This is a genomic window from Nostoc sp., assembly GCF_036917655.1.
Classification (GTDB): Bacteria; Cyanobacteriota; Cyanobacteriia; order Cyanobacteriales; family Nostocaceae; genus Nostoc.
This window is the reverse complement of the sequence record NZ_JBALCY010000005.1, coordinates 1-57,484: the sequence shown is the minus strand read 5'-3', so window position 1 is coordinate 57,484 and position 57,484 is coordinate 1. Positions and strand designations below refer to the sequence as shown.

Genomic DNA, 57,484 nt, shown 5'->3' with positions numbered 1-57,484 from the left:
CAGCACTTAGGGCAATGGATCTACCAGTACATCAAGTGGGGATGGTAGGCGATCGCTTATTTACCGATGTTTTAGCAGGTAATCGCCTGGGAATGTTTACCATTTTAGTCGAACCGATTGTTCATGCAGATGCGGCTCTGCGATCGCATCCCGTCCGCAACTTTGAAGTTTGGATATCAGAAATCTTAGGAGCCTCTATTACTCCCAAGAAAACTAAGATTCACAAAAGTTGAGAAGTAGTCAGGAAAGTAAATCTAAAGAAATAATTAAGGAATCTTCATGGAATCTAAAAATCGGGGATCATAAGTATTAATAACATGGGGTCAGCCAAAAAAGACCTTAACTCATACTAAGTAAATATAAATCCGTAAAGCGTCAGCCTTCACTATAGAGGGATTGGCGCTTTACAATTTTGGATTTTGGATTGAATCTAAAATAACGTGAGTTTGACGGATAGGAAAGCCCAAAAAGGTTGCTAGATATGAATTTGCTCAACTGGGCAGACAAGACAAAGCGATGCCTGCGGCGGGCTACGCCTACGGCGGGCTAAGCCTACGCTAAGATGGATGCTATTTTAACCTCTGCTTTCATTTTTACAAATGTGGCTTCACAAAATCTAGGATAGAGATTCTGTTTTTGATAAAGATTAAAGAGTAGCCCTTTCAAGGTGACAAACGAAGATACGTTGTTCCAGTGCTACCACCTTGAATCCTCCACTCAGATTTGGGGATTTTTAAAGGTCGAAATAACCAATCTTAGTTCTAAATTTCACCACCTTGAAAGGGCTAGATTAAAGAGAAACTAATTGACAAACATGACCCGCTACTATTTGCCATCGTTCTTGACGCTTTGCCCAGACGCGAGTAAAGCGATAAGTACCTGAAAAAGCTTGCCGATCGTGAATTCCCGCCAGATATGTTTTAACTGCGACCACAGCAAAATTACCATAATTAAGAATTTGTCGATCGTCAATTTCGACCTTAGTAAACTTATGCATTCCACTACGATGTGCATCCAAATCGTATTGCTTATCGACTACTAGACCTGTATGCATGGTGAAAATCAGATCGTCAGCAATTAATTCATCTAAGATCGGCACATCACTATCGAGCATTGCTTGTCGCAATTTTTCTTCTAATCTCTCGATTGTAATCATCTTGATTGACTCTCCTGATGTCATTACGATTGATTTTAGAAAGGGCAATAGCTGGTAAATTACAGAAAATTTTAACTCGACTGCCCTGTAACTCACAAGTTATTTTTTCTTAAACAAACCGTATTGCAAGATGTCTAATCTGAATCTAAAATCTAAAATCTAAAATTCAAAGATGCCACTAACAATTGTTGTCAAAATTGGTACTTCTAGCCTAACTCAACCAGAAACGGGACAATTAGCACTTTCTACGATCGCTACCTTGGCGGAAACACTCTGCCATTTAAGACACCAAGGACATCGGGTGATTTTGGTTTCCTCTGGCGCTGTGGGGGTGGGTTGTGCGCGGTTGGGCTTAACTGAACGTCCCAAGGCGATCGCACTCAAACAGGCTGTAGCAGCAGTTGGACAAGGTAGGTTAATTCGGATATATGATGATTTATTTACTACCTTACAACAAGCGATCGCTCAAGTATTACTGACTCGCAGTGATTTAGTACAGCGAAGCCGCTATTTGAACGTCTATAACACTTTTCAGGAACTACTGAGACTGGGAGTGATTCCTATAGTCAATGAAAATGATACCGTAGCAGTAGACGAACTAAAATTTGGTGATAATGACACCCTTTCGGCATTGGTTGCCAGCTTAGTAGAAGCAGATTGGCTATTTTTGCTCACCGATGTCGATAGGCTTTACTCAGCCGATCCGCGTTCCGTACCAGATGCCCGGCCGATCGCTTTAGTTAGTAGCATTAAGGAATTAGCAGAATTACAGATCCAAACAGGTTCCCAAGGTTCTCGGTGGGGTACTGGCGGTATGGTGACAAAAATTTCGGCTGCGAGGATTGCGATCGCGGCTGGAGTGCGGACTGTAATTACTCAAGGGCGATTTCCCCGGAATATCGAAAAAATTATCCAAGGTGAACTTATTGGGACGCATTTTGAACCGCAACCTGAACCAACTTCTGCGCGTAAACGTTGGATAGCTTACGGACTTGTACCTGCGGGTAAATTGTATTTAGATGAAGGTGCGATCGCGGCAATTTCTCTAGCGGGAAAATCGTTATTAGCAGCTGGAATTAAGCTAGTAGAAGGAGAGTTTGATACACAGGATGCTGTGCAATTGTGTGACAGCAACGGTAACGAAATTGCTAGAGGACTTGTGAATTACAACAGCAATGATCTGCAAAAGATTCGCGGCTGTCATTCACGAGAAATTCCGACAATTTTAGGCTATGCGGGTGTGGAAACAGTTATTCACCGAGATAACTTGGTTTTGACTTAGGATGGAAATAAGATAAATTTCGTGACGACTAACCGGGAGAGTAAGAAATATTATGACTCAAACGTTAGAAAATGCTGTTAACTTACCAGAAGAACAACGCTTCTTTCGACATGGATTAACTTGGGAAAAGTTTAAAGCGATTCAAGCCAGCTTTGAAAATGTGCCAGGGGTGCGGCTGTTTTATTGTGATGAAGTCTTAGAAATAGTGACTATTGGTAAATCTCATGAGGCTATTAGGTGTTTAATGGGTCTGCTTCTGGGGCAGTATTTCGTGGAACAGGGTATTGAATTTTTCCCTAGTGGGAGTTTTAGCCAGATTATTCCTGAGATAGTAGAATATCAAGCAGATTTATCTTATTGCTTTGGAACAGACAAACCTGTACCAGACTTGTGCATTGAAGTTGTGATTACTAGCGGTAGTCCCATAAAGTTACAGAAGTACAAATTAATGGGAGTCCCTGAAGTTTGGTTTTGGGAAGATGGCACAATTGAAGTTTACTGCTTACGAGAACAACAATATGAGAAAGTTGTTAAAAGTGAGTTGCTAGCAGAATTAGATTTATCCCTGCTGAATCGTTGTCTTTTGTTATCGTCTCCCTTGGAAGCGATTAGAGAATTTCGCCAGGGAATTCAGCAACAATAGTAGGTTGAAACCTAATATTATTGGATATTAGTGCTGTAATTTGTAGAGCAAAAATGGGAGAAAAATTTGTTAACTATCAAGTTAGATGGGTTTCACAATATGATGTGGCTAAGATAGTTGAAAGAATAACTAGGAACGAAGCTTATGTTTCACCTAGCAAGAATGGATGGATTACAGTTTACGATCAAACATCTGAAGAATTTAACCATGATTACATTCGGTATTTTGTCCAACAATTATCAATAAAGCTGTCAACTGCCGTATTTACATTGATGGTGTATAGAGGATTAAACTTTGTATATTTATTATATGAAGGTGGAGAAATAATTGACGAATTTGATAATGATACAGATGGAGAAACATTTGGTGATGAGTATACAAGAGATGTTTACATAAATCGGTTTCATGGAGACTCAAATAAGTTATTTAAGTACTGTAAACCCAGTGCAACATTGCAAAATATTTCTGATTTCATGGGATATTGTAGACAAAAAGATATAGAATATTTAGGACAAAATGCTGCCGATGAACTTGCTTGTTTGTTAGGGATAGATACAAATAGAGCAACAATTGGATATAGTTATTTTGAGGATAATAGCCTTTACGTCGGTACAGAATTTTATATAGAAGAAGCTGAACAATTTTTATTAGTCCGATCGCCGCTTACCCATAGATAATTAGTTCAATTAGTTCTGTTTGCACTTATACACATTACTCATTTACAAATTCTGGATTTGTGATCAAAGCGATCGCCACACCCCCCCACAACGGCGCATCATCCCCCAGCACCGCCGGCACAATTTCAAAATCAACTTCCGGCAAAGCCGTCTCCCGTGCCACCTGACGCATCACCTGCCAAAAATCCTCCCCTGCCTTCGTCACACCACCTCCCAATACAAAGCGCTGCGGATTCATCAAATTCGCCACATTACCAATACCCACACCCAGCGCCCAAGCAGCTTTGTGCAATACTTCCTTAGCCAAATCATCCCCAGCAGCCGCAGCTTCACTCACCAACTGTCCCGTCAGCAACGTTAAATCATCCCCCACCAAACCCCTCAAAACTTCTCCTCTTTGGCGACTTGGGGATTCGTTCTGGAAAATTTCCCTAACATTTTGCGCCATATAAGGCCCCGATGCCAAACGTTCCACACATCCCCGCTTACCACACAAACATACTGGCCCAGCCGGATCTACAACTATATGTCCAATTTCGCCAGCCATCCCACCAGCACCCCGCCAAGGCTTACCGTTGAGTATCCAACCACCACCCACGCCAGTACTGACAGTGATATAAAACAGGCTATCGTATCCCTGTCCCGCACCAAAACGATGTTCTCCCAAAGCAGCGATATTGGCATCATTGTCTACACCAACAGGAACACCAAACTCATCCTCCAACAACCCTTTGAGAGGAATGTTTTCCCATCCAGCGACATGATGAGATAGTCGCACCGTCCCTGTGGAAGCGTCAACTGGGCCGCCAAAGCTGACACCGATCGCAGCAGGTTTTGTGTCTTGCAGCAGCGAGTAAATGAGCGATCGCATAATTTCCAAGTCACTACTAGCATTTGCACCTACTGGCGAGAGACGACGTTCATAACGCAACCACTTTCTCGAACCAATATTTACCAATGCTGCTGCTAGCTTAGTTCCGCCAAAATCGAGAGCTAAAATTAATGTCATTTACTCACCTTTTTGTGAGTTGAGTACTCCATCAATAACCTGTTGTAATCGTTCATAATGTGAACCTTTCCAATAAATGCGATTGCAGTCTTGGCAATGCTGGAATTGATCAATCTGCGCTCGCACATTTTCTGGTACTTGCTCAATAATCGATTGCTTATCTACAGGTTCTAATAATCCATTACAGCGCAAACACCGTTTAAATGGTGCAATTAATTCAAATAAGTCGAAGCGTTGCAGTACTTCTATGATTTGTTGTTGAGGGTTAGTGTTTCTAACATAATACCCGTGCTTTACCAAACTACGCATCAATAGACCTTTATCACGAGTCAAGAGAATCCGCGCTTGGCTGTAGGATATTTGGGCTAATTTCTCATCCTCGTAGTCATTGCGGTATAAAGTATCAAAACCTAAAAGTCGTAGAGATGTCGCAAGCTTCCCTAAATGAATATCTAAAACAAAGCGGATGATACTGAGCGGTTTTGGCAGAACAGAAAGGCTCGGTATTATAACACTCCTAGCTGAAATTGGATAAACATTGATAATATCTCCATCCGAAACAATGTAAGAAAAATTTACATATTCATCATTAACATTAATAAAATTAACTTCTGGATGAGGGACGCCCAACGACTCAATCATGTCCTTAACTGAGGCTTTCTCTTCAAAAAAATGGGAGATTCTCACCTGCTTATGATGCCGTGGTAAAAAATAATTCAATTCTGCATGAAAATAGAAATATGCGATCGCCATAGCCACAGATATTTGGATTAGTAGGGTAACACATCTGTGCTACCCTAATGGCAACAATTTGTCACAATTGCAAAACTTTATCTATTGTATTGAAAGAATCAATGCTTGTTCAGGTGAGCTATCTCCACTATAAAATGCCCGTTAACCTTGATTTTAGCAACCTTCTAGAGACGACAAACGGTAAAGAAATTATAAAGATTCTCAAATACTTGCATTTATTATTGAGTTCAGTTACAGTCAAAGCAGATACATATAATCAAACCCTGACATAAGCTTCAGGAAGTTAGATTAGGTAAAAGGGTAAATAACAGGTTTGTTAATGTTGATGTCAGTGAAGCGGCTAATAATTAATCACTAGTTTTGAACATTAACTTATCGCGCATAAAGTACGGGGTACTAAAGCATTTACCCCTAATTTAATTGTTTTTATTTTTCAACTAATTGAGAATTATTTGCAATATGTATACATGGATAAATACATTAAAAGCAGATAGTTGGGAAAAATTTTTAAACCGATATTGGTTTACCAAGGCGTTATCTGTTTATCAAGTGTTTCCGCATCTATCTTTAGGAATATATTACTCACAAAAACAGCACAAAATTATATCTTTATGTGTAAAAACAGGGTATGTAACTAGCTATGTAAATAATTTCAACAAAACTTTAAATAAGTATGTTGCTGCAAGCAATATTTTTGATTGTAGTATCAGCTAGATCTACATTGCAAGCAAGTTGATTGCTAGTTACTCACCAAACGATGTCTGACGACAAGCTGCAACTCTTGGAGACGCTTTGCGAATGCATCTACGCACAATATTGAGCATATTTGATTTTGGGAAAGAAACCAAGTTCATAAAAGCTGAGTTTCCGCAAGTGAAAATTTATAAAATACCAAATAACAATAAAACTAGATACAAAATTAACGCCGCTCATACGGAAAAATCTATCTTGACACTGTTTATCTTTATTGTGGAGAATTTATTAACCGGAAAGACCTCGATCAATAATGATGTTATAAAGTGGCTACCTAGTTTTAACTGGGAAATGAATATTGTTCTTTTTTATCTCCTTTAACCAAGGATATTGTAACTAAGAACACAATTGTCTTTTGTAATACCTTTTGTCCATAAAATACGCTAATGAGTACAGTGAGATGAATACTTTTTTTTGTTCTGACGATTCACAGCAAGCGGGAGAAGATATTATTGGTAGCGCCACTAATTATCAAACTTATATTTTAGTTGAGTGTCCTTTACCTTGGACATCAGAAGCCTTTAATTCCAAATGGGTGCCTCAGAACTTGAGGATTTTAGTAGAGGAAGTGAAGCGTGCTAAACTACCGATTAGATTCCTCTTAATTGCTAATGATGGATCACACAAAGTCAACCACACTACGCTTTTGATTTATCAAAAACAAGATGGGCTAAGTAATGGATACCATAAGCAAGAGTTTAAGCTAGGAAATATTGAGCAAGTAGCAGCAGTTGTCCAAAAATGGTTATGGGGTATCAGTTCTAATTCTGAGCTAGAAACCAGTGCAACTAGAGATATTTTAGTTTGTACCCACGGTAGCCATGATAAGTGCTGTGCTAGATATGGCGCTCCTTTTTACTTCAATGTTACAGCGAGTAATGCTGATTTGTGCTTAAATAATGTGCGAATTTGGAAATCATCGCACTTTGGTGGACATCGGTTTGCACCAACAGTCATAGACTTGCCAGAAGGAAGATACTACGGTCGTCTCGATCAAGATTTATTTAGATCGATTTTGACGCGGACTGGCGATATTCAATGCTTACATAAAGTCTATCGAGGCTGGGGAATTCTGCCTGCTGCACTTCAGATTTTGGAAAGAGAACTAATCCTCTGCAATGGATGGGATTGGTTTAATTACAAAGTTGCAGGCAAAATTTTAGAGCAAAGTTTAGACAATAATACTATGGTAGTTGAACTAAGTTTTGAACAACCTTCTGGTTCTCTCTATACTTACCAGGCTAATCTTGTGAAAGATGAAACTAAGACACAACAACTGAAGAGTTCATGCAATGCTAAACAAGAGTTGGTAGTTACTAAATATGCTGTAGGTAGTCTCTGGCTTAACTCTAGTAAGGTCATGAGTTATAGTACATAAAAGGCTGGGGTATACATCTACCTAATTGGTCAGGACTTACGCAACTGGCACAAGCGTTCGCCTATGGAACTCTTGCCGAGTAGCCAAAAACTAAACGATCACTGCCTTGAAATCGATATTTCTAATTTGCCTATTGAAAATCCGCATCCAAATATTTATCGAAATCCAACTAGGGATAATTTAGATATTAGCAATAGAGTTATTAGACATGGGAAAACAATGCCATGAAACGATATTTTAAACATGAAGGCGAATCAAATCTTGGATTAGGAATGGTTTACTTAGAATTTGATGATAATCGAGCATCTAGGCAAGTTGAAAATTATAGTTAAAAATGGTTTATATCTAACGAAATTTACCATCCAGAAACTGGGGGATTAGCTTTGTGCGATCAACCTTTGTCATATCTCGATTTGGGAAAAGAACATGAGATTTCAAAAAATGAGTTTGAGAATATTTGGAATCAAGCTCTTAAAAATGTACGTTAAGTTTTTCTAATTTTTTGAATTACTCAATCCCTGCATCCACGAAAACTATCAACTTTCTTTTTTCTTCCCCTACTTCCCCAGGCTTCTTTTTCGCTCAGTGTCGAATTAATAAGTCCAGTTTTGCTTAGTCTGCAAGCTATAGGTTCCATCTTGCACATTCACTCGCTCAGGAATCAGATTTAGATCCCTAAACACATTTGCTTGATGCTGTAGAGCAGTGAGTGATTGATCGTCAATGGGGATGATGGCACGTTCGGCACTACGTTGCTGTAAAGTTTCTAGAATCGATGGATCGATTTCATGGTTTTGTGCCATTCGTTGAACCGCTTCCAATTCCTGTTTCTTAGCCCAAGCTCCAGCTTCGTTTACCTCTTCTAAAATCACCTTTAGCAGGTCGGGATAGTCGCGTACTATCTCTGGAATCGCGTAGTAATAAGTCGGAACTTCTATGGACGCTTTGTCACCAAATATGCTCTCTAGATCGGCAATCGATCGCCCTGGGTAAGAGCTTCGGGACTGAGTTGCTGTGTAAGGAACCCAAATCACCCAAGCATCGACCTCACCACGGCGGAATAGAGGTAGCGCCTCCGGCTGTGTCAGATAAACTGGCTCAATGTCGCTAAAATCGAGACCTACTTTCGCCAGCGATCGCACAAGCACATAATGTGCGCTTGAGCCTTTGTCAAAAGCTATCTTTTTCCCCTTCAAGTCTGCTAGTGTCTGAATCGGCGAATCTTCCGGTACCAAAATCGCTTGACCTTTGGGAGCAGTATATTTTTCTTTTGCTACCCGCACAAATATATGATCTGCTGCTTGAGAGAAGATGCTGGCCGTGCCACCACCACCGCAGAAGTCAATTGTCCCATTGCTTAGTGCTTCTATCAGAGAAGAAGCTGATAAAAAGCTTGTCCAGGTAACACTCAGCCCAAATGGTCGCAAACGGGTTTCGAGCAAGCCTTGAGTTCGGAGAACTTCCAGATTTGTCATCCCCTCTGGATACCCCATTTTAAGCTGCTTGAGCCGCCGCGCTTGTTCAGCTAAGGGCGTGTTGCTAGATCCAGCAGAACGGTTAGAAAACCAGCGATCCAAAGCTATACAAAAAATTATGCCCCCCACAAATAGTCCCACGGTTTCTAGTAACCGAGTTGTCGAATTTTTGGGTATTTTGAACTGATTTAGTAGATAGGAAAGTGTATTGGCAGATTCAGAAGCGGCAACAGCATGACCGTCAAAAGCCAGAGGCAAGACGAAACTCGCAGCAAGACCGATGCAAAATAAGGCTGCAAACCTGTAGGCAGCCGATCTACGAATGGTTGCTCTGAGCAACTGTAAGATTTTTTGACCTGTGCCTCTAGGCAGAAGGTTAATGAAACGGCTAATCATTATGAGTCCTTGGCTGAAATAACCATCTATATTGCTTAGGCGGCTGATTGTGAAGGATTTGGGCTGAAACCCCACTACTAATTGATGCTGGGAATGAATGGCGCATTACATACGAGAATGCAGTCAGAGTGTTATACTTCTTTGGGCTGTTTATATATTATTACTGAGGCTTACCCCATTTTTTTGAAGTTAAAGAAATTGGTAAATAACTTAGGTTTTTGGATGATGGCGAGTGGAACCAACAGCCAAGATTAATTCCCTCTGTTGGCGATCGCCTGCGGCGGAGTGTGACTTATGGAAATCTGGGACAAACCCTATTTCTCAATATTGCGGGGCTGATTGCTCAGGTTGAGCGAGTGGTAATTTCGGTCATCAAACAGGTGTTGAGCGAGTGATGGTGATGGATTGGTTAATTGCAACAATTAAGATCGGGCTAGCTGCTGCTGTAGCAACAACCTTTGACGACAATATTTATCTGACTGCTTTTTTTAGCTCAGTTAATCGGACTTTTCGGCCTCAGCACGTTGTAGTTGGTGAGCTTCTAGGGTTCACAGCATTAGTGATAGTAAGTTTGGTTGGTTTCTTAGTGGGTCTAGTAATTCCGTCAACTTGGATTGGTCTACTGGGGGTTCTGCCGATACTCATTGGTTTGAACAATTTACGCAACCTTAATCAGCATGACTCAAATGAAGATAAGTCAGCCAATCTGAAAATAAACTCTAAATTTCGAGGATTTGATTCCAGAAAGCGATCGCTCTGGGACGTAATCCGCGATCCCCAAACCTATCGCGTCTCTGCGGTCACGATTGCCAACGGTGGTAACAATCTGGGGATCTATATTCCCCTATTTGCCACTAGCTCAATCCAAAATCTGTCCGTAATCATACCAGTTTGCTATTTCATTGTTTTATGCTGGCTATTGATGTCCTATAACCTGACTCGCCTACCTGGTATTGCTTTAGTCCTCAGCCGCTATGCTAGTAAGATATTTCCCTTTGTACTAATGTGGCTGGGCTATAGAATTTTGATGGACAGCGAATCCTATCGTCTTTTTTTACCGAAGAGTTGACATTAACAATTCGTAATTGGTAATTACGTTACGTCTAATTCAGCCGTAACGCACCATATTTTCAGGCGTGTTACGCGCTGCTTGAACGCACCCTACAATTTAAGGCTTACTTTATCAGGACTTACGCAAAAAATAGCCCAAACCTTTATTCTCCGGTAGAGGCAATTCATGAATTGCCCCTACCGCGTGTAGTTTTGCGTAAGTCCTATTTATAAATGGTCTCTTAGAACCCAAATTCTAAATTCAAAATCAAGATTGACCAATATTTAAGACTTTTCGTAACAATACTTGGTCTTCTAATTTGGCTTTTAAACGACCATTTTCGATATCTCGAATCCAGCTTTGACTTTTACCTGTAAGCTTTGCTAACTCCCTTTGGGAGAGATTCAAATTTTTTCGCGCTTGCAAAATCTGTTCACCCAGTAAATCATTTGTAGCTTTCGGCTTCCTTTTGGCTTTGGCTGTTCGTCGTTGCTTTTTTTCCGATTCTGAAATTTGCTGTTCCCATTCTGGTGGGAGTTCAAAAGCCAAAATCCGCGCATTCATTAGCAGATTCCATTTACCACGGGGGCCTGTATCTGTGAGGCGAGTTTCAGCACCACCGTCGTTAGTCCAAAATTCTAATGCTTCATCTGGATCTTCGGGAAGATCAATTAACTTCGCCCACAAAGGTTGAATTTCTGGTGGGTAAGTAACTGGATCGAAAAGTGGTTTCATTCCATAGTGATTGAGAATTTCCAAATCGCTTTCAAAAGTTCGCAGCAGACGTTTGCGTTCTTCCCGTTGTCTGGATGCAAGGGCGACTTTTTCCTCACCGTAAGCAATACGCAGCAAGGTAGGAATGGTAATGCGTTGTTCTTTGCCCATTTTGGTTTTAAACAGCAACCACAGCATTAGTCGGACTGCACCTTCATGTTGTTGCCAAATGCTCATAACTGTGGTTAGCAGCGTTTTGGGGAGACTGCCGTATTGATAGAATGCGGTTCGCTCTTTACATGCTTGTTTGTTTAAGAAATATTGTGCCCAAATGCCTGCTCTGACTTTAAAAGTTAGCCCAATAAGATATTTGCATCCGAGATTGTCTTCTTGAAAGTGGTGCTGAATGTCTACCAAGTGCCATAAGCGGCTTCCTACAACAGAGAATCCGTTAATTCGACCTTGTTGAGGCCAGTCAATGGAGATAATCAGGGAGCAAGCTTGCTGAACGATATTTTTCATTAAAGCTAGCTTGGCAGCTTTGCTCAAATCTTTGCGTTTCTCCATCCCCAAATATTTCTCAATTTGTCGCTCATCGATCGCAAATTCTTGCTCCCAAGGTTGATCTAAGGCTGTGGCGTAAGCTGCAAAAATCAGATGTATGCAAGCGGCTCTGATGTCAAGCCCCTCAATTGCTGCTATATCTGTGGCTTTGTCGTTGACTTTGAATGGATCTTGGATGTGAAATGCGATCGCACCCCTACCTTGGTTGACTTGTCGGCTGTAACACAGATAACCGTCTTCATCATTTTCCCAATGTAGAGATGTGCGTTGCGCCAGCACATTACAAGCTTCCCAAATAGCGATCGCTGAAGCAAATGGGTTATTCTTGCCGTTAGAAAACAAGTCTAAGCTGGTAGCATCTCTCGGTTCAACTTTGCATCTTCCCTTTTTTGCCTGCCAAGGAATCGGAGAATTACTTGGACAAGCTATTACACATTGCGGCTCTGGATAATAGCCCTCACAATTATTACAAAGACCAGGATCAACCCAGTATTCATTGTTCTCTATTTTGATTGCACCCGTAGGACATTGAGGGCGGCAGTTGTCACATCCAACGCAACTGTTGTTAGGAATTGTATAAGGCATTTGGCTCTTTTCCCACTCTAATCGTTGAGATGTCTGGCTCAGGTCTCCCCTGGATGAGTCCTGTTTATTCATGACTCGCTACCACATTATCTTTCTGGCGAGAATCACCTTTTCTCACCACACTCAATCCCCACATCCATATTTTTACTTCACATCAAATTGGAGCTATTTAAGGCTTTAAAAATCAGCCTAATAAAACTTCTTATTAACTATACATTTCATGAAAAAAATGATTAATTTGTTCGTACTGAGCTTAGGAAAAAATCTTAACATTTATTTTCTTAGGTACTTAATGAAGATTTTAGATTTGACTATAAAAGCTTACTCAAGGTGTTTCTAAGGAAAAATCAAACCTATTGCAATTGGAAGTCATCTAATTTATTAATAATTTTAGTATTTAATGTAGGGTAATATTCTGCCATCAAGTTTACAGTTTCTTCATAAATTAATTCTGCTTATTGAGGTGAAATCATAATATTCCTTTTATCAGCATTTATCTAAATAATTGAATCAAATAAATTTAAAATTGTTGCTTGATAAAATACATATTGCATATATCAAATTGTAACTAATGAACATCTAATTTTGTATATATGTATACTTTTAGTCTATATTTATTTGCCTAAACCTAAATATATTTGAAAAAAAATATCATCACTGTTATAAATATAGTTGCTTTTGTTAAGAAATAATAAAACTGCATCTACAGGAGGCTTTACCCCAATTTTTTCTTCTCTAGTTCCTATGGAGAGCATGGGAATGCCTGATTAGGGGCTGCTGTCAGAAATTGAGTCAGAGACTCAATGAATGCGTTCCCATGCTCCGCATGGGAACGAGGAAAACATATTATTGGTAATATTTTTCATCTATTATTTGAAATAAAAAATAATTTAGCATTGTGTTCAAAGTCATCGAATTTTGATGAGAGAAAAGTAAGTTTTGAATAGAAAAGAATAAAAGATTAGGATAATATGATGATTAATGCACAAACAGATTGACAGGCAAAATTGCCGAGGATTTATTCATGGCACAACTAACAGGTTTGACATTTGGCGGTAAGACTTGGACACCAAAATTTGCTCAGGAAGTTGACAAAGAAAAATGTATCGGCTGTGGCAGATGCGTTAAAGTCTGCGGGTACAATGTGCTAGGTTTGAAAGCGCTGAATGAAGAAGGTGAATTTGTAGAAGATGAAGATGATGAAGAAGTTGAACGGAAAGTAATGGCAGTTACTTCTCCTGATAACTGTATTGGTTGTGAAGCGTGTTCACGGATTTGTCCCAAGAACTGCTACACCCATGTTGCATTAAACAATTAAGGTTTTTAGAGTTAGTCAAAATTGTTGTTAATTCAAGGGGGCACTGTTTGTATAAAGCGCAAATGCGCTAGGCAAGGTAACTTGAGGGGAATACTAAATATTTACCAGAACTAAGAAATAGTTCACAGTAAACAAATCCGTAAATCACAAAATGTTAGCTATTAACAAATTTAAACTTGCTGCTAATATAGCCTAATCAATATTAGAGCTAACAGTGCCCTCTTGGAACAACTAGCTTTTCTGAAAGCAGAGGGCTAACTTTGTGGTATGAGTTGAAATATAATTTGTAATTTTATGGGGGAAAGATATGGAAAAAATCTGGAAGTTTCCCCCATTTTTTATGGCTGCACGTTAGAAAGTGAAAAGGGAATGGGGAGTGGGGAGTGGGGAGTGGGGAATAGATAACAATCCCCAATTCCCAAAACCTAGAAAATAACACCTCTAAAGACGGTTTACAAAGCAGGTAGCATGTATGCAACAAGTTCCTGTTTCACTATGGACTCTGGTTGCTGGAATAGTAGTTACAGCAATCAGTATTTGGATTGGTCAGAATCACACTCTGATGCCGGTGCAAGCTTCGCTTCAAGCGCCTTTGGTAGATGGTTTTTTCAATGTCATGTTTACCATTGCGATCGCATTCTTCTTAGTGGTAGAAGGAACAATTGTAGTTTTTTTGATTCAGTTTCGTCGCCGTCCGGGTGACGATACCGATGGCGTGCCAATAGAAGGTAACTTGCCCTTAGAAGTCTTTTGGACAGCAATCCCAACAGTGATTGTCCTCCTCTTGGGCATCTACAGTGTAGATGTTTTTAACCGAATGGGAGGCTTTGATCCTGCGGGTCATCCTCATTCAGCAGCTCATGTTGCTCACATGCCGGGGAGTGCTATTGCAGCCACATTAAGCGATGCTGAAGCAACAACTGCCCCATCAATTGCCCCAACAATTGGCATCGGCGCATCTCCTCAAACCCTAGACAAACCAGCCGATTTAGTTGTTGATGTCAAAGGCATACAGTACGCCTGGATATTTAATTACCCCGATAGTGGCATTACTTCCGGGGAATTGCACATACCCGTCGGTGCTGATGTGCAACTCAACCTTTCAGCACAAGATGTAATTCACTCATTCTGGGTGCCAAATTTCCGCCTGAAACAAGATGCACTTCCCGGTATCCCTACCCAACTACGATTTGTTGCCACCAAACCAGGTACATATCCCGTAGTTTGTGCTGAGTTATGCGGTGGTTATCACGGTTCAATGCGGACACAGGTAATTGTCCACACACCAGAAGAATATAATAGCTGGCGGACAGAAAACCAGATTGCTCAACAGCAAAATCTAAATCAAGTCGTTGCAGTTAATCCAGCCGACTTATCAACATCAGAGTTTCTCGCTCCTCACACCCATGATATGGGAATTAGTGCAGCAACTCTAAAGTCAGTAGTCATGAGACGCGATTAATCGCGTCTGTACAAGAGATGCGATTAATCGCGTCTGTACAAGAGTCGCGCATAGTGGTAAAAGAATATGACGCAGGTAGAATTTCCCCAGAATACTCCACCAGAAGGAAATAAACCGGAAACTCTGGTGCTTGGCCACACCTCGCATCCAAAGGCGTGGAAATGGCAAGACTATTTTACATTTAATGTTGACCACAAGGTTATTGGTATCCAATACCTAGTGACAGCGTTTGTATTTTATCTGATCGGTGGACTGATGGCGATCGCTCTGCGTGTCGAATTAGCAACACCAGAATCAGACGTACTCGACCCCAATCTGTATAACGCTTTCATGACCAATCACGGGACGATCATGATCTTCCTGTGGATTGTCCCCAGCGCCATTGGGGGGTTTGGTAACTTTTTGGTGCCGTTGATGGTCGGTGCTAGGGATATGGCTTTCCCGAAGCTAAACGCGATCGCCTTTTGGTTAAATCCACCAGCCGGAGCGCTCATTTTAGGTAGTTTCATTTTTGGCGGTTCGCAATCTGGTTGGACAGCTTATCCACCCTTGAGTTTGGTGACAGCACCCATCGCTCAAACTATGTGGATACTGGCGATCGTCTTGGTAGGAACTTCCTCAATTTTGGGTTCGCTGAACTTTGTGATCACCATTTTGATGATGAAGGTTCCTAGCATGAAATGGGATCAAGTACCCCTGTTTTGCTGGGCAATCTTGGCAACTTCCCTGCTAGCACTTTTCTCCACACCAGTATTAGCAGCCGGTTTAATTCTGCTGTTGTTTGACCTCAACTTTGGCACCTCCTTCTTTAAACCAGATGCAGGCGGTAACGTTGTAATTTATCAACACTTATTCTGGTTTTACTCTCACCCGGCAGTATATTTAATGATTCTGCCCATCTTCGGCATCATGTCGGAGGTAATTCCAGTTCACTCCCGCAAGCCCATCTTTGGTTATAAAGCGATCGCTTATTCTAGTGTAGCCATCTGCGTTGTGGGTTTGTTCGTCTGGGTACACCACATGTTTACCAGTGGCACACCCGGTTGGATGCGGATGTTCTTCACCATCTCCACGCTGATAGTTGCAGTTCCCACTGGCGTGAAGATTTTTGCCTGGGTTGCTACCCTTTGGGGTGGTAAAATCCGCTTCACCACTGCGATGCTTTTCGCCATTGGCTTATTGTCCATGTTTGTCATGGGCGGCTTAAGTGGTGTGACGATGGGAACAGCCCCCTTTGATGTTCACGTTCACGACACATATTATGTAGTAGGACATTTCCACTACGTTCTGTTTGGCGGTTCCGTGTTTGGCATCTACGCCGGTATTTATCACTGGTTCCCCAAAATGACCGGGCGAATGTTGAATGAAACCTGGGGACGCATTCACTTTGCTCTCACCTTCATCGGCACGAATCTGACCTTTTTACCCATGCACGAGTTGGGTTTAAAAGGAATGCCCCGACGCGTGGCAATGTATGACCCCCAATTTATCGACCTCAATCAAATTTGTACCTTTGGTTCAATTGTTTTGGGGATATCGGTAATTCCTTTCGCCATCAACATGATCTACAGTTGGCTCAAAGGACCCTTGGCTGGTGATAATCCTTGGCAAGCTTTGACCTTAGAATGGACAACTAGCTCACCACCTGCAATTGAAAACTGGGAAGTGTTGCCCGTTGTGACTCATGGACCTTATGACTACGGTCATGGTCATAGTACTCAAATACAGCCATCTGCAACGCCGGAAGCTACTGCTTAGTACGGCTTTGCGTAAGTAAAAGCGTAGCGTTTTTAATGCAGACCGATGCATTCACAATGCAAGCCGATGCATTCACAATGCAAGCCGATGCATTCACAATGCAGACCGATGCATTCACAATGCAGACCGATGCATTCACAATGCAAGCCGATGCATTCACAATGCAGACCGATGCATTCACAATGCAGACCGATGCATTCACAATGCAGACCAATGCATTCACATTGTCCGGTATTGCCAAATTTAATTCGCTACGAATTAATGAAATGCTGTACTGAGTTAAGAAATAACTCTTGTGGGGTTGGGCATCCTGCCTTAATTTAAGACAAGTGAAACACCCATCCCACAAGCAAATTAGGACTGTGAAGAATTGAATTGCCCGACGCTTTACCTTTGAGGGTAAACAATATGACTATAGCTACAACGACAAGCGAAGATCACAGTGCGGGACACGAAGAACATCCAGATTTAAGAGTTTGGGGACTGTTGACCTTCCTCGCCTCTGAATCCCTGATGTTTGGAGGATTTTTTGCCACTTATTTGTTTTTTAGAGGTACTACAGCAGTTTGGCCTCCAGAAGGGAGTGAAGTAGAACTACTTGTGCCGACAATTAACACCATTATTCTGGTGTCTAGTAGTTTTGTCATTCACTTCGGTGATACGGCGATTAAAAAGAATAACGTCAAGGGAATGCAACTGTGGTATGCAATTACTGCAATCATGGGGGCAATTTTCTTAGGTGGTCAGGTTTATGAGTACTCAACATTAGGATACGGTCTGACTACTAACGTCTTCGCCAACTGCTTTTATATCATGACAGGGTTCCACGGTTTGCACGTTTTTATCGGACTGTTATTGATATTACGTGTATTGTGGCGATCGCGTCTTCCCGGTGAATATTCTGCAACCAATCATACTTTCATCGAAATGGCAGAAATTTACTGGCACTTCGTAGACATTATTTGGATTGTTCTATTCACCCTAGTGTACGTTCTCACATTGTTTTAAATTGGGCATGGGGCATTGGGCATGAGGCATTAGTTATTAATTCTTCCTTCTCATCACCCCTACTCCCCATTCCCTACTCCCCACTCCCCATTCATTAATTTATTATGCAACTTGATACAAACAAATTCTCATGGTTCCAGGTTCCAGATGACATCAAAAACCTATTAATTTTAGCTGCACAAAACTGGGAAAATACATCAGAATCCGAAAAATATATTCACCAAGCTTTAGCCCAAACTGGTGAAAATACAGATGTCTTGGTAGCAGCATATAGATTTTTCTATTATAAAAATAATTATTCTCTTGCACTACAAACAACAGTCAAATTATTAGATAAAATTAAAGAAGTAGAAAAATTGCCTGATGATTGGGAGCAACTTAAGCCTATATTAGTCAATCGCCAAGAAGATCCACAAATTCGATTGTACTTAAATGCTTATGCTGCTTCGGGATTAGTACTAGCAAAGTTAGGAGCAATCGAGCAAGCAAAAGAAATCAGCACCAGAGTCAAACAGATAGACGACAAGAATGATTTTGGTGCCGGGATTCTCCTGGATATTTTGACACGTCCAGCAGAAGAAGATGATTAATTAGTCAATCCACTTCTCTATAAAGTGATGTGCGAAAGAGTGGGGAGATAAGGGGACAAGGAGAATAACCAATGCCCAATGCTCAATGCCCAATGCCCAATGCTTAATGCCCTTTTGGTGAACAATCATGAACAATTGGTTATCTACTAGATCATATTCCCTATTGGGAGCGGCTACTGATAGTAACTCTATCTTTCCTGCTATTACCATACCTACTAAAGCTCCTGTAGGTAATATTCCTAATGTCTCCCCGATCATTATCATCCAATCTTCTCCGCTATCAATTTGAAAATTATGAAAGGTAGGGATTGGCTACTAACGGGGGACGGTGAGCATCAAGCCTGTAAATCTGTGAGAGAATGGGATTTATTGAGAGAGAATTATCGTCTTTATCGGTTTTTAACTGAGTTGGAAGATGTTCTTAATAGTGTAGATGATGAAGCCAGTCGTCTCCCAGAAATTCGGATGCTCGTAAGGCGCTTGATTGTAAATTCCTACTGGGTGGGAAGTCAATCTTTAGAGCCTTCGCCCAAAACGGGAACCTCTGTTTTACTCCTATACGATGAATTGGGTTTTCCGTTGACAGTGCAAACAGTAACATTTGCACCGGGAACCCGATCAAACATTCATAATCATGGGACGTGGGGAATAGTGGCCGTGTTAAAAGGCCAGGAAAAAAATACTTTTTGGCGACGCACTCATAGCCCAGAATCTCAAGACAAAATTGAAACAACGGGAGAAGTAATTCTATTTCCAGGAGACATTATTAGCTTTACTCCTGATGCAATTCACAGTGTAGAAGCAGTGGGTGATGAACCAACTGTGACTTTTAACATTTATGGCGAAACTGATCCAAAAGAGAGATTTGAATTTGACTCAGTTACCCATCAGGCTAGGAATTTTTGATTAGGAATCGTCATATCAGGCTCGTAGTTGCGCTTTAGCGCTAAAGCGCAACTACAAACAATTGAGTAATTAGGAGATAGTTAAATGGCAAGAGTAATTTTCTATAGCAAACCAGGCTGTCAAGGTGGTACTAAGCAAAAAGTTTTGCTAACAGCTGCTGGTCATGAGGTGATACCATACAACCTGCTCACAGAACCTTGGACAGTTGAGCGGTTGCGTTCATTTTTTGGCGATCGCCCCGTAGCCGAATGGTTTAATCCTTCCTCCCCCAAGATAAAATCTGGTGAGGTAGTTCCTGAAAAAATTGATGCAGATACCGCTTTGCAGTTGATGTTGAGAGAGCCATTGTTAATTCGCCGTCCTTTGTTAGAAATAGGCGACCGCCGCGAGGTAGGATTTGATGCAGAAAAGATTGATGCTTGGATTGGCTTAAAACCTGCTGACGAATCCTTGCAGGAAATGAGCGAAAACCTGATGAAGCAAGATTTGCAAAACTGCTCCCACGGTCAAACTCCTAGTCATGAGCAGCATAATCAGCAAGGTGACTGTAATCACGGTAACAGTTCTCAACAACAGAAAAAGCAAGGTAAGTGTAACCATTAGTACACGACTTAGGGACTGACAAAAAAAATACTCAACTACTTCTTGTGGGGCGGGCAAGATGCCCGCCCCACAATCAATAAGGTTCGGTTAAGGTTATTTGATGAAAATAATATATCCCCAAGACGCGATAAATCGTCGTCAGGACGAAGGACTGATTATTGTAAAGACGGCGATTTATCGCGTCTCTTGCCTTAACCGACAAGCCCGCCCCACAATCTTGGATAATTTATGTATTTAAATACAACCTCAGAGTAAATTAGTATTCGTAATCCTTCGTAAGAATATGTATACTTTTGTATTAGATATTACAAAGTTTAACTTGCATGGGCATATTAAAAATGCCTACATTGCAAGAAAAAATAATGACAGCTACTTTATCCGGTTATCAACTCCTCGAAACGCTTCACTCCGGTAGTAAAACCGTCATTTATCGTGGACGGCGAGAAACTGATAACGCCTCCGTCATTGTCAAAACTCTCCTGTGCGAACATCCACCCCTAGAAGACATTGCTCGACTACGCCACGAATATCAAATCATTGAGCCGCTGCGAATTCCTGGCATTGTTAAAGCCTACGAGTTAAAGAATTATCAACATAGTCTGGCTTTAGTTTTGGAAGATATTCCGGGTTGCTTGCTCAAAGAACTGATTGCAACTCAAACAACCACCCTGATTGCTTTCCTGAAGGTGGGGATTAATCTGGCACAGATTTTAGGAGAACTGCACGCCCAAAAAATTATACATAAAGATATTAAGCCGCACAATATTCTAATTAATCCCGAATCTTTTGAAGTCAAACTGATTGACTTCAGTATCTCCTCGCGCCTTGATCAAGAAAATGCCACCTTGAGCAATCCTAATTTGCTTGAAGGCACCCTTGCCTATATGTCACCTGAGCAAACAGGCAGAATGAACCGGGTATGCGACTATCGCACCGACTTTTATTCGTTGGGTGTCACCTTGTATGAAATGTTGACAGGTACGCTGCCGTTTCAAGCTGTTGACCCGATGGAGTTGATCCACTGTCACATCGCCAAAATGCCCGCCGCACCCTGTCAAGAAACTGTGTGTCGCGTTCTGGAAGATGTGCCAGAGGCGATTAGTGCAATTATTTTGAAGTTATTAGCGAAAACAGCAGAGGAGAGATATCAAAGTGCTTGGGGACTGAAAGCGGATTTAGAGGAATGCTTGTTTCACCTTCAAGTGACTGGCAAGATTGAAAACTTTGTACCAGGAAGACAGGACAAATCAGGGCATTTTTTGATTCCGCAAAAGCTCTACGGACGTGAAGTAGAAGTAGCAACATTGATGGCTGCATTTGAGCGTGTGGCTAACCCCCCTGAATCCCACGCCAGATGCTTCAAGTCGCCAGAGCCGCCCAACGCAATGGCTCCCCTTGGTAAGGGGGGATTCAAGGGGGTAGAACTCATGCTAGTTTCTGGTTATTCAGGGATTGGTAAAACGAGTGTTGTTAATGAAGTTCATAAACCGATTGTGGGTGCAAGGGGTTATTTCATTGCAGGCAAGTTTGACCAGTTCAAGCGCAATATTCCCTATGCGTCGTTGATTCAGGCGTTCCAATCTTTAATTCAGCAATTACTCACCGAAAGCGTTGCCCAAATCCAAGGGTGGAAAGAGAAACTGTTAAGCGCGTTGGGGGAAAATGGGCAAGTCATTATTGATGTCATTCCTGAAGTCGAGCTAATTATTGGTGTTCAGCCACCGGTGACACAATTGGGAGCGACAGAATCTCAAAATCGCTTCAATCGCGTCTTTGGGCAATTCATTGGCGTATTCACGAACCAAGACCATCCTTTAGTTGTGTTTCTCGATGATTTACAGTGGGCAGATTCGGCATCGCTGAACTTAATTGAGCTATTGATGACAGATACTGAGCGCAAATATTTATTATTAATTGGGGCATACCGCGATAATGAAGTGTCGCCCACCCATCCACTGATGATGAGTTTGTCCAAGATTCAATCCTCTGGTGCGGTGGTGGATAACATCCTCTTGGCACCGTTGCAGATAACGGATGTGGAAGCGTTAATTGGCGATACGTTGAATCACATAGAACAAAGTCAGCCACTAGCAGAATTACTATTTTCCAAAACCGGTGGGAATCCCTTCTTCTTAACGCAACTGCTGAAAACCCTGCATCAAGAAGACTTGTTAACATATAACTTTGAGTCTGGGGTGTGGCAATGGAATATCCAACATATTCAAGCGATCGGTATTAGCGACCTGAATGTTGTTGAATTAACGGCGAGAAATATTCGGAAACTCTCATTAGAAACGCAAAAAGTTCTTAAACTGGCTGCTTGTATTGGTAATACTTTTAACTTAGATGTATTGGCGATCGTTAATCAAGCATCTTCTCTAACGACTGCGGCGCAATTGTGGTCAGCGTTGCAAGCTGGGTTGATTTTGCCGTTAAATCAGGATTACAAGATTCCCTTAGTATTTAATCAGGAGGAATCTGGCGGTGTTACCTTAACAGATATCAAGGTTGATTACAAATTTTTACATGACCGAGTACAGCAAGCGGCTTATTCTCTGATTCCCGATGAAGATAAGAAAGCAACGCATCTAAAAATTGGTCAATTACTGCTGCAAAATACTACACCAGAAGAACGCAAAGAAAATGTATTTGCTTTAGTTAATCAACTCAATTACGGGACTGATTTATTAACATCTCAAACAGAAAAATCTGAACTTGCAGAACTCAATCTCATCGCCGGTCAAAGAGCTAAAGCAGCTACAGCGCACGATTCCGCGATCAAATATTTGCAAGTTGGTTTGGGACTGTTAGCATCTGATAGTTGGGACAATCAATATCAACTGACATTAGCACTGCACTCAGAAGCAGCAGAGGCAGCTTTTTTGAGCGGTGATTTTGAAGGAATGCAGAGATTTGTTGAGATAGTCCAAAACTGCGCCAAAACGCTGCTGGACAAAATTAAAGTGTATGAAGTTCAGATGCAAGCTTACATCGGGCAGAACAGACTGCTAGAAGGGGTTAATACGGGGCTACAAGTTTTAAAGCTATTGGGGGTAGAGTTTCCCGAAGAGCCAAACTCGTCAGATATTGGGCAAGCACTAGGGGAAACTGCGGCAATTTTGAATGGAATGCAAATTGAGGATTTAATTGATCTGCCTCAAATGAGCGATCGCTATAAACTAGCAGCCATAAGAATATTATCAAGTCTGTTTGCTCCTGCATATATTGCAGCCCCAGAACTGTTGCTCTTGACGTTGTGCAAACAAGTAGATTTATCCGTCCAATATGGCAATGCTTCCATATCTCCCTTTGGTTATGCAAATTATGGTCTTCTTCTTTGTGGCATTGTCGGAGATATTGATTCCGGTTATGAGTTCGGTCAATTGGCTTTAACTCTATTGTCAAAGTTAAATGCTCAAGAAATCAAAGCCAAGACAATCCTGATAGTAAATATATTTACTCGACATTGGAAAGAGCATCTCAGAGAAACCTTAGAACCTTTAGTGTCAGCTTACTCTATCGGCATGGACACAGGTGATTTAGAATTTGCTGCCTTTAATCTATTAATGTACTCTTATTTCGCTTACTTTAGTGGTAAAGAACTGACTGTCCTTGAAAGAGAGATAGCAGCCTACAGAGATGTTGCTAATAAAATCAACCAAGAAACAGCGCTTAATTATATAGAAATCTATTGGCAAGCTATCTTAAATATGCTCGGAAAGAGTGAAAATCCCTGCCTTCTAAAGGGTGAAGCTTACGATGAGCAGATCAGGTTGCCATTGCACCTGCAAGCGAACGACAAAACGGGACTTTACTACATATATTGGAACAAATTTTTACTTAGTTACTGGTTTGAAAATTACTCAGAAGCGATTGATAATATCGTGATAGCAGAGAAGTATTTGGACGCAGTGGTAGGATTGCCCCTTGTTCCTCTATTCCATTTTTACGATTCTTTAGTACGGCTAGCGGTGTATCCTGATCGCCCACAGTCAGAGCAACAGGAAATTAGCGATCGCGTCCAAGCTAATCAAGAAAAAATGCAAAAATGGGCGCATCATGCCCCAATGAATTATTTACACAAATTCTATCTAGTAGAGGCAGAACGGCATCGTGTTTTCGGCGAAAAAATCGCAGCGATCGAGATGTACGATCAGGCGATCGCACTTGCTCAAGAAAACGAATACATCAATGAAGAAGCGATCGCTCATGAACTCGCAGCCAAATTTTATCTGTCATGGGGTAAAGAAACGATTGCTAAAACCTACATGACAAATGCCTACTACGCCTATAGTCGTTGGGGGGCTGTTGCTAAAGTCAAACATTTAGAAGCACGCTATCCGCAATTGATTGTGCAATCAAATACAGAAAAACTCGAAAGTAATTACCTGCAAACTCTTCAAACAAGCTCTACAACCACCGGAGGCTCCCACATTCTCGACTTCATGACAGTGATGAAAGCTTCACAAGTACTGTCAGAAGAAATGGAGCTAACTCACCTGCTCCAAAAAATGATGAAGATTGTCATCGAAAATGCTGGCGCTCAACAAGGTTACTTTATTGCCAAACACGATAATCAGTGGCTGCTAGAAGCAGCAGGAATTGTTGAAGGTCAGGATGTTAGTGTATCTACTGCTATTGTTAACTCGAAAGATGAAATTGATTCAGCTTTGCTCCCAGTTGCTCTACTCAACTATGTCGAAAGAACTAGAGAGAACTTAGTTTTAGACAATGCTGTTAAAGACTCCCGCTTTGCGGCTGATGCTTATATCACCACTTATCAATCTAAATCGATTTTGTGTTTACCACTGATTCACTCTGGCAAGTTTACTGGGATTATTTGCCTGGAAAATAATCTCATTCCTGGTGCTTTTACCTCAGAACGGCTGAAGGTGCTGAGTCTATTGATAGCACAAATTTCGATTGCGATCGACAACGCCCGTCTCTACACCAATCTGCAAACCTACTCGCAACAGCTGGAAGCGAAATCACAAGAACTCGAAACTAAAAACGAAGCTTTCCAAGCATCCGAAACACGAGAGCGAGAAAAAGCTGAAGAACTTGCACAATCGCTGCACAAACTACAACAAACCCAGGCTCAACTTGTGCAGACCGAGAAAATGTCAAGCTTAGGGCAATTGGTGGCAGGCGTTGCCCACGAAATCAACAATCCGGTCAATTTTATCTTTGGCAACCTAACTCATGCCAACAACTACAGCCAAGATGTGCTGGGACTTCTGGAACTTTACCAGAAACATTACCCATCGCCCCATCCAGAGATTCAGGAAGAAGCTCTGGCAATTGATTTGGAATTCTTGCTAGAAGACTTACCCAAGCTACTTTCCTCCATGCGGGTTGGCGCAGACCGAATTCGCCAAATTGTCGCTTCCCTGCGAACTTTCTCACGCATGGACGAAGCCGAAATTAAAGCCGTTAATATTCATGAGGGCATTGATAGTACCCTAATGATTCTGCAACATCGCTTCAAAGCAAAGTCAGATCGTCTCGGTATTGAGCTTGTGAAATATTACGGCAACCTGCCCCAAGTAGAATGCTATGCAGGGCAACTCAATCAAGTGTTTATGAATGTGTTGAGTAATGCAATCGATGCTTTGGAAGAGTCATTAATTGACAATCAAGGACAAATAACAACTCCAACCATTACTATTCATACTGAACAAATTGATGCCGATAAAGTCGAAATTCGGATTGCAGACAATGGTTTGAGTATCCCAGAGTCTGTTCGGCGACGCTTATTCGATCCTTTCTTCACCACAAAACCTGTGGGCAAAGGAACAGGTATGGGCTTATCAATTAGCTACCAAATTGTCACCGAAAAACATGGTGGTTCACTTTCTTGTACCTCAGAACCCGGCGAAGGAGTGGAGTTTCAAATCCGCATTCCACTTCGCCAGGAAGTCAGCAAGAACGTTGCTGTTGGTGTCTAGAGGCTGAAATTCCACTCTTTACGCTTCCTATTCCTACTCTTTTTAACGCACCCCAGCAGTTTCTAAGGACAAATCTTGAAACATGGGTGTGCTGAGGTAACGTTCACCAAAGGAAGGCTGAATCATTACAATTAAACGTCCGGCATTTTCTGGACGTTTACCTACTTGAATTGCAGCACACAAAGCTGCACCAGAGGATATCCCAGATAATAAGCCTTCTTCTTTTGCTAAACGGCGTCCATAGGCGATCGCTTGTTCATCGCTGACTCTAATTACTTCATCAACCAATTCCAGACGCAGAACATCTGGGATAAATCCGGCGCCAATACCTTGAATTTTATGTGGACCGGCTTCACCACCGGAGAGAACTGGGCTATTGCTGGGTTCAACTGCGATCGCTTTAAAAGTCTTTTTCCGACCTTTCAGTACTTCTGCAATTCCAGTAATCGTCCCACCAGTACCTACCCCAGCAATGACAATATCCACTTCCCCGTCTGTATCTGCCCAAATTTCTTCGGCGGTGGTTTCCTGATGAACTTTGGGATTAGCAGGGTTACGGAACTGTTGCAGCATAAAAGCATTGGGAGTATTAGCCACAATTTCTTCGGCTTTGCGAATTGCTCCCCGCATTCCCTCAGCGCCTGGTGTCAACTCCAAACCTGCACCATAAGCTCTGAGCATAGCCCGTCGTTCTTGGCTCATTGTCTCTGGCATTGTCAAAATCAAACGGTAGCCACGCGCTGCTGCTACCATCGCTAGAGCAATTCCTGTATTACCGGAAGTAGGCTCAACTAAAATGGTCTTTCCAGGGGAAATTGAGCCAGCTGCTTCTGCTGAGAGTACCATACTTAAGCCAATGCGGTCTTTCACCGAAGCCGCCGGGTTCATGCCTTCTAATTTGACAACTATCCTTGCTACTACTCCCTCAGCTTGGGGAATCTTGTTCAGTTGAACTAAAGGAGTTCGTCCGATAAGTTCTGTTACATCTTGAGCAATCCGCATTATTTAACTCCTAAAATCCCAAATCTTAGTACAGAGTATTTACTTATAGCTTTTCCTAATCAAATGAGGTACATCATACCCCCCTCATCGCTTGCGGGGAGGGGGTTGGGGGTGGGGTTCTTGTATTTCACCCAACTGAGAAACGCTATATAACAATAAGCTTTTGTGTATTTAATTTGTAGTTTAGTCTCAATGAGTGCATATACGATGTATTCTAACTAAACCACAAAATATGAAAGTTTAGGAAGAACTTTTATCAGATGTCCCCATTGATTCTCACTTCAGCAGAGGTCTAGTTTGCCATACTTCTATTTTACCACTTGTAATTGCTGACTATTGCCTCTTAGTCTGAGATTGAATTTAGATAATTCTGTATATAGGCATAATTTTTAATATTATTCTCAATATTTTCTATTTGTGATGGAAATATAATTTACTTTCAAAACATTTAATTGCTTTTCCTAATTTATTAGTCTATCTTGATCAAGAGACATTGATATTTTCTTTTGAGTGCAGGTTTTGTCAGCCCAAAATTGCATCAAAAACAGTCCTTAATCATTGCCTACATTGCTTTTAGGTTGAGTGCAGAAATACCAGAACCCCACCTCGTAAATACTAGAACCCTGTCCTATAAACACTAGCACCCATACCCCAATGAATTTTTGTAAGACTTATCAGGTAGGAATTACAGGCTTTGAGTACTATTCTAATGAATTTAATAATCTTAACGGAGCTGGGGTAAACTGTTTTGTGGAGAGCGGCTGATATAAATCGTATAGGATTTACGCAGAGATTCCCCTCTACCCCCCAACATTCCTGAGCGAAAGCTTAGTGAACTAGGGGGGACTTCTTAATCTCTCTTTTGAGAGTAGGATGAAACCAGATTCCTTGAATCTGAATGCGTTATTTCTGACTGATTAATCCTAAATTTTGTGAAAAGTTTGGTAACTTTTCAGTCGTCAGTAATCAGTGGTAATTAGAAAAACAACTGATAACTAACGATTGTGCAAATTACCGTTTACACATATTTTAATATCAAAACTGTTTGAGAGGTAGAAATATCTAGCTACTTTAGATAAACAGCAAAAGATATTTTCTTACTGGGTGCATACTACCTAGCAAGGGAGAGCCAAGATGAAAACCAAACTTTTAAATATTCTCACAGTTTGCGTAGTTACCTTAGCAGTGCTTTCTCCAGAACTAGTAGTATTTGGTATAGTTTGGGAGCGACATCTGGAGTTAGTAAAATCCCAGAATTTAGCCTACGAAGTCAACAAGACTAGTACAGATGCTCCCGCCTTGGCTCCCCAGAAAGAGGGTACACATTCCTCTCAGACTAGCATCCAATCCTCTGACCGTAATGTGGTTGATCAAATGCTGACTGTTGCTGAACAATATAAATTTGCCACTATCCTGCAATGGTTCTTCTTGTTAACCCCGATTTGTGTTGGGTTAGGAATTCTCTTTTACGACAGATATCTTGTTCATCGTGCGGCTGTTTTAAGAGAACAAGTTGAAATGTTGGAAAGACTGTGGCAGCAAAGTATCGAACAGTAATAAACTCACAATTAACTCACTCAAATCAACAAAAATACCATGACAGAACAACGCGAACAGCTGTATTTTAATCTGATTGATGAGTTACTTAAATGCCCTAATGGTCAAGAACCAGAAATTTTGGAATCTCAGCCAGAATTGATTGATTCTGGTCTAGTACAAACAATGTTACAAGTAGCAACTATGTTTGCCCATGAAGGCAATCAAGATGGTGCCCAATTTTTATTTTTTGTGGCGCGTGAGCTAGCTAAAGAATTAGGTTTATACCCGGAAGTTCCCAATACTGAAGTTGCAAATCCTGAAGCTGCAAATAAGGAGTAAAAATGCTGTTGACCTCAACGGATGCGGGACAAATAGCTTTAGAACTGCTGATGGCAGATTGGAATATTTCAGAAGAGAACAGAGAGTGGTTCAGAATCTTTAACTCTCGTTTGATTGGCGAGAGTTGGTACACTGTGGAACTAGGTGTAGATGGATTTCCAGATAGGTGGTTTATTCAAGTATATGACAATGGAGTGTGTGACCCAAATTATACATTTGTTTCACCGATGGGTGGTTCTGAAGGATTTACGGACTTTATAAATGTGCCGGATATCATAGCAGAGGTCTTAGTTTGTGAACGCAATGCACGCTAATAAAACTTAATAATTAAACATTTAGAATTCAAAATTTAAATGTGCTACTTAAAAGCACTTAGTTTGAATTCATAATTTTCGATTGAATGTAATTTGTGTTTGGAAGTTAGGGAATTTCAGGATAACTGTTTTCTGCTTTAACCCCAATAATTTTATATTTCATTCACAAGAAAAGTGCTTTCCGCAAATATGAGGTGAAACCAAATAAGGTACACCTCTTTTTTTATGCAATATTTAATATTTTATTTAAAGTAAATAAGCTATTTTGTCATATTTAACTGATCAAAATATGTTATATTAAATAGCGTGATGGACGCTACAGAAATATCAGTTCCAATGATTGCTGAAGATATCTTAGCCAAAGAATTCACAAGAGTCGTCAACCATTACTACCCGCAAGTTGGGGAATTGCTGGATGGGTGTTATGTAAAAGTCATCACCTGTTTTTGGGGACGACCTGCTAGACGCTTGCAATATATAGGAATTTATTGCTCTGACGAAATGATTTCCTGTGTGCAAGCTCAAAAAGAAATACTCAGAGAAGTAGCAGGTAATATGGGTCTAATCCAAGTTGTCTGCATGAATGCCAAGCGATTGTTGGGCGATCCGATGTCGAAGGTCAAACAGAACAACCCACGCCTATGGTTGGAGTTGCAGTGGGTTGCAACTTAGTGGTTCATCGCATTAATTGAGAGGGGTAAATGTTTTTGTAGTAAGCACTAAAGTCCTCTCTACGAGACGTCACGCGAACACTACAAACTAGAATAGCCAGCACCTACGGTGAGTACAAAGTATCAACGCAAATAATGAAAACTGGAATTTTCTGCAATTACGATAATTTTCACCAAGATGCTCATCGTGCCATCTTTGAGCAAGTCGCGCTGGTAAAACAGGCAGAAAGTTTAGGTTTTGAGTCAGCCTGGGTGAGTGAACACCATTTTAGTGAATCCAACCTCAGCCCGTCCATGTTGGTGTTAATGGCACACTTGGCGGGATTGACTTCAACTATCAAATTAGGCACGGCGGCGGTGTTACTGCCATTCCATAACCCCATTAGGGTAGCGGAAGATATTGCCACTCTGGATAACCTGTGCAATGGACGATTATTATTTGGAGTTGCTAAAGGCGGCCCCTTTCCCCAACAAAATAAGCATTTTGCGACACTACCAAGTGAATCCCGTCCCAAGATGCTAGAGGCGATCGCACTAATTCAAAAGCTCTTATATGAAACTGATGTATCATTTAATGGGCAATATTATCAATGCGATCGCCTGACAATTTACCCCAAACCATTGCAGAGTAAAATACCAGTGTATGTTGCTACTGGTGGTGATGACGGTATCGAGTTTGCTGCAAAACATTCCTTCAGCTTGATGGGTGGGCCGCCATTTTCCCTAGAGAGATTGAAGGATACTGTTGGCAAATATCGAGCCTTAAATTCTAGTGGTGCGGAAAACTTCGTGCTAGCACGCTTCTTTTTTGTTGGCAAAACATTTGATGAGGCTGTGAGTGAAGCGTTACCTTTCGTTCGCCAATTTAGCCAGAAAATGAAAGCTAATTCGGCTGAAGTATTGCAGAATAGTGCGAATCCCAACCAAAAACCATTTGACCGCACAAATATTTGTTTCGATGAAGATTATTTAATTGAGAACTCAATTATCGGTGATGTGGAGACTTGTCGAGACAAAATCAAGAAATTTCAGGACGAATTAGATTTAGGTACGCTAGCACTCAAACCCTCATCTTCGGATCTGCAAAAAAACCTGGAGAGTTTGACGCGCTACAACCAAGAGGTGCGAAATTATGTCTTCTAAACTATACCTGCTTCCTCCCGATGATTTACCTCCCACTGAGGTAACGAAACAGGATGGAATGTTGCAAATGGAGCTAGAACAGTCTACTGGTAGATGCTTTTATCAAGCTTGCGATCGCATTACGCGAGTATTGTTATCTAATTGTCAGTGGTATCTCACAACAAATGCTAGCATCCTAACATTAATTATTGACTGCCCTGACATATTATCTTACTGGCATATCGTCAGCAATATTCCCCAGTTAGGTAATAGGTTAGAGCGGTTTGCTAAGAATGGCAAAATCCGCGTTTATCCGCCATTTGGTAAAGGGATGCCGTTTGAAATCAGCGTAAATGAAATATCAGCTTATCGAGATTGGCTTTGAGGTAAATAGGCGCAAACTGGGAATCACACAAAATATAGCTGATTCATCCTTATTACACCCTGTTACTTCTAAGTGCAGGGTGTTGTAATTTTTATCAAAGCCACCTCTCAAAATACCAGTTTTATGGAATATAATTCCATCTGCTTGGGTTAGCGCCAAAAACCTTAAACTGTGTAGGTTGGGTTGAGGAACCAAACCCAACATTTGTTGTGGTTTGTTGGGTTTCACTTTGTTCAACCCAACCTACAATTATCCTTAACCCAAGCGTATTGGAATCTAATTCACTCTCAGACGCTCACGAATTTCGCTTGTTCTTTACATCCTTCTGTACGAGACGCTGCGTGTTCGCGTAGAGATGGCAGTTCGTTAAAAAAATTTAGCTATTTTCAAGCGCTAAGGGAGTAGTATTGACAAGCTTGTTAGCTTTGCAATTATCCACGCATACCAACTCTCTAACCCAGTACTAGTAGTTACGGAAATCTGAAAAATCTGAATTTTAGGATTTACTTGTTTAGCATATTCTATGCACTTTTGAACATCAAAATCTACATAAGGCAGCAAATCAATTTTAGTGAGAATCATGATGTTACTAGCACGGAACATATGCGGGTATTTTATCGGCTTATCTTCTCCTTCTGTGACCGAGAGAATCACGACTTTTGCCTGTTCTCCTAAGTCAAATAAGGCTGGACAAACCAAATTTCCCACATTTTCAATCATCACAACTGAATTCAGTGGCGGATTTAATTGTTGTAAACCTCTGTCTATCATTGATGCATCTAAATGACAGCCTGTTCCGGTGTTGATTTGGATGACTTTAGAGCCTGTTTCTTTAATTTTTTTGGCATCGTTAGCAGTTTCTTGGTCGCCTTCAATGACGCTGATAGATAATTGATGCTTTAAATCATTAATAGTGCGAGTTAAAAGAGTTGTTTTCCCTGCACCGGGAGAACTCATTAAATTTAAGGCGAGAATATTTCGACCTTTAAACCATCCCCGATTTTGGGCAGCTAGCAGGTTATTTTTTGCCAATATATCCTGTTCTAAGGATATCGTTGTATTGTGTATTTTGGCATGAATTTGAGACGCTTCTATATGAGTATCGTTACTGTGGGAATGAGTGATGACAGTACCATCTGGTAAAGTGTGAGTATGATGATGTTCAGCTTCATCTATTTCCAGATTGATAATTTTAGTTTCGCCATCATCAGAACAACCGCAGGTTACACACATAATTCCTCTATTTCTATTTCTTTAATTTTTAGTTCTTCACCAGTAATTAAATCTAATTGCACGCTACCGCAGTTACAGATACCAAATGGTTTATCTAAATAAATTTCTGCACCACATTGACGACATCGCCCTAAGCCAGGGATTTCTAAAATTTCTAATGTCGCCCCTTCTAAAACTGTGCCTTGAGTGCAAATATCAAAACAAAATCGGATAGCGTCGGGCATAATAGCTGAAAGTTTACCAATTTCTAATAAAACTCGCTGCACTTTTGCGCCTTTGGCGTGTTCAGCGACAATTGCCACAATATTTTTGGTAATTCCAAGTTCGTGCATACTATAAAATCTATTAACAAATTCGTGGTAATTGGTCGCCTACCAACATATCAACAATCCTTTCAGCACCAAAAACTGTTTTTAACAATACTATACCTGGGGGTGAGGTAATAACTTCGCCAATAATACAAGCATCTTTGCCTGCTGGGTGTAATTTCATAGCGGATAAAATATTGTCAGCATTCTCTTTTGGAACCACCACCACTAACTTACCTTCATTAGCTAAATACAATGGGTCTAAACCGAGAATTTCACAAACTCCGTTGACTTCTTCACGCACTGGAATAGATTCGTCATAGAGACGAATTCCCACATTAGAACTGAGAGCAAATTCATTTAATACTGTGGCTAAACCTCCGCGTGTGGCATCTCGCATAGCATGAACTTTGGGACATACATGGAGAATAGTTTCTACTAAACTATGTAATGGTTGACAGTCACTTTCAATATTACTTTGTAAGGCTAATTCCCCACGAGCAATTAAAATTGCTGTCCCATGATTACCTATTTCACCATTAATTATTACTGCATCTCCAGGTTTAATATTGTGGGCGGAAATGTTAACTCCTCGCGGGATGATACCAATACCAGCAGTATTAATAAAGAGTTTATCGGCAGCACCACGATGTACAACTTTTGTGTCACCAGTGACAATTTGAATACCAGCTTTTTTGGCGGCTACTTTCATACTGGCTGCGACACGCCGTAAGGTTTCTACAGGTAATCCTTCTTCTAAAATTACGCTGCAAGTCAGATATAAAGGTTTAGCACCGCTTACAGCTAAATCATTAACTGTACCGTTGACGGCTAATTCTCCTATATCACTACCGGGAAAAAATAACGGGTCTACAACATAGGAATCTGTAGTAAATGCGAGTCTGTTTCCTTGTTGGAGGAGAGGGGCTAAGTTGATGCTGGCTTGGTCTTCTAATTGTGAGAGAATGGGATTATCAAAATTGCTGATAAAAATATCATCTATTAAATCGCGCATGGCTTTACCACCGCTACCATGTGCGAGAGTTATATGAGTGTCTTGCACTTTACTTTGGCGACGGCGGATTTTTTCTATGTTTTGAAATAGGGGATTTTGTATTGAGTTTGGGGGGGGAATATTCATATTATTTTTTTTTTAACGCAGAGGGAAGCGCGGAGGTACGCGGAGTATTTGTAAGGTGTATTAGTCGGAAGAGAAGCCGCAGGCGGGGAGAGGTTCTTGAGTTATAGTTATCTTTGGTTTTTGGGCGATTGTTCTTTTGGCAATGGTGGAGAGTCGCCCATATTTGTAATAGGCTGCACAAGCACCTTCGGAAGATACCATGCAAGTACCAATGGGTGTTTCTGGTCTGCAAGCTGTACCGAATACTTTGCACTCCCAAGGCTTTAAGACTCCTTTGAGAATTTCTCCACATTTACAAGCTTTATGGTCGGCTACTTTGAGATTAGGAATGGTAAATTTAAGTTCGGCATCGAATTGTGCATATTCAGATTTAATTTGTAATCCTGAATAGGGAATGTCACCTAAGCCGCGCCAATCAAAACTATCTCGCACGGCGAAAACTTTATTTATGGCTTGTAGCGCTACTGTGTTTCCGCTTTTTTGGACAATTCGGTTATATTGGTTCTCGACTTCACAACGATTTTCTACTAGCTGTTGCAATAGCATCCAAATTGATTGGAGAATATCTAAGGGTTCAAATCCTGAGACGACAATTGGCTTATTATATTGTTGGGAAATAAATTCATAAGGGTCAGTGCCAATTACCATGCTGACATGGCCAGGCCCAACAAATCCATCAAGTTGTAAATCGGGGTTATCTAATAGTGCTTTGAGGGCGGGAATCACGAGGACGTGATTGGAAAACATACTAAAGTTATGAATTTCTTCGGCTGCTGCTTGCAGAATGGTGAAGGCGGTGCTGGGCGCTGTGGTTTCAAAGCCTAATGCAAAGAAGACTACTTGTTTGTGGGGGTTATCTTTGGCAATTTGCAGGCTGTCTAAGGGAGAGTACACCATACGGATGTCTGCACCTTGTGCCCGGGCTTGCAGTAAAGTGGTATTGGAACCAGGAACTCGCATCGCGTCGCCAAAGGTGGCAAAAATGACGTTATGATTTTGGGAGATTGCGATCGCATCATCTAATCTCCCCTTTGGCATAACGCATACTGGACAACCAGGCCCATGAATTAGTTCAATGGCTTCGGGTAATATTTCTTCGATACCATATTTAAAAATGGAATGGGTATGTCCGCCGCATACTTCCATGATTTTGATGGGTTTTTTTAGCTGGTTGCATAATTTGGCGATTTCGCGGCGTATAGCTTCAGCTTTTTCAGGTTCGCGGAATTCATCAACATATTTCATAGGAAGTGAGGAGTAGTGAGTTTTATGTATCAGGTAATTTCGCTTTTGTAGTAGAAAGTTTTTTTAACGAACCGCATTCGCGCAGCGTCTCGCAGAGAAGGACGCGAAGGAAGAAAGAAATGAGTTTTAGACTCTTTCTCTGCGCCTCTACGTAAGACAAAAAAGGTCTATTATTTAAGTAATAATCCCTGCTTGTGCTGCTGCTAATTCTTGGAATAGTTGTAAAGTTTCCGCGGCTTCTTGTTCATTAATTCGATTCATGGCAAAGCCAACATGCACTAGCACCCAATCCCCAATACAAGCTTCGGGGGGATGTTGTTCATCTACGATACAAGCAATATTTACTTGGCGCTTAACACCACCAATGTTAACTATGGCTAATTTATGGTTAACGTTGGTAATTTCTATAATTTGTCCGGGGATTCCTAAGCACATTTTTTTATTCTTTAAGATAAACGAACCGCAGAGAGAATTATTTCTGAGGAAAAGTTTGTAAAATATCAACACTCATGTATGAATTGTGCGGCTGCAATAATTGCTTGTCCTAAAGATAACCCGCCGTCATTAGCTGGTACTAAGCTGTGAGTAAGTACTTTTATTCCGAAGGTTTGTAATCTTTTGGTAATTTCCTCTAACAATATACAATTTTGAAATACTCCTCCTGTTAGGGCTACCTGATAAATCGGATTTTCTTGAGAAAGCTGCTTAACCATTTCCACAATCGAATTCGCTAAACCTTTGTGAAATTTGGCTGCTATAACTGCTTGGGGAATCTGCTGCTGTAAGTCATTGAGCAACGCTTGGCACATTGGACGCGGGTCTATATAATAAATCCTATCTGAAAAGCTAAAACTAAAAGGATATATTGGCGTTTCTTTATGATTATTTAAGCTGCTAACATCTACTATAGCTTCCATTGCGATCGCAGCTTCTCCTTCATAGCTACATTCATCTCGACAAATACCGATAGCCGCCGCCACTGCATCGAACAACCGCCCCACTGAAGAAGCTGGAGGAGAGTTAATTCCTTTCTCAATAAGTTGATTTAGTAGCTTTAGTGGCTTCTTTTTCAAAAATTTTATGATTTCCAAATCAGCATACTGTTGTTGGCAATCATCCCAAAGGTTAGCAGCTATTAATTGGGCGTAGGTATTACGCCAAGGCTGATAAATTGCTTGTTCACCACCAACCATTGCTACTGGTTTAAATGTTGCTAGTCGTTTAAATCTACGGTAATCTGCTAAAAGAAATTCTCCGCCCCAGAGTGTACCATCATCACCGTAACCTAAACCATCTAAAGCGATACCTAATACTGGAGGTGAATCTAAAGGAATCCCATTTTCTGCCATGCAAGCGGCGATGTGCGCGTGATGATGTTGGATTTGATAAATTTTGATTTGATTTGTATCCGCTAGTTGTTTACCAAGTTTACTTGAGAGGTATTCGGGGTGTTTATCGATGGCAATTACTTCTGGTTTATGTTCAAATAAATTTAAGTAAAAATTCAAAGTGTCTTGGTAAGCATTGAAAGCCGCAGCATTTTCTAAATCTCCTAGATGTTGAGAAAGAATAGCTTCTCCTTCACGCAATAAGCAAAAGGTATTTTTTAACTCACTACCCATTGCTAAAATTTGCGGCATATTGTGAAATCCCGGTGGTAAACTAATCGGTGCTGGTGCATATCCTCTGGCACGGCGAATTGTTTGGACTTTATCGCCGAGAACTCTCACCACTGAATCATCTACCCGATTAATAATCTCTCGATTGTGAAAGAGAAAATAATCAGCGATTGTCCCTAATTTTTCTCTTGCTTCGTCATTCTCAATACATTGTGGTTCATCGGCAAAATTACCACTTGTTAAAATAATTGGGCGATTCATCCGCCGCAGAATTAAATGATGTAAGGGCGTATAAGGTAGCATGAAACCGAGGGTATTTTGCCCCGATGCTACCGATGGTGCAACATGAAGAGAGTTAGAAGTAGAGACGCGATTAATCGCGTCTCTACAGGAGTTAGGGGGAAATAAATTTTTCCCATCTCCCTCTCTCCCTTTTATCTGTAATAAAACAATTGGTGCTATGGAACTCGTCAATAATTCTTTTTCTTTGGCGTTGACAGTACAATATTGTTCAATTACCTCAATATCTCGCGCCATTAAAGCAAATGGTTTGTGATAGCGCTTTTTACGCTGACGCAGTTTTTGTACAACAGTTTCCTGAGTTGCATCGCAAGCCAGATGAATACCACTTAACCCTTTAATTGCGACAATCTCACCTTTTTGCAACAGGGTACAAACGGCATCAACATCATCTAGCATGGAGAACATGGAAGCAGTAACCGATTTACCATCAGCGCGTTCTAACCAAGCTGTGGGGCCGCAAACATGACAAGCTACAGGTTGGGCGTGAAATCGGCGGTTTTCAACATCGTGGTATTCCTTTGCACATTCGGGACATATAGCAAACGCAGACATACTGGTATTGCATCTGTCGTAAGGAATGGCACGAATAATACTCAGGCGGGGGCCGCAATGAGTACAATTAGTAAAGGGGTAACGATAAAAGCGGCTAAAGGGGTCGAATATTTCTTGTTGACACTGTGGACAAGTGGCGGCATCAGGGGTTATTTCTGTTTTAATGGCATTACTGACACTAGTAGAAATCACAAAGTTATCAAATTTCAATTCACCTGCATAAATAATTCTTGTTAGTTGATTAATTCTTGCCAACGGTGGACATTCTGTTTGCAATCTGGCAACAAATTTGGTTATTGCTTCCTCACTACCAGATACCCTAATTAAAACACCTTCACCATCATTACAAACATCTCCATGTAAACCGCAGGCTTTAGCCAGACGATATACAGTAGGCCGAAATCCTACCCCCTGAACAGTACCGCGAACTCTAATTTCTTCAGTCGGCATAGTTAAACTGCCATAACAAAATTCGGTTATTTCCAGAATCAGCTATTACCGCCGTATTGCCACAAATTTTTATGCCATAACACCAATTTAAGCTATCTCGTTTAGGTAGTCCGAAGTTACGATTTTCACCTTTACTTTGAAAATTTATTTGTCCTGCCAACCCATCTGCCACTACACCTTGCAGTGATAAAATTAATTCTGGCTTTTTCCATCCTAACAAACGAGAATTAGCAGTATCTGCAACTACTAACCAATCCCCAGCCACACCTACACCATAAGGCATACTCAAACTACTAGCACTAGGATAATAAACTCCTTGATTCATTTCCACAAAATCAAAGTTTTTTTGTCCTAAAACCACCGCACAAGGGGCATTATTTTCTGTTGGTATTCCCTCCCAAATCATTACCCGGTGATTACCTGCATCGCTGACAACCAAATTTTCTCCCCAAAAGGTGATGTCATGACACCAACGCATACTCGCTGCGGTTGGAGAAGCACCGCCATTTTCATTGCGAGATATCATATCCGGTTGTCCCAAAACTAAATCAGCAGGTTGCCCATTTTCTGTTGGTAATTGATGCCAAATTAATACCCTTCGATTACCAGTGTCAGCAATAAATAGCCGTCCTTGATGATAGAAAATACCATAAGGCCAGTGCATTGTACTAGCAGATGCTGTTTGATTTCCTCGATTTGGTTCATTATCGGTAAAATTAACTTGCCCTAATACAAAATCTGCTGGAACATTGTTATCTTTAGGTAAGTTTTTCCAAATTAAAACCCGATGATTCCAAGCATCTGCCACAGCTAACCCTTCGCCGCAAGCACAAATCCCTGTTGGTACACTCAAGGTTGCACTTCCCGGTGTATTTTTGGCATTTTGTCCTTCATGATAAAAGTCAGGTTGTCCAATTACCCAATCAGCCGGTTGACTATCTCTCGTGGGTAAATTCTGCCATCCTAATAATCGATGATGTCCTGTATCTGATACCCATAAAGGGCCAGTTTCTGATAACAAACAAGCAGCACGAGGCCCAAACATTGTTGTGTGACTGGGTGCTACAGGTATGACTAATTGTTGTGGTTCAATAATGTTGCCTAAAATTACCTCTGCACCTTCAGGTGATAGAGGTAATTTTTGAGAAATTTCTGTTGCTTCTGGCGGTAATTGTGATATGGGATTAATTGTGATTGGGATATCCATGAACCGCAGATAGACGCTGATAATTATTTAAAAACATTAATGTTGATTAGCGTGTAACAACAGTAACAGTTTTGCATTATGCTTTTTTCAAATTCAGTTAAAACCTTTAATCAACTTCCGTATTAATCAATTTTAAAAAAATCCAGCTAACCTTCAGTAACTTTTGCGACATAGTAATATTTGGCACGAGTCCGCGATGTACTGAAATCAGAAAGTCAAAAGGCATTTTGAGTAAGTCAAATGCCGTTTTACTTGCGGAAAATACCAAAATGAGTAAGTAAACTGGAGTTTGAATAAGTCAAAAGACCTTTTACTTGCGGAAAACACCGAAATGAGTAAGTAAACTGGGGTTTGAGTAAGTCAAAATACCTTTTGCTTGCGGAAAACACCGAAATGAGTAAGTAAACTGGGGTTTGAGTAAGTCAAAATACATTTTGAGAAAGCAATATGTCATTTTGCTTTCTCAAAACACTAAAATGAATAACTGAATTACACAAATGAGAAACCATTCAGGCATTTGCTTGCACAAAACACTAAAATGAATGCGCGAACTACTGAAATCAAAAGGCAAAATAGCTGTGATTTACTAATCGCCAAGTATATTTGCTGAAATGTTCCCTTCGCATCATCATTTTTGCAGTTTCACAAAAATCTTATCGTCTTTAATCTTGACTGGATACGACTGAAGCGAAACATCAGGCACAGTTAAGCATTCACCTGTCTCTAATTTGTATTGGAATCCGTGGGAAGGACAGGTAATAATACCATTTTCAATTTTACCTTTTTCTAAGGGAGAGCCTAGATGAGTGCAAGCATTACGATAACATGTTACTGTAACAGCTTGACGATGTAAAATTAGTGAATTACCAGCAAGTTGTACTGCTAATACACTAAATTCAGGAACTTGATCGATAGTCGCCACTTTGATCCAAGTAGAAGTTATTTTTGCAGAAAAGGGACTGATTAAACCAGAACTCGCGTTGTTAACAGTAGAGTTGTTATTGACCGCAACTACTTTGGTAATTTCGGGACAATGATTTTTGATTGCCTGTTCTACTCCTTGAGATAAAGTCAAAGTAGAAGCCAGACAACTGCTGCAAGTTCCTATTAATCTGACTTCTACTATATCTGGTGGCTTAATTGCCACTAACTCTACATCCCCGTTATGGCTTTTTAAACCTGGGCGAACTTCTTCAAGGGCTGTCTGAATACGTTGTGAAAGCGGAGGTTTTGGTGGTTTGACTAGTTCGTGATATAGTAGCACTGCATATACTACTTCATCCGCAACAGCCTGACGCAAAGCTGGCATTGATTCTTGTTTTAGGCTTTTAATCAAACTAGTCAGTGCAGCTTTATGCAAAGCTTCAATTGCTCTTTTTAGACCTACTGCTACACACCGTTGGCTTTCATCCCACTCGGATATAATTGCCTCAAAGCGGTTAATTTCCTGAACTAATTCTTCAAGGTTGGGCATGGGGGAGAAGAATTTTAGATTTTGGATTTTAGATTTTGGATTGAACAATTTAAAATCCAAAATTGAGGGATATGGGGCATTAGTTATTCACAAATGACCAATGAGTAATGACTAATGACAATTCACTTCATTTTGAAATCTTTGAGAAGAAATGGCATAATCATACCCGTCACTAAGCTAGATAATATTATTGGTAAGTAGAAGGGAATTGGGGCTTGTGCGAGTAACACTAGCAGTAAGAAACCTACAGCAATACCAATAGTAGTTTGCTTTACAAAATACATCGGGTCGCGTAGTAGCTTTCCTTTAAAAAATAACTTGGCAGAAAACCATCCGATCTCTAACATTTTTCTCCTAATAATTTGTCAAGAAATTTAAGGCAGCAAGCCCTAAGATGATAGCGGGAATTACACCCGCAGGGGCAAATAATGCACCAAGCATTGCTGAAAAACTATAGCCTATATCTTTTCCAGCTAATAGCATTCCACCAATTGCACCGCCGACCATAGACAAAGCTGTTGCTATGATTATCCACACAAATTCTGTTGCTATGTTCAGATCACCATCTGCTAAACTGGTGATAAAATTTATCACATTTGGGTAGGTAAAAATATCTCTCATGCTATTCTGTCCTAATTAGGGGAGTAGGGAGTGGGGAGTGGGGGAATGAGGCAGAAAGAATAATTAATACCCAATGCCCAATGCCCCATGCCCAATGTCCTATTTTCTATTGCCTATTTCTGCTTCCACATCTAGTAGCGCTTGAGTTACTACCTCTGCTTGTGCAATTTGTTGATGTTCCGTAAATATTTCTAAAGCGTCTTGATAGTAGATACGCGCTTGGAAAAGATTTTGAGGATTACCAGCTTCTGGTTTTTCGTGATCGTCTGGTAAGTTGAATAGGGCGTTGGCTTTGTTTGAAATTGTGTTAGCGTACTCTAGAGGTGTATCTTTGAAATTACGCACTTTTAGGGCTTCATCATAAGCTGCGATCGCACGCAAATTATTCTCCACAGGATGGGAACTCACTAAATATTGCAAAGCGTTACCTAAATTGTTTTGCAACATCGCATATTCTCTAGGATGATCAATCAGATTAATATGCTTTAGTGCCACCTCAAATGATTGCACTGCTAACCCTTGACGCAAGTATTCCCGTTCCGATGCTAGGGGCATGGAAAGGTAGGCGATCGCAATATTGTTATACAAAATCGCGTATTCTTGGGGATAATCCTCCCAAGTAAACACCCGCAAAGCCTCATGATAAGCCTGGATGCTGTCTGTTATCCGCGCCAAATTGAATGGCACTAGCGACTGCAACACCAGCCCAAAATTCATCTGTGTCTCTGCCACTTCCTCAGGCGTTGCTAATTGTTGTAAAATCGGTAACGCTTCTTCATAACCGACTTTCGCTTGCATCAACAGTTGGTACTCAGCATCCGGTATTGCCTGTAATGTCCCTGCCATGCCCACCTGGGCCCTGGCTTTTAGCAAGGGATACTCCTCTCCACACATCTCGTAGGCCCGGTAATATAACCCAACTGCATTTCGCAAGTCTTGGGCAGCTTTGGGCTTTTTTTGAAAACCCTGTGCTATCTCGATCAGCATTTGGATTTTTTCCTCTGCTGTGGCTGACTCTGAAGCAACAGCTGCTAACGCAGCCTTCACCACTGAATCTGTAATGCTGGGGGTCATAACTCTGCCGTACTCTAGCCAATTGGGAATTGAGTCTGTCAACACCCATGAATGATCAAGACACGCGATCGCATCTCATCACGGGCCATACTGATTTACGCAGGCTTCGAGTCCTTTAGGCGGAATTCCCCTTTTTGTCTGAGACTAGGGATTAGGGGCTGGGGATTAGGGACTGGGAAAAGTTTTCCAAATACTTAATGCCCAATACCCAGTACTCAATATCCAGTGCCCAATACCCAGTATCCGATTCCCAATCTCTAAAATATAAAACACCCTATTTCTAAAATTCTAGGGGGGAATTGCTAATATTAATGTCAGCTTTAAACACCTAATATTTTTTAAATAATTTTTGTATCATCATCTTATACAATTTAAATATTATTTATTGAATTGTTGACATACATATATTTAGTGTACTCAAAATAGTCGCCACAGGATCGTCGAAGTGTAAAATATGTTCATCAACTGTAAAATTAGCTCCCTTGAAAACAGACAGTATCTTCTATCGGATCTTTCAGAGTATCCCCAGTACTTTCTTTGAACTGATTAACCAACCGCCCCAACTAGCTAGTGCTTACCAATTTTCTTCAGTAGAAGTCAAACAACTGGCGTTTAGAATCGATGGCGTCTTCCTGCCAAATACGCCAGACTTACCGATTTATTTTGCCGAAGTGCAATTTCAACAAGACAAAAAATTCTACTCACGTTTATTTACCGAAATCTTTAACTATCTCGACAAAACCGAATTAGCCAATAATTGGCGTGGTGTTGTCATCTTCCCCAACCGCAGCGTTGATACTGGAGATACCGAAAGATATACAGAATTACTCAACTCATAACGAGTAACTCGCGTCTATCTCGACGAATTAAGCTCAATTGAGACATCATCAATTGGCATAGAGACAGTTAAACTCATCATCGAACCCGAATCTACTGCGACAATAAAAGCTTTAGAAATAGTCAACAGTGCCCGACAGCAAATTCTAAATGTCGCTACTATTAGAGAAATTATACAATTGATAGAGACAATATTAATCTACAAGTTGCCGCGATTGAGCCAGGAGGAGATAGGAAAAATGTTTGGATCAAATGAGTTAAAGCAAACTAGATTTTACCAAGATGTTTTTGCAGAAGGTAAACAAGAAGGTAGGCAAGAAGGTAAACAAGAAGGTAAGCAAGAAGGTAAGCAAGAAGGTAAGTTAGAAACGATACCCCAGTTATTAGGGTTGGGTTTAAGTATTGAGCAGATAGCTCAAGCGTTAGGTTTGGACGAACAACTTGTTAGGCAAGCTGCACAATCAAAATCCTAAAACAGGAGGAGATAAGAAAAATGTTCGGATCAAATGAGTTAAAGCAAACTAGATTTTACCAAGATGTTTTTGCAGAAGGTAGGCAAGAAGGTAGGCAAGAAGGAAAGTTAGAAACGATACCCCAGTTATTCGAGTTGGGTTTAAGTATTGAGCAGATAGCTCAAGCGTTAGGTTTGGACGAACAAGTTGTTAGACAGGCTGCACAACCAAAATCCTAAAACAATAAGGTGCTAAGTCGGGGCACAAAACCTTGCGCCCCAACATTTTGCTGTATTTTACTCAGTTATTGCATTAAAATCTGACGGCTTAAAATACTCATAACCTCACCCGGATTAGCAGTTGATAATAATTTTTATTAATAATTCCAGAGTTTTAACTGCAATAAATTAAGCACGTCGAGGTTATTTAATGTGAGGAGTTAAAAAAAGGCAATTTTATTTTTACTATTGTTTATTTGTTAAATATGTAACATATTTAACAGACATAATACTTTAAAATAATCTTGATGAGATTTCAGCTATTGTTAATGATTAATTCTTTTTTAATGAAAGTGAATTAAATAAATAAATATCTTAAAATTGAAAAATAAATATTGATAACCAGGTGAGATTTTACAAGGATTATCACCTACATCATGCATGTTAAACAATAGAAAAACACCTAGCCGATGACTAACGTACTATGGCTACAAGGTGGTGCTTGTTCAGGCAACACCATGTCATTTCTCAACGCTGAAGAACCGACAGTCTGCGATTTAATTGCCGACTTTGGCATCAATTTACTTTGGCATCCATCCTTGGGGCTGGAACTAGGCAACAACTTACAAACACTGCTGCGGGATTGCATTTCTGGCACAATTCCTTTAGATATCTTAGTATTTGAAGGCAGTGTTGTTAACGCCCCCAACGGCACCGGCGAATGGAATCGGTTTGCCGATCGCGCCATGAAAGATTGGTTAGCAGACCTCGCCAAAGTTGCTCAATTTATCGTCGCCGTGGGAGATTGTGCGACATGGGGAGGAATTCCCGCCATGTCACCCAACCCCAGCGAGTCGGAAGGTTTACAATTTCTCAAACGTCAAGAAGGCGGCTTTTTAGGGAAAGATTTCGTATCGCAAGCCGGATTACCTGTAATTAATATACCTGGATGTCCCGCCCATCCCGACTGGATTACGCAGATATTAGTTGCGATCGCTACTGGACGCATAGCAGACATTGCTTTCGATGAACTAAATCGTCCCCAAACCTTCTTCAACACCTATACCCAAACAGGTTGTACCCGCAACGTCCACTTTGCCTACAAAGCCTCAACCGCCGAATTTGGTCAGCGCAAAGGATGCCTATTTTATGACTTGGGTTGTCGCGGCCCTATGACCCATTCTTCCTGCAACCGCATCTTGTGGAACCGCGTCTCTTCCAAAACTCGCGCTGGAATGCCTTGTTTAGGTTGTACAGAACCAGAATTTCCTTTCTTTGACCTCAAACCGGGAACCGTATTCAAAACCCAAACAGTCATGGGAGTTCCCAAAGAATTACCGCCAGGGGTGAACAAAAAAGACTACGCCTTACTCACAATGGTCGCCAAGGATGCAGCACCACCTTGGGCAGAAGAAGACTTTTTTACAGTTTAGTCATTGGTCATTAGTCATTAAATTTTGTAGTTATCGCCGAAAGTACGGCACCACCTCAAATTTTAGGTGCGTTAGGACTAAAGTCCTAACGCACCCGACAAAACTACAAAACTTTAATGCTTATAAAAAATAGGAGAAGAGAATGGGAATTCAATCATTAGATATATCGCCCGTAGGTAGAGTTGAAGGCGATTTAGATGTTCGAGTTGATATCGAAAATGGGCGGGTAGTTAACGCTTGGACACATGCCGAACTTTTCCGAGGATTTGAAGTTATCCTACGCGGTAAAGACCCCCAAGCCGGATTAATTGTCACACCTCGCATTTGCGGAATTTGCGGCGGTTCTCACCTAACTTGTGCATCTTGGGCATTAGATACAGCTTGGGAAACAGAAGTTCCACGCAATGCAATTTTAGCCAGAAATTTAGGTCAAATTGTCGAAACAATCCAAAGTATACCCCGCTATTTTTATGGACTCTTTGCCATTGATTTAACTAATAAGAAATACCGTCATAGTCGCTTTTATGACGAAGCTGTTAAACGCTTTGCTGCGTTCACAGGCAAATCTTATGAACTAGGCATCACAATTTCCGCGAAACCTGTAGAAATTTATGCACTATTGGGCGGACAATGGCCTCACAGCAGTTATATGGAAATAAATTAGGGAATTGCTTATATAGTAAGGATTTGCCAGGATATGTGTAATGATTCCCTGGTTTTTCCTTAAATTAGGCGATAAACCCACGGTCAGCTACGCCATAAGCAAAGATAGCAAGCAGTAAATCCATTTATTTTTCTCTGCTAAAAGTTATTTGCTTTTCTCAGGTATTACCTAATTTTTCCCTAACCCTAGATTAGCGATCGCAGTTAAGGAAGTCCAAGGCAAGTAGTTAAGTATAATTATTTTCTTGCTGTTGAAGTATAAATCCGGGTTTTTCTCAATATAAATACGCAAATAGTAATATCTGAGTTTAAATAATTACATACTTGCTTGAGTATAAAAGTATTTATTTGGATATTGAGCGATCGCTTTTTTAAAGGTGTTTAACACCCGGCACTTCATCGGACGGTGATAATATTTACATCATGACCAATAGCGTAAAACTCCGTTCCATTGCAAGTGCTTGTTCGCCTAGAACTCAAATTATATAAATCTCTTATTTGAGCTTTTTACATATTAGTTCTACAAAATTTCTGACTATGCATTGCTCACCTGCATTATAGCTAAATGAAGAGGGGGATGAACTTGATGAACCCCACCACGAACCACCAGAAAAGATATTATTTATCCCTATACCCAAGGAGTCCTCAGCAACCTCATCAGGGATCTCGATTCCGAACTCTTTTTCTAATGCCATCACAAGTTCAATTAAATCACATCCATCTGCATTAAGATGGTTCGATAGATGGCTGTCTAAACTTACTTCTCTCTCTTCTACAGATAACTGTTCACTAATTACTTCCCGAACTCTAACAAAAACTTTTGCTTTGCGCTCATCACCTCCGAACTTCCCTAGTGAATCAGTCACCTTGGAAAGAAATTGGGGATCTGACTCAGTAATATTATGAGCTTTTTCCGCATCAGCAATACGACGAGCTTCTTCAGATGCTTGTTGGGCTTTTTGTTCTGTAATATAACGGGCTTCTTCGGCAAGTTGATTCTTTATAGCCCTAATTCGAGAATCAACTATATCTCGTACTAAACTAAGTTCAACTTTATGTCCACTTTGTTGATAAATTTTTGTTGCTGTATCCCATACAAATTGGTCACGCTTAGTCTCAGATTCATTAATATTTTTCTTATTAAATAATGTGCTTTCGTCTAAGTGCTTGTTGACTATGATCTTCAGTATTTCTAGTTCGTAACTCTTATCAGCTTCACTCACCAGCTAATCTCCTGTAGATTTACAGATACTTTAGTCATAATATCAAGAACTTTTCTAGATATCGTCAATATCTGCGTATTATACAGAAAATCTCTGCATAAATACCCAAATCTGGGTGGATAGCAATAAATTTTCTGGCTATCATCCTTTTCCGGGTAATAGACGGAATGATTCAGTATATATACCCGATGCTTAAACAAACAAAAATCCCCAATTAGCCCTTCCTGCCATCCCCAATCCCAAAATCGTCTAAACTCAAAGTGTCCGCCAACTGCCAACATCCCATGTCTCGCTGGTTCAATATTGCAGGTCCATGTAAAGCTGACAAACACTATACCCTCTCAGCAACAAGTCGTCTCCCCGACTTGTCCGTAATGATTGAACAAGAAAGTTATTTTGTCGTTCATGCACCGCGACAAACGGGCAAAACAACGGCAATGTTAGCCCTAGCGCAGCAACTTACCGCAACTGGAAGTTATGCAGCAGTAGTGGTATCGGCAGAGGTGGGAAGTGCATTTAATCATGACCCAGGTGCAGCAGAATTGGCGATTTTGGGAGCTTGGCAGAATACAATTGAGGATAACCTACCCCCAGAACTACAACCCCCAATGTGGGTTTATAATGCTCCCGGTCAGAGAATTGGCGAAAATTTAAGAGCTTGGTCACGAGCGATCGAGCGTCCCTTGGTATTATTTATTGATGAAATTGACTCTTTACAAGACGAAACCTTGATTTCGGTTTTGCGACAGTTACGTGATGGTTATCGCAGTCGTCCAGAAAATTTTCCCATATCTGTGGGATTAATTGGTTTACGCGATGTGCGGGATTATAAGGTTGCATCGGGTGGTAGTGACAGATTAAACACATCCAGTCCTTTTAATATTAAAGTCAGTTCCATTACCCTGAGAAATTTTAATGCTGTAGAGGTGCAAGAACTATATCAACAACACACAGAAGAGACAGGACAAATTTTCACTCCAGAAGCCACAGCCACAGCCTTTGATTTAACCCAGGGACAACCTTGGTTAGTTAATGCTCTTGCTAAAGAAGTTGTGGAAAAAATGGTTAAGGATAGAAGTATTGCTATTACTAAAGAACATATTTTACAAGCTAAGGAAATATTAATTGCCCGTCAAGATACTCATCTTGATAGTTTAGCCGAACGCTTACGGGAACCAAGGATAAAAGCGATTATCGAGCCAATGTTAGCGGGTTTGGAATTGGGGGATATACCCAACGATGATATTCAATTTGTGATTGATTTGGGTTTGTGTAAAATGCACCCCCAAGGTGGATTAACCATTGCTAATCCAATTTATCGGGAAGTTTTACCCAGGGTATTAACTGTGACACCAATGGCTTCCCTACCAGTGATTGCACCAACTTGGTTAACCCCAGAAGGGGAGTTAAATATAGATGCGTTACTTGAAGCATTTCTCAAGTTTTGGCGACAGCACGGGGAACCGTTATTAGGTAGTACTGGCTACCATGAAATCGCACCGCATATCGTATTAATGGCTTTCTTGCATCGTGTTGTTAACGGTGGTGGAACCCTGGAGAGGGAATATGCAATTGGTAGTGACAGAATGGATTTATGTCTGCGTTACAAAGATGTAACGTTAGGTATTGAGTTAAAGGTATGGCGGGAGAAAAAGCGTGACCCCCAAACTGAGGGTATTGAGCAATTAGAATCCTATTTAGGTCGTTTGGGGTTGGATTTTGGTTGGTTATTTGTGTTTGACAGGCGTAAAAATGCGCTACCAATGGAAGAACGTTTGTCAACTCAGGTTGTGGTCACGGAAAATCAACGTGCGATTACTGTGATTCGGGCGTGAATTTCTTTGTTTGGATATTGAGCGTTCGCGCAGCGTGCCGGAGGCATCGCTTTTCTCAAAGATGTTTAACGGTGAAATTATTGAGTTTTTAGCAGAAATACATGGTAAGATCACACGAATTGGCAAAAATGCAAAGCCACCTATGAATTACAGAAACTATATCACAATCGAAGCGAATAAACGCGGTGGTAAGCCTTGTGTACGTGGCTTGCGAATTACAGTTTATGAGGTGCTTGAATACCTAGCTTCCGAGATGACCGAAGCAGAAATTCTTGATGATTTTCCCGATCTAACGCGAGAAGATTTAAAAGCTTGTATTGCTTATGCGGCTGACCGTGAACGTCGGATTATGATTTCTCCATTATCAGCATGAAATTACTGTTTGATGAAAACTTATCCCCTAAATTATCCACCCGCTTGAGCAATCTTTTTCCAGACTCACTTCATGTTCGAGATGTAGGCATGAAAGCAACAATAGACCCGATAGTTTGGAATTATGCAAAAGATAATGATTTGATGATCGTCTCAAAAGATGCTGATATGCACGATCTGAGTTTAGTGTTTGGAAATCCCCCAAAAGTCATCTGGCTTAGACTTGGAAACCGTTACATTTCATTAACGCACCCTACAAGATCAGCGATCGCAGCGATCGCCGTTAAGGAAGTCTAAGATAAGTAGTTAAGTATAATTATTTTCTTTATATTGAAGTATAAAGCCGGGTTTTCCTCAATATAAATACGTAAATAGAAATATTTGAGTTTAAATAATTACAGGTCAGCTTATGTATAGAAGTATTGATTTATTTGGATATTGAGCGATCGCTTTTCTCAAAGATGTTTAATGGTGAAGTTAGACGGCTTATATTTATAACTGAGTTCGAGTGCATTGCAAAAGCTATTGAGGAGATTTAGCAAAGCATTATAGTAAAGGTAAGCATCATCTCGTTCATCTTGGAGACTAGCATATAAAGTTAGCTCTGGCTCTAGAACTAGGTGATTTTTGGGGATATCTAAACCTGCTTCAGTTAAACGAATGGCTGCGATCGCCACTAGCAATGCTCCAATTGTATTGGACTGACCACTGTGAAGATCCCTCAATCCAGGCAAGATTATCTCTGCTCCTGGCAATTCATTGAGATTCACGATTGATTCTATCTCCAGTTTTAGTCACCCTGCTTGGGGCGAATTTCAAATTCAGAACGCGCACGGAAGAAGCAAACATCAAACTCAAAGAAGAAATTAGCCTGTCCCAAGATCAAAGGCACATTGGTTGCTTTTGTCCAGGCAAATGCCAGGTTAACAGTTGGGAATGAAATGACTTGAGCATCAACAACGACTGCGCGAGCTTCAAATCGAGCCAAATTTCCTGCCAACACAACCGAGAGTGTCTCGTTCTCCCAGATTAATCCCAGTTTCATTCCTATTTCGTAGGGCAAAACATTAACGCTTGCGCCTGTGTCCAATAAGCCTTCAACGTTCAAGGAATGACCGTTAGAACCGAGGGTCAAAGGCAGATAGGGCATTCTATCAACCATGCCAAGGCTACTGTCAATAATTTTGTAGGGAAATTTTTGAGTGTCAACCATTCTTTTCTTGTTGCTTTGTAGCCAGAAGATTCATCAAAATATTGGCAGCCTCAGAGCAATTGTAAGGCGACCAGACCGGATACTCTTGATTTGCAACAAAGAAGTTTGCATCTTCTTCTTTGACCAGTTCTGTCGCCAGAAACTGCATCAGCCGAAGCTTGTCAATTTTTGGAAGTTTCTGGATTTGTGACATGAGTTCAGCTAATGGCATTTGAGAATCTCCTCGTCTGTTGGTGAAAGGAAGCGATCGCTTGGAAAATCCCTAGAGGTTCAGGATCTAGACGAATATCAACATCAATCGTAGAACTACGCCACCCAATTAATAAGGCACTAGCACCACCTGTAAAGTAAATGCACCCTGAACCTTGAGCTTCTCTACCCAAGGCTTGCATAAGTCGTTCTATTTTCTGAGAGTCAACATTTGGGCGCATCTTTTTTCACTGTGATTAGATTCCTCAATTTGCGAGCTTTTTTGAGCATTGTCTATTCTTCATTCTATCTGACCAGAAAGCTTGAGAGGGACTTTTTAGATGTCTAACGGTGCAATTGTGCGGCGGCAGATAACCTTGAAATTCTACCGATAACCTACATACCGTCCGCACCAACGAAGTGTTAGGTAGTGCCTTCACGGTTGGGAAGGGCTATGAGTGACCACAGACATATACTGACCTGTGTAACCAAGAATTCTTAGAATAATTCTTATAAGCAAGTCGTAGTATTCCTTAAACAAATTTATTTTCTCAGCAAGTGTTAGCAATGGAATTTCTCCTTGATGGAATAATGGATTACGCACTGAACCTCGCAAGGTATCATCCATCATGCCACTAGGAATAAAACGCAAAAATCCATTTATTTGTTGTAGCTTCTTCTGGATGTTGTCTCCAATCTTATCTTGAGTTAGTCCCTCATTTAACAAGTATTTAAACAACAAGTATTCATAAGCCATTAGCATTACTGCCAATTTTATATCTATATATTTTTGTTGATTAATTTCCACCAAGAAGCCAATTAGAAAATTGATATCTATTTTGGCTTGCCAATTCTTATAGCTTTGATAACAACTTTCAAAAGCCTTCGGGATACCCTCATTTATACGAAAATTATCGATTATATAGCTTCTACAAAAAGAATTTTTAACAGTGTTCTCCAAAGAATATTGAAGAATCTCACTATCAGAGGAATATTCGATAATTGGAATAAACGCCGAATTAAGGTTTAGAAGACTCAAAAACCAGCTTATCGAACTGGCTTCGTCCTCAATCGCTGAAATACTGTCATTCTTATTAACCGGGATGCTTACTTGACAAAGGAGCGCATTAGGAATTCTACCAATCTCAATAAGTTTAATAAGCTCTTTATTAGCCTCAAGGGTTTGGAAACAAAACTTTTTACTACCAACGTTGATGAAGAATCCTCGTTCACAGTCAACTCCAGAGAAATCGAAATTACTAAAATAAGCTTTTGCTAAAGTGATTTCACTCGGTGACTGATCCTTGCGTGCTAGAACAATAGAGCTTGGAAGGCAAAACAGAACTAGCTTTACTAGCTTTTCAGAAACTTCAACTTCTTTTGCTAAAATATGAATATCAGTGCAATTTAAATTCCAAATATCGTCATCAGATACTCCAGAAAAATGTTCAATTTTAGATATATTACTTGAATCTTGAAGGGAGTTGCATGAACTTAGAATGAATATTATATTTCCACAAGCATCTACACATAACTCCCAAAAATATTCTCTGTTATTAGTTCTACCTTTACCACTTTTATATGCAATATGTGAATATTGATATATATCACCTAGTCGTTTCTCAAAATAGTTTTGCCCAAGCATATTTTTAGCTAAATGTAGACTGACCATCAAAATACACCTATCATACAGAAAATTTCTGGATAAATACCCAAATCTGGGTGGATAGCAATAAATTTTCTGGCTATCATTCTTTTCCGGGTAATAGACGGAATTATTCGGTATATCTACCTGATTTTGTACGTAAGTACAAGCTTTTCAGTATATTTATCCCGGATATCCAGAAATTTTCCGCATAACATCCTAATTAGGGCATTAGACAGAATTTTCAGGATGTTTTTACCGTGGTGATAAAGCTGTTCGCAGTCCTCTGGATTTTTAGACATTTTCCGAGAATTTCAACTTTTCAGCTTCCAACCTTAACCTTTCATTCTCCACCCTGAGTGCCAATATTTCATTCTTCTGCAACTCAATTAACGACTTTTGACTAATTACCTCACCAAAGGCTTTTTTCCGGTTTTCAATGCCAAACCAACGCTGGTAGGTTTTTGTATGTTCATCAACAGTATGACCTAAATTATCTGCTGCGGCTTTGATGGGTATTCCCTGAAGATGCGCTCGAATCGCACAAGCATGACGCAAATCGTAGGGTTGAAACTCAATTCCCACTTTTCTAAACCATCTGGATATATCTCTTCGCATCCAATTAATATTTTGCACAGATGCAATTTTTGTCACCTTTTTTTCTAAAATCTTTAATGGTTTGGGATTTTGTAAATCAAATAATTCTATCCATTGCGGTACAAAAGGGATAACTTCTCGATATCCAGTTTTTGTATTTTTATTCACTTTCCAAGTATGGTCGATATTTTGGGGACACATCCACCAATTAATATCTGGTTCGACAAATAATTCCCTTGGTCTTAACCCAAAGGTTGCCAACATTCCATATACCCAACGCCACATTTCCCAGGTGTCTATTTCATCAGTGATATTTGTATTTTTGCGATTGAGGGCGAATTTTTCAAATAGGTCAAAAGAAGATACTATTTTATCATTGTCAGGTATTTCTCGATGGGCAGGAGTGACATGATCCCGTCTCACATCAAGTAGAAATCCCAACTGAAAGGTTTTAATAAAAACAGAACTTACCGCAATTAATTCATTTTTTTTATTTCCCTGAAATGAATTAATAATTTCCTCAAATTTATTTTTTGTTGCCAAAGTTGTTAAAGGAAAGTTTCTTTTAATTACAGATATATAGTTAGCAAAAGTATTTTGACTAGTTATAGTTTTCTGACGGGTTTGATAATATTTTTCATCAAATGTATCTAATAATTGCCCAATAGTTTTTATCTCTTGCTTCTCTCTAGATTTAATTCCTAAATACTTCTCATTCCACTCGAAAGTATGGCGAGCAATTAATTTACCCAACTCGTAACTTTCCTCGATCGCAGTTTTCAGTCCCTCTAAATTTGCTGGTATCCCTAGAGACAAGTCATACTGCTTTTTTTCCTTACCTAAGCTGCGTTGGCTTCTCTGCGAGACGCTCCGCGAATGCCCGCCGTAGGCATCGCCTGGTTTTAACGGTAGGGTAGCCCGTAACTGAAGAGAATTGCCAGTTTGTTTAATGCTAACTCTAATTCTATCCCTCTTTAAATTAGTATTAGCTTCGACAAACTTCTGGTCAAAAACTTCTTGATAGTGTAATTCTGTTGCTTTAATTTTCGCCATTGTTCCTCTGTAGCTACCGTCTGTGGTGTTCTGCGGCTCAAAATCTCCAAAGATATTGGCGAAAAAATCCCTTGAGTCTGCATTTGCATCCTCATCTGTAGATGGGGGATATGTCTCCGATATTAAGTTTTGGCGATAGCTTTGCTCGGCGTAGCCATCGCAATTACCCTGATTTTGATTTTGCCCGCTCATTCCCTAAATATTCCCTTATTTATAAACTGAGATGGTGAAAATAAAATGTTATTACCGAGCAAAATCACTTTACATAATAAGTTACTCAGGAACATTTTTAGCATACCACCAGTTGCCACAGCAGTTATATGGTGCCTGGTGGCGTGATGTGCGCCCCAACCCTTACAGACATTACCCGCGCTTGGGCGCTTCTCGAATATTTCCGCACCAATTGGTTAGAACCAGTGTGGTTAGGTTGTTCTTTAGAACGCTACGAACAAATCCAAACTTATGATGACTTTAGAAATTGGTTAGATGAAGACCGAAATCATCGAGATTCCGACTTAGGTTTTTATTGGCGCATGGGTTTAGACATCGGTCTAGATAGATATGGCGCTGGTGTTGGTAAATATGTCACTTGGGGATATTTAGCCCATGAAGATAAATACCAAAAGCCGACTATTGAAGGACGAAATGCGGCGATGATCATGAAAGGTGGAGTGTATGACAGCTTCGCAGACACTCACACCTTAATGGATCAGTCATTTACCCGCGAGAATACAACTCACTCCTGGTACGATGAGGGAACGGCAGACATTCACCCTAGCGATCGCACCACTAAACCGACTGCAATTAATACCAAAGACTTCGATAACGCCTACTCTTGGTCGAGTGCAGTTCTTCACAAAGACTTCGGACGTTTGGAAACTGGCCCCTTAGCCCGTCAGTTAGTTGCGGGTGGTAAACATGGCGAATCTTGGCAACACTACGACGGCTTGATTCTTGATGTCTTCAAAAAGATGGGTGGTGCTAGTATTCATGTGCGTCAGCTAGCACGAGTTCACGAACTTGTCAAGTTATATCGTCAAGCCGAACACTGTTTACGCGAATTTAAGTTAAACGACCCCTGGTATATCAAACCCAAAGAAAAAGATGGTCGCGGTTGGGGTGCAACTGAAGCAGCGCGGGGTTCCTTATCTCACTGGGTGGAAGTAGAGGGCGGTAAGATTAAAAATTATCAAGTTATTGCCCCAGGCACTTGGAATATCGGCCCTCGTGACGGTGAAGGAATCCGCGGCCCCATTGAAGAAGCTTTAATTGGGACACCCATTTATGATTCTAGCGATCCGGTGGAAGTTGGTCATGTGGCGCGATCGTTTGATTCTTGTTTAGTGTGTACAGTTCATGCCCATGATGCTAAGACTGGTGAAGAGTTAGCACGTTTTCGGACTGCTTAAAAAGATGCTAATAGCTAATTATTATCTGGTTAGCTATTAGCTAATCGCTATTGCATCCCACACAAAAGCTAGCGAGTAGCAATTTCATTAGATATCTTAAGTTTGTTTTAATAACGACGACGCTTTTCTTGTTTATAAAAATCAATCTTTGCTTTTATCTGCTTATCAATTTGCGACTGTTTCTCAAATTCAATGCGCTGGCGTACATCTTCATAACGACTTTTGTTACCAGCTAAGATAAAGGTATTGATATAGACTGTACTACCTTCTGTTTGAAACCTATAACCGTTTTTAGCCAGTACTTCTATGATTGCCCAAGCTTTTTTTGCTTGGCGACGCGGCGGCTGAAAATATATACCAAAATTGTATAGTTCCTCTCTGCATTCAGGACATTTACGTTTTGTTATCAAACCTTCAGCTTTAGATTTGGATGTTGAAAAACCACGAAAACTCTTTCGACAACTAAAACAAGTCCAATGGGTGTACAAACTCATAAGATATCTCTCACTCTGCTTCCAGTTACTCACTAGCGCTAAAAACATATTAACTGAGGCATTCACCTTTGATCATCACTCTCGTCAATTTGATTTTGTAAATGTTGTACCTTGAGAGTTGTGCCATCGCGTAGTATGTCGGAGGCGATCGCTATTTATCCAAGGATGATTTATAAAAGCCTGAAACGACCCATTATCGTTGATACACAAGATAATCAATTTGTAGAGTGCGTAAGTCCTATTGTAAATAGTTAATTATGAACTATCAAATAATCGAAGACCCAGATTTTGTTATACTTCAATTCAGCAAAGAATGGATTGACGTTGGAATAATAACTATTGAAAATTTTGCCTCAATAAAAAAGGAATACATTAAAGGAGAATATCAGAGGACAGAACATTATCGATGGGGAGCTTTTCGAGCATTCTTAGAAGCCAATGATTTTATTCCTCAAGAAAAGTTTTATATACTTTACAAGTTAGGTAAAAATGATCCAGATTACTCAATGGGCAGAGCTATGATATTTGAAATTATTAAGCGTTTAGATTGTCCTAAATAATTGCTCGATACTGCCATTCATCATAGCGATATAACTTTAGCTAGATATGCATTAAAACGTAAATCTATTAGGGATAAATCAAAGCTTTCTCAATAATAGATGGCTCTACCTAACTTAGATAATCGCATCAATTTTGATCGTGCTGGCATTCCTCGATCTACGTTTAATCTTATGGAAACTGTAAATATTCATCAAGCTAAAACGAATCTCTCAAAGCTGTTGTCACGCGTAGAACTTGGAGAAGAAATCATTATTTCCAATCGAGGTATTCCGATCGCCAAGTTGGTTCCGTTTCGCTCCTCATCAAATCGACTCAATAGTTTAGGGCGGGATCAAGGGCGTTTCGTAGTGTCAGATGATTTCAATGCCCCTTTGCCAGAAGAAATTTTGGCAGCATTTGAGGGCGGTGAGAAGTAAAACTCCTGCTAGATACCGAGTGCTTCCTATTTTGGCGATGCCTACGGCCAGCTACGCATTTGCTACTTCGGAGTTCGCATTTGCTATATCGGAGTTCGCATTTGCTATATCGGAGTTCGCATTTGCTACTTCGGAGTTCGCATTTGCTATATCGGAGTTCGCATTTGCTATATCGGAGTTCGCATTTGCTATATCGGAGTTCGCATTTGCTACTTCGGAGTTCGCATTTGCTATATCGGAGTTCGC

56 protein-coding genes and 4 pseudogenes (1 of these 60 cut by a window edge) are annotated in these 57,484 nt (G+C 40.6%); 33 read left to right on the top strand and 27 right to left on the bottom strand.

The features are described 5' to 3' along the window. Nucleotides 1–233 carry the end of a YqeG family HAD IIIA-type phosphatase gene (locus tag V7K30_RS03700; protein WP_334997226.1) on the top strand. The gene continues 307 nt to the left of window position 1, outside the view, so the window shows 233 of its 540 coding nt (coding positions 308–540); the start codon falls outside the window, past its left edge; the stop codon is at nt 231–233. A 557-nt stretch (nt 234–790) separates the two neighbouring features. Here V7K30_RS03700 and V7K30_RS03695 read toward each other — a convergent pair. Then, nucleotides 791–1,156, bottom strand: a complete 366-nt coding sequence (locus tag V7K30_RS03695; protein ID WP_334997224.1) for a nuclear transport factor 2 family protein — start codon at nt 1,154–1,156, stop codon at nt 791–793. Nucleotides 1,157–1,328: 172 nt separating this feature from the next. On the opposite strand from V7K30_RS03695, the gene proB reads away from it, so the two are divergent. The 3 genes from proB to V7K30_RS03680 are packed head-to-tail and all read left to right on the top strand — an operon-like array spanning nt 1,329 to nt 3,758. Beyond that, a complete protein-coding gene (gene proB, locus V7K30_RS03690; RefSeq protein ID WP_334997222.1) occupies nt 1,329–2,438 on the top strand; it encodes a glutamate 5-kinase in 1,110 nt (369 codons plus the stop codon). A 52-nt stretch (nt 2,439–2,490) separates the two neighbouring features. Then, nucleotides 2,491–3,081, top strand: coding sequence for a Uma2 family endonuclease (locus tag V7K30_RS03685; protein WP_334997220.1), 591 nt, complete (start codon nt 2,491–2,493; stop codon nt 3,079–3,081). A gap of 53 nt (nt 3,082–3,134) precedes the next feature. Continuing rightward, nucleotides 3,135–3,758 (top strand): hypothetical protein, encoded by a 624-nt coding sequence (locus V7K30_RS03680; protein ID WP_334997218.1) that lies wholly within the window; start codon nt 3,135–3,137, stop codon nt 3,756–3,758. Nucleotides 3,759–3,792: 34 nt separating this feature from the next. Here V7K30_RS03680 and V7K30_RS03675 read toward each other — a convergent pair whose 3' ends face one another. Next, on the bottom strand, nt 3,793–4,767 hold the full coding sequence (locus tag V7K30_RS03675) for an ROK family protein (RefSeq protein WP_334997216.1): 975 nt from the start codon (nt 4,765–4,767) through the stop codon (nt 3,793–3,795). Beyond that, nucleotides 4,768–5,520, bottom strand: a complete 753-nt coding sequence (locus V7K30_RS03670) for a Mut7-C RNAse domain-containing protein (RefSeq protein WP_334997387.1) — start codon at nt 5,518–5,520, stop codon at nt 4,768–4,770. Between the two features lie 1,153 nt (nt 5,521–6,673). On the opposite strand from V7K30_RS03670, the gene V7K30_RS03665 reads away from it, so the two are divergent. Continuing rightward, nucleotides 6,674–7,651, top strand: a complete 978-nt coding sequence (locus V7K30_RS03665; protein WP_334997214.1) for a sucrase ferredoxin — start codon at nt 6,674–6,676, stop codon at nt 7,649–7,651. Between the two features lie 593 nt (nt 7,652–8,244). Here V7K30_RS03665 and V7K30_RS03660 read toward each other — a convergent pair. Then, nucleotides 8,245–9,522, bottom strand: a complete 1,278-nt coding sequence (locus tag V7K30_RS03660; protein ID WP_334997212.1) for an aliphatic sulfonate ABC transporter substrate-binding protein — start codon at nt 9,520–9,522, stop codon at nt 8,245–8,247. A 218-nt stretch (nt 9,523–9,740) separates the two neighbouring features. On the opposite strand from V7K30_RS03660, the gene V7K30_RS03655 reads away from it, so the two are divergent. Together V7K30_RS03655 and V7K30_RS03650 are read left to right on the top strand one after the other, a co-directional pair. Then, nucleotides 9,741–9,917 (top strand): hypothetical protein, encoded by a 177-nt coding sequence (locus tag V7K30_RS03655; protein WP_334997210.1) that lies wholly within the window; start codon nt 9,741–9,743, stop codon nt 9,915–9,917. A gap of 5 nt (nt 9,918–9,922) precedes the next feature. After that, entirely contained in the window at nt 9,923–10,591 is a 669-nt protein-coding gene (locus tag V7K30_RS03650) for a cadmium resistance transporter (protein ID WP_334997208.1), read from the top strand. A 249-nt stretch (nt 10,592–10,840) separates the two neighbouring features. On the opposite strand, the gene V7K30_RS03645 is transcribed toward V7K30_RS03650, so the two are convergent. Continuing rightward, nucleotides 10,841–12,436, bottom strand: coding sequence for a helix-turn-helix domain-containing protein (locus V7K30_RS03645; protein ID WP_334997206.1), 1,596 nt, complete (start codon nt 12,434–12,436; stop codon nt 10,841–10,843). 1,024 nt (nt 12,437–13,460) lie between these two features. Here V7K30_RS03645 and fdxB point away from each other — a divergent pair. From fdxB to V7K30_RS03615, 6 genes are all read left to right on the top strand, one after another. Continuing rightward, nucleotides 13,461–13,754, top strand: coding sequence for a ferredoxin III, nif-specific (fdxB, locus tag V7K30_RS03640; RefSeq protein ID WP_334997204.1), 294 nt, complete (start codon nt 13,461–13,463; stop codon nt 13,752–13,754). A gap of 472 nt (nt 13,755–14,226) precedes the next feature. Next, the gene (locus V7K30_RS03635; protein ID WP_334997202.1) at nt 14,227–15,216 is read left to right on the top strand and encodes a cytochrome c oxidase subunit II; all 990 of its coding nucleotides are present in this window, start codon (nt 14,227–14,229) and stop codon (nt 15,214–15,216) included. Nucleotides 15,217–15,282: 66 nt separating this feature from the next. Then, nucleotides 15,283–16,974, top strand: a complete 1,692-nt coding sequence (gene ctaD / locus V7K30_RS03630; RefSeq protein WP_334997200.1) for a cytochrome c oxidase subunit I — start codon at nt 15,283–15,285, stop codon at nt 16,972–16,974. 56 nt (nt 16,975–17,030) lie between these two features. Continuing rightward, nucleotides 17,031–17,252, top strand: a complete 222-nt coding sequence (locus tag V7K30_RS03625; RefSeq protein ID WP_334997198.1) for a hypothetical protein — start codon at nt 17,031–17,033, stop codon at nt 17,250–17,252. Nucleotides 17,253–17,382: 130 nt separating this feature from the next. Beyond that, entirely contained in the window at nt 17,383–17,982 is a 600-nt protein-coding gene (locus V7K30_RS03620) for a cytochrome c oxidase subunit 3 (protein ID WP_334997196.1), read from the top strand. Between the two features lie 104 nt (nt 17,983–18,086). Continuing rightward, on the top strand, nt 18,087–18,572 hold the full coding sequence (locus V7K30_RS03615) for a hypothetical protein (protein WP_334997195.1): 486 nt from the start codon (nt 18,087–18,089) through the stop codon (nt 18,570–18,572). On the opposite strand, the gene V7K30_RS03610 is transcribed toward V7K30_RS03615, so the two are convergent. Continuing rightward, nucleotides 18,573–18,836 (bottom strand): hypothetical protein, encoded by a 264-nt coding sequence (locus V7K30_RS03610; protein ID WP_334997193.1) that lies wholly within the window; start codon nt 18,834–18,836, stop codon nt 18,573–18,575. It abuts the gene before it with no gap. Nucleotides 18,837–18,866: 30 nt separating this feature from the next. Between V7K30_RS03610 and V7K30_RS03605 the strand changes: the two genes are divergently transcribed. From V7K30_RS03605 to V7K30_RS03590, 4 genes are all read left to right on the top strand, one after another. Continuing rightward, complete coding sequence (locus tag V7K30_RS03605; protein WP_334997191.1) at nt 18,867–19,478, top strand: cupin; 612 nt, start codon at nt 18,867–18,869, stop codon at nt 19,476–19,478. A gap of 84 nt (nt 19,479–19,562) precedes the next feature. Further along, nucleotides 19,563–20,081: an ArsC/Spx/MgsR family protein gene (locus V7K30_RS03600; RefSeq protein ID WP_334997189.1), complete on the top strand. Its 519-nt coding sequence runs from the start codon at nt 19,563–19,565 to the stop codon at nt 20,079–20,081. 100 nt (nt 20,082–20,181) lie between these two features. Next, nucleotides 20,182–20,319: a hypothetical protein gene (locus V7K30_RS03595; protein WP_334997187.1), complete on the top strand. Its 138-nt coding sequence runs from the start codon at nt 20,182–20,184 to the stop codon at nt 20,317–20,319. 124 nt (nt 20,320–20,443) lie between these two features. Beyond that, nucleotides 20,444–26,029, top strand: coding sequence for a trifunctional serine/threonine-protein kinase/ATP-binding protein/sensor histidine kinase (locus V7K30_RS03590; protein WP_334997185.1), 5,586 nt, complete (start codon nt 20,444–20,446; stop codon nt 26,027–26,029). A gap of 42 nt (nt 26,030–26,071) precedes the next feature. Here the strand turns inward: V7K30_RS03590 and cysK are convergent, their stop codons facing one another. Further along, entirely contained in the window at nt 26,072–27,031 is a 960-nt protein-coding gene (gene cysK, locus V7K30_RS03585; RefSeq protein WP_334828744.1) for a cysteine synthase A, read from the bottom strand. A 1,134-nt stretch (nt 27,032–28,165) separates the two neighbouring features. Between cysK and V7K30_RS03580 the strand changes: the two genes are divergently transcribed. The 6 genes from V7K30_RS03580 (at nt 28,166) to V7K30_RS03555 (ending at nt 31,401) form a co-directional block, all read left to right on the top strand. Continuing rightward, on the top strand, nt 28,166–28,588 hold the full coding sequence (locus V7K30_RS03580; RefSeq protein WP_334997183.1) for a hypothetical protein: 423 nt from the start codon (nt 28,166–28,168) through the stop codon (nt 28,586–28,588). Between the two features lie 39 nt (nt 28,589–28,627). Beyond that, nucleotides 28,628–28,909: a hypothetical protein gene (locus tag V7K30_RS03575; RefSeq protein ID WP_334997181.1), complete on the top strand. Its 282-nt coding sequence runs from the start codon at nt 28,628–28,630 to the stop codon at nt 28,907–28,909. A 2-nt stretch (nt 28,910–28,911) separates the two neighbouring features. After that, nucleotides 28,912–29,223 (top strand): hypothetical protein, encoded by a 312-nt coding sequence (locus tag V7K30_RS03570; protein ID WP_334997179.1) that lies wholly within the window; start codon nt 28,912–28,914, stop codon nt 29,221–29,223. A gap of 309 nt (nt 29,224–29,532) precedes the next feature. Then, nucleotides 29,533–29,895 carry a hypothetical protein gene (locus V7K30_RS03565; RefSeq protein ID WP_334997177.1) on the top strand — a complete coding sequence of 121 codons (363 nt, stop codon included), beginning with the start codon at nt 29,533–29,535 and terminating at the stop codon, nt 29,893–29,895. A 134-nt stretch (nt 29,896–30,029) separates the two neighbouring features. Further along, entirely contained in the window at nt 30,030–31,037 is a 1,008-nt protein-coding gene (locus tag V7K30_RS03560) for an LLM class flavin-dependent oxidoreductase (protein ID WP_334997175.1), read from the top strand. Continuing rightward, complete coding sequence (locus tag V7K30_RS03555) at nt 31,027–31,401, top strand: hypothetical protein (protein ID WP_334692025.1); 375 nt, start codon at nt 31,027–31,029, stop codon at nt 31,399–31,401. Before V7K30_RS03560 ends, V7K30_RS03555 begins: the two co-directional genes overlap by 11 nt. Here the strand turns inward: V7K30_RS03555 and V7K30_RS03550 are convergent. The 12 genes from V7K30_RS03550 to V7K30_RS03495 all read right to left on the bottom strand — a co-directional run bounded on the left by V7K30_RS03550 (nt 31,378) and on the right by V7K30_RS03495 (nt 42,628). Continuing rightward, nucleotides 31,378–31,629, bottom strand: a complete 252-nt coding sequence (locus tag V7K30_RS03550) for a hypothetical protein (RefSeq protein ID WP_334997173.1) — start codon at nt 31,627–31,629, stop codon at nt 31,378–31,380. The two genes, V7K30_RS03555 and V7K30_RS03550, sit on opposite strands and share 24 nt — an antisense overlap. 165 nt (nt 31,630–31,794) lie before the next feature. Continuing rightward, nucleotides 31,795–32,634 (bottom strand): hydrogenase nickel incorporation protein HypB, encoded by an 840-nt coding sequence (gene hypB, locus V7K30_RS03545; protein ID WP_334997171.1) that lies wholly within the window; start codon nt 32,632–32,634, stop codon nt 31,795–31,797. Beyond that, complete coding sequence (hypA, locus tag V7K30_RS03540; protein WP_334997169.1) at nt 32,625–32,966, bottom strand: hydrogenase maturation nickel metallochaperone HypA; 342 nt, start codon at nt 32,964–32,966, stop codon at nt 32,625–32,627. Before hypA ends, hypB begins: the two co-directional genes overlap by 10 nt. Nucleotides 32,967–32,979: 13 nt before the next feature. Next, nucleotides 32,980–34,083 (bottom strand): hydrogenase expression/formation protein HypE, encoded by a 1,104-nt coding sequence (gene hypE / locus V7K30_RS03535; protein ID WP_334997167.1) that lies wholly within the window; start codon nt 34,081–34,083, stop codon nt 32,980–32,982. A gap of 60 nt (nt 34,084–34,143) precedes the next feature. Continuing rightward, nucleotides 34,144–35,328 carry a hydrogenase formation protein HypD gene (hypD, locus tag V7K30_RS03530; protein ID WP_334997165.1) on the bottom strand — a complete coding sequence of 395 codons (1,185 nt, stop codon included), beginning with the start codon at nt 35,326–35,328 and terminating at the stop codon, nt 34,144–34,146. A gap of 174 nt (nt 35,329–35,502) precedes the next feature. Then, on the bottom strand, nt 35,503–35,763 hold the full coding sequence (locus tag V7K30_RS03525) for a HypC/HybG/HupF family hydrogenase formation chaperone (protein WP_334997163.1): 261 nt from the start codon (nt 35,761–35,763) through the stop codon (nt 35,503–35,505). 65 nt (nt 35,764–35,828) lie between these two features. Then, a complete protein-coding gene (gene hypF, locus V7K30_RS03520; RefSeq protein ID WP_334997161.1) occupies nt 35,829–38,252 on the bottom strand; it encodes a carbamoyltransferase HypF in 2,424 nt (807 codons plus the stop codon). Beyond that, on the bottom strand, nt 38,242–39,459 hold the full coding sequence (locus V7K30_RS03515; RefSeq protein ID WP_334997159.1) for a hypothetical protein: 1,218 nt from the start codon (nt 39,457–39,459) through the stop codon (nt 38,242–38,244). The genes hypF and V7K30_RS03515 overlap by 11 nt, the downstream gene beginning before the upstream one ends. A gap of 628 nt (nt 39,460–40,087) precedes the next feature. After that, complete coding sequence (locus tag V7K30_RS03510; RefSeq protein ID WP_334997157.1) at nt 40,088–40,933, bottom strand: NifU family protein; 846 nt, start codon at nt 40,931–40,933, stop codon at nt 40,088–40,090. A 122-nt stretch (nt 40,934–41,055) separates the two neighbouring features. After that, complete coding sequence (locus tag V7K30_RS03505) at nt 41,056–41,280, bottom strand: hypothetical protein (protein ID WP_292829464.1); 225 nt, start codon at nt 41,278–41,280, stop codon at nt 41,056–41,058. A gap of 7 nt (nt 41,281–41,287) precedes the next feature. After that, nucleotides 41,288–41,554, bottom strand: coding sequence for a hypothetical protein (locus V7K30_RS03500; RefSeq protein WP_334997154.1), 267 nt, complete (start codon nt 41,552–41,554; stop codon nt 41,288–41,290). 99 nt (nt 41,555–41,653) lie between these two features. Beyond that, the gene (locus V7K30_RS03495; protein WP_334997152.1) at nt 41,654–42,628 is read right to left on the bottom strand and encodes a hypothetical protein; all 975 of its coding nucleotides are present in this window, start codon (nt 42,626–42,628) and stop codon (nt 41,654–41,656) included. A gap of 482 nt (nt 42,629–43,110) precedes the next feature. Between V7K30_RS03495 and V7K30_RS03490 the strand changes: the two are divergent. The 4 genes and pseudogenes from V7K30_RS03490 to V7K30_RS03475 all read left to right on the top strand — a co-directional run. Continuing rightward, nucleotides 43,111–43,938 (top strand): annotated as a pseudogene (locus tag V7K30_RS03490) (Rpn family recombination-promoting nuclease/putative transposase). Beyond that, a pseudogene (locus V7K30_RS03485) lies at nt 43,935–44,156 on the top strand (Rpn family recombination-promoting nuclease/putative transposase); the annotation flags it as partial. The pseudogenes V7K30_RS03490 and V7K30_RS03485, both read left to right, overlap by 4 nt. 449 nt (nt 44,157–44,605) lie before the next feature. Continuing rightward, on the top strand, nt 44,606–45,568 hold the full coding sequence (locus tag V7K30_RS03480; RefSeq protein ID WP_334997148.1) for a hydrogenase small subunit: 963 nt from the start codon (nt 44,606–44,608) through the stop codon (nt 45,566–45,568). 142 nt (nt 45,569–45,710) lie between these two features. Beyond that, nucleotides 45,711–46,220 (top strand): annotated as a pseudogene (locus tag V7K30_RS03475) (nickel-dependent hydrogenase large subunit); the annotation flags it as partial. Nucleotides 46,221–46,725: 505 nt separating this feature from the next. Here V7K30_RS03475 and V7K30_RS03470 read toward each other — a convergent pair. Beyond that, nucleotides 46,726–47,454 carry an acyl carrier protein gene (locus V7K30_RS03470; RefSeq protein WP_334997146.1) on the bottom strand — a complete coding sequence of 243 codons (729 nt, stop codon included), beginning with the start codon at nt 47,452–47,454 and terminating at the stop codon, nt 46,726–46,728. A 284-nt stretch (nt 47,455–47,738) separates the two neighbouring features. On the opposite strand from V7K30_RS03470, the gene V7K30_RS03465 reads away from it, so the two are divergent. From V7K30_RS03465 to V7K30_RS03455, 3 genes are all read left to right on the top strand, one after another. Then, nucleotides 47,739–49,289, top strand: coding sequence for an ATP-binding protein (locus tag V7K30_RS03465; RefSeq protein WP_334997385.1), 1,551 nt, complete (start codon nt 47,739–47,741; stop codon nt 49,287–49,289). 142 nt (nt 49,290–49,431) lie between these two features. Then, nucleotides 49,432–49,662, top strand: a complete 231-nt coding sequence (locus V7K30_RS03460; protein WP_334997144.1) for a DUF433 domain-containing protein — start codon at nt 49,432–49,434, stop codon at nt 49,660–49,662. Continuing rightward, nucleotides 49,659–49,958 carry a DUF5615 family PIN-like protein gene (locus tag V7K30_RS03455; RefSeq protein ID WP_334997141.1) on the top strand — a complete coding sequence of 100 codons (300 nt, stop codon included), beginning with the start codon at nt 49,659–49,661 and terminating at the stop codon, nt 49,956–49,958. Before V7K30_RS03460 ends, V7K30_RS03455 begins: the two co-directional genes overlap by 4 nt. A 158-nt stretch (nt 49,959–50,116) precedes the next feature. On the opposite strand, the gene V7K30_RS03450 is transcribed toward V7K30_RS03455, so the two are convergent. The 6 genes from V7K30_RS03450 to V7K30_RS03425 all read right to left on the bottom strand — a co-directional run bounded on the left by V7K30_RS03450 (nt 50,117) and on the right by V7K30_RS03425 (nt 54,550). Beyond that, the gene (locus V7K30_RS03450; protein ID WP_334997139.1) at nt 50,117–50,431 is read right to left on the bottom strand and encodes a hypothetical protein; all 315 of its coding nucleotides are present in this window, start codon (nt 50,429–50,431) and stop codon (nt 50,117–50,119) included. A gap of 20 nt (nt 50,432–50,451) precedes the next feature. Next, entirely contained in the window at nt 50,452–50,874 is a 423-nt protein-coding gene (locus V7K30_RS03445; protein ID WP_334997137.1) for a hypothetical protein, read from the bottom strand. Then, complete coding sequence (locus V7K30_RS03440; protein ID WP_334997135.1) at nt 50,867–51,085, bottom strand: hypothetical protein; 219 nt, start codon at nt 51,083–51,085, stop codon at nt 50,867–50,869. Before V7K30_RS03440 ends, V7K30_RS03445 begins: the two co-directional genes overlap by 8 nt. Then, on the bottom strand, nt 51,072–51,305 hold the full coding sequence (locus V7K30_RS03435; RefSeq protein WP_334997133.1) for a hypothetical protein: 234 nt from the start codon (nt 51,303–51,305) through the stop codon (nt 51,072–51,074). The genes V7K30_RS03440 and V7K30_RS03435 overlap by 14 nt, the downstream gene beginning before the upstream one ends. A 194-nt stretch (nt 51,306–51,499) precedes the next feature. Then, complete coding sequence (locus V7K30_RS03430; RefSeq protein WP_334997131.1) at nt 51,500–52,735, bottom strand: hypothetical protein; 1,236 nt, start codon at nt 52,733–52,735, stop codon at nt 51,500–51,502. A 267-nt stretch (nt 52,736–53,002) separates the two neighbouring features. After that, the gene (locus V7K30_RS03425) at nt 53,003–54,550 is read right to left on the bottom strand and encodes a site-specific integrase (RefSeq protein ID WP_334997129.1); all 1,548 of its coding nucleotides are present in this window, start codon (nt 54,548–54,550) and stop codon (nt 53,003–53,005) included. Nucleotides 54,551–54,666: 116 nt separating this feature from the next. Between V7K30_RS03425 and V7K30_RS03420 the strand changes: the two are divergent. Next, nucleotides 54,667–55,767, top strand: a pseudogene (locus V7K30_RS03420) (nickel-dependent hydrogenase large subunit); the annotation flags it as partial. A 107-nt stretch (nt 55,768–55,874) separates the two neighbouring features. On the opposite strand, the gene V7K30_RS03415 reads toward V7K30_RS03420, so the two are convergent. Beyond that, nucleotides 55,875–56,261, bottom strand: coding sequence for a hypothetical protein (locus V7K30_RS03415; RefSeq protein WP_334997127.1), 387 nt, complete (start codon nt 56,259–56,261; stop codon nt 55,875–55,877). A 257-nt stretch (nt 56,262–56,518) separates the two neighbouring features. Between V7K30_RS03415 and V7K30_RS03410 the strand changes: the two genes are divergently transcribed. Together V7K30_RS03410 and V7K30_RS03405 are read left to right on the top strand one after the other, a co-directional pair. Then, entirely contained in the window at nt 56,519–56,821 is a 303-nt protein-coding gene (locus V7K30_RS03410) for a hypothetical protein (protein ID WP_334997125.1), read from the top strand. Nucleotides 56,822–56,992: 171 nt separating this feature from the next. Next, nucleotides 56,993–57,238 (top strand): type II toxin-antitoxin system Phd/YefM family antitoxin, encoded by a 246-nt coding sequence (locus V7K30_RS03405; RefSeq protein WP_334997123.1) that lies wholly within the window; start codon nt 56,993–56,995, stop codon nt 57,236–57,238. Nucleotides 57,239–57,484: the final 246 nt, after the last annotated feature.

What these genes read in the sequence shown, in the direction of transcription:
- V7K30_RS03695 (WP_334997224.1), bottom strand. Translation starts at nt 1,156, where the DNA reads ATGATTACAATCGAGAGATTAGAAGAAAAATTGCGACAAGCAATGCTC.
- proB (WP_334997222.1), top strand. Translation starts at nt 1,329, where the DNA reads ATGCCACTAACAATTGTTGTCAAAATTGGTACTTCTAGCCTAACTCAA.
- V7K30_RS03685 (WP_334997220.1), top strand. Translation starts at nt 2,491, where the DNA reads ATGACTCAAACGTTAGAAAATGCTGTTAACTTACCAGAAGAACAACGC.
- V7K30_RS03680 (WP_334997218.1), top strand. Translation starts at nt 3,135, where the DNA reads ATGGGAGAAAAATTTGTTAACTATCAAGTTAGATGGGTTTCACAATAT.
- V7K30_RS03675 (WP_334997216.1), bottom strand. Translation starts at nt 4,767, where the DNA reads ATGACATTAATTTTAGCTCTCGATTTTGGCGGAACTAAGCTAGCAGCA.
- V7K30_RS03670 (WP_334997387.1), bottom strand. Translation starts at nt 5,520, where the DNA reads ATGGCGATCGCATATTTCTATTTTCATGCAGAATTGAATTATTTTTTA.
- V7K30_RS03665 (WP_334997214.1), top strand. Translation starts at nt 6,674, where the DNA reads ATGAATACTTTTTTTTGTTCTGACGATTCACAGCAAGCGGGAGAAGAT.
- V7K30_RS03660 (WP_334997212.1), bottom strand. Translation starts at nt 9,522, where the DNA reads ATGATTAGCCGTTTCATTAACCTTCTGCCTAGAGGCACAGGTCAAAAA.
- V7K30_RS03650 (WP_334997208.1), top strand. Translation starts at nt 9,923, where the DNA reads ATGGATTGGTTAATTGCAACAATTAAGATCGGGCTAGCTGCTGCTGTA.
- V7K30_RS03645 (WP_334997206.1), bottom strand. Translation starts at nt 12,436, where the DNA reads ATGCCTTATACAATTCCTAACAACAGTTGCGTTGGATGTGACAACTGC.
- fdxB (WP_334997204.1), top strand. Translation starts at nt 13,461, where the DNA reads ATGGCACAACTAACAGGTTTGACATTTGGCGGTAAGACTTGGACACCA.
- V7K30_RS03635 (WP_334997202.1), top strand. Translation starts at nt 14,227, where the DNA reads ATGCAACAAGTTCCTGTTTCACTATGGACTCTGGTTGCTGGAATAGTA.
- ctaD (WP_334997200.1), top strand. Translation starts at nt 15,283, where the DNA reads ATGACGCAGGTAGAATTTCCCCAGAATACTCCACCAGAAGGAAATAAA.
- V7K30_RS03625 (WP_334997198.1), top strand. Translation starts at nt 17,031, where the DNA reads ATGCAAGCCGATGCATTCACAATGCAAGCCGATGCATTCACAATGCAG.
- V7K30_RS03620 (WP_334997196.1), top strand. Translation starts at nt 17,383, where the DNA reads ATGACTATAGCTACAACGACAAGCGAAGATCACAGTGCGGGACACGAA.
- V7K30_RS03615 (WP_334997195.1), top strand. Translation starts at nt 18,087, where the DNA reads ATGCAACTTGATACAAACAAATTCTCATGGTTCCAGGTTCCAGATGAC.
- V7K30_RS03610 (WP_334997193.1), bottom strand. Translation starts at nt 18,836, where the DNA reads ATGATAATGATCGGGGAGACATTAGGAATATTACCTACAGGAGCTTTA.
- V7K30_RS03605 (WP_334997191.1), top strand. Translation starts at nt 18,867, where the DNA reads ATGAAAGGTAGGGATTGGCTACTAACGGGGGACGGTGAGCATCAAGCC.
- V7K30_RS03600 (WP_334997189.1), top strand. Translation starts at nt 19,563, where the DNA reads ATGGCAAGAGTAATTTTCTATAGCAAACCAGGCTGTCAAGGTGGTACT.
- V7K30_RS03595 (WP_334997187.1), top strand. Translation starts at nt 20,182, where the DNA reads ATGAAAATAATATATCCCCAAGACGCGATAAATCGTCGTCAGGACGAA.
- V7K30_RS03590 (WP_334997185.1), top strand. Translation starts at nt 20,444, where the DNA reads ATGACAGCTACTTTATCCGGTTATCAACTCCTCGAAACGCTTCACTCC.
- cysK (WP_334828744.1), bottom strand. Translation starts at nt 27,031, where the DNA reads ATGCGGATTGCTCAAGATGTAACAGAACTTATCGGACGAACTCCTTTA.
- V7K30_RS03580 (WP_334997183.1), top strand. Translation starts at nt 28,166, where the DNA reads ATGAAAACCAAACTTTTAAATATTCTCACAGTTTGCGTAGTTACCTTA.
- V7K30_RS03575 (WP_334997181.1), top strand. Translation starts at nt 28,628, where the DNA reads ATGACAGAACAACGCGAACAGCTGTATTTTAATCTGATTGATGAGTTA.
- V7K30_RS03570 (WP_334997179.1), top strand. Translation starts at nt 28,912, where the DNA reads ATGCTGTTGACCTCAACGGATGCGGGACAAATAGCTTTAGAACTGCTG.
- V7K30_RS03565 (WP_334997177.1), top strand. Translation starts at nt 29,533, where the DNA reads ATGGACGCTACAGAAATATCAGTTCCAATGATTGCTGAAGATATCTTA.
- V7K30_RS03560 (WP_334997175.1), top strand. Translation starts at nt 30,030, where the DNA reads ATGAAAACTGGAATTTTCTGCAATTACGATAATTTTCACCAAGATGCT.
- V7K30_RS03555 (WP_334692025.1), top strand. Translation starts at nt 31,027, where the DNA reads ATGTCTTCTAAACTATACCTGCTTCCTCCCGATGATTTACCTCCCACT.
- hypB (WP_334997171.1), bottom strand. Translation starts at nt 32,634, where the DNA reads ATGTGTGTAACCTGCGGTTGTTCTGATGATGGCGAAACTAAAATTATC.
- hypA (WP_334997169.1), bottom strand. Translation starts at nt 32,966, where the DNA reads ATGCACGAACTTGGAATTACCAAAAATATTGTGGCAATTGTCGCTGAA.
- hypE (WP_334997167.1), bottom strand. Translation starts at nt 34,083, where the DNA reads ATGAATATTCCCCCCCCAAACTCAATACAAAATCCCCTATTTCAAAAC.
- hypD (WP_334997165.1), bottom strand. Translation starts at nt 35,328, where the DNA reads ATGAAATATGTTGATGAATTCCGCGAACCTGAAAAAGCTGAAGCTATA.
- V7K30_RS03525 (WP_334997163.1), bottom strand. Translation starts at nt 35,763, where the DNA reads ATGTGCTTAGGAATCCCCGGACAAATTATAGAAATTACCAACGTTAAC.
- hypF (WP_334997161.1), bottom strand. Translation starts at nt 38,252, where the DNA reads ATGCCGACTGAAGAAATTAGAGTTCGCGGTACTGTTCAGGGGGTAGGA.
- V7K30_RS03515 (WP_334997159.1), bottom strand. Translation starts at nt 39,459, where the DNA reads ATGGATATCCCAATCACAATTAATCCCATATCACAATTACCGCCAGAA.
- V7K30_RS03510 (WP_334997157.1), bottom strand. Translation starts at nt 40,933, where the DNA reads ATGCCCAACCTTGAAGAATTAGTTCAGGAAATTAACCGCTTTGAGGCA.
- V7K30_RS03505 (WP_292829464.1), bottom strand. Translation starts at nt 41,280, where the DNA reads ATGTTAGAGATCGGATGGTTTTCTGCCAAGTTATTTTTTAAAGGAAAG.
- V7K30_RS03500 (WP_334997154.1), bottom strand. Translation starts at nt 41,554, where the DNA reads ATGAGAGATATTTTTACCTACCCAAATGTGATAAATTTTATCACCAGT.
- V7K30_RS03495 (WP_334997152.1), bottom strand. Translation starts at nt 42,628, where the DNA reads ATGACCCCCAGCATTACAGATTCAGTGGTGAAGGCTGCGTTAGCAGCT.
- V7K30_RS03480 (WP_334997148.1), top strand. Translation starts at nt 44,606, where the DNA reads ATGACTAACGTACTATGGCTACAAGGTGGTGCTTGTTCAGGCAACACC.
- V7K30_RS03465 (WP_334997385.1), top strand. Translation starts at nt 47,739, where the DNA reads ATGTCTCGCTGGTTCAATATTGCAGGTCCATGTAAAGCTGACAAACAC.
- V7K30_RS03460 (WP_334997144.1), top strand. Translation starts at nt 49,432, where the DNA reads ATGAATTACAGAAACTATATCACAATCGAAGCGAATAAACGCGGTGGT.
- V7K30_RS03455 (WP_334997141.1), top strand. Translation starts at nt 49,659, where the DNA reads ATGAAATTACTGTTTGATGAAAACTTATCCCCTAAATTATCCACCCGC.
- V7K30_RS03445 (WP_334997137.1), bottom strand. Translation starts at nt 50,874, where the DNA reads ATGGTTGACACTCAAAAATTTCCCTACAAAATTATTGACAGTAGCCTT.
- V7K30_RS03440 (WP_334997135.1), bottom strand. Translation starts at nt 51,085, where the DNA reads ATGCCATTAGCTGAACTCATGTCACAAATCCAGAAACTTCCAAAAATT.
- V7K30_RS03435 (WP_334997133.1), bottom strand. Translation starts at nt 51,305, where the DNA reads ATGCGCCCAAATGTTGACTCTCAGAAAATAGAACGACTTATGCAAGCC.
- V7K30_RS03430 (WP_334997131.1), bottom strand. Translation starts at nt 52,735, where the DNA reads ATGGTCAGTCTACATTTAGCTAAAAATATGCTTGGGCAAAACTATTTT.
- V7K30_RS03425 (WP_334997129.1), bottom strand. Translation starts at nt 54,550, where the DNA reads ATGAGCGGGCAAAATCAAAATCAGGGTAATTGCGATGGCTACGCCGAG.
- V7K30_RS03415 (WP_334997127.1), bottom strand. Translation starts at nt 56,261, where the DNA reads ATGAGTTTGTACACCCATTGGACTTGTTTTAGTTGTCGAAAGAGTTTT.
- V7K30_RS03410 (WP_334997125.1), top strand. Translation starts at nt 56,519, where the DNA reads ATGAACTATCAAATAATCGAAGACCCAGATTTTGTTATACTTCAATTC.
- V7K30_RS03405 (WP_334997123.1), top strand. Translation starts at nt 56,993, where the DNA reads ATGGAAACTGTAAATATTCATCAAGCTAAAACGAATCTCTCAAAGCTG.